50 protein-coding genes (2 of these 50 only partly in view) are annotated in these 57671 nt (G+C 52.8%); 13 read left to right on the top strand and 37 right to left on the bottom strand.

Going from position 1 to position 57671, the window contains the following annotated elements; genetic code table 11:
• The 3 genes from PBOR_RS11715 to PBOR_RS11705 form a co-directional block, all read right to left on the bottom strand.
• Positions 1 to 2061 carry the 5' portion of a choice-of-anchor I family protein gene (locus tag PBOR_RS11715; RefSeq protein ID WP_042211817.1) on the bottom strand. It extends 2049 nt beyond the left edge of the window, so only the first 2061 of its 4110 coding nucleotides appear in the window; its start codon is at positions 2059 to 2061; its stop codon lies beyond the left edge, outside the window.
• 451 nt (positions 2062 to 2512) lie between these two features.
• Positions 2513 to 3088: a GNAT family N-acetyltransferase gene (locus tag PBOR_RS11710; RefSeq protein WP_042211816.1), complete on the bottom strand. Its 576-nt coding sequence runs from the start codon at positions 3086 to 3088 to the stop codon at positions 2513 to 2515.
• A gap of 73 nt (positions 3089 to 3161) precedes the next feature.
• Positions 3162 to 3581, bottom strand: a complete 420-nt coding sequence (locus PBOR_RS11705) for a VOC family protein (protein WP_042211815.1) — start codon at positions 3579 to 3581, stop codon at positions 3162 to 3164.
• A gap of 205 nt (positions 3582 to 3786) precedes the next feature.
• Here PBOR_RS11705 and PBOR_RS11700 point away from each other — a divergent pair, with 205 nt between their 5' ends.
• Together PBOR_RS11700 and PBOR_RS11695 are read left to right on the top strand one after the other, a co-directional pair.
• Positions 3787 to 4956: a copper amine oxidase N-terminal domain-containing protein gene (locus PBOR_RS11700; RefSeq protein ID WP_245648135.1), complete on the top strand. Its 1170-nt coding sequence runs from the start codon at positions 3787 to 3789 to the stop codon at positions 4954 to 4956.
• Between the two features lie 64 nt (positions 4957 to 5020).
• Positions 5021 to 5374 carry a hypothetical protein gene (locus PBOR_RS11695; RefSeq protein WP_042211814.1) on the top strand — a complete coding sequence of 118 codons (354 nt, stop codon included), beginning with the start codon at positions 5021 to 5023 and terminating at the stop codon, positions 5372 to 5374.
• Between the two features lie 182 nt (positions 5375 to 5556).
• Here PBOR_RS11695 and PBOR_RS11690 read toward each other — a convergent pair whose 3' ends face one another.
• Positions 5557 to 7392: a UbiD family decarboxylase gene (locus tag PBOR_RS11690; RefSeq protein ID WP_042211813.1), complete on the bottom strand. Its 1836-nt coding sequence runs from the start codon at positions 7390 to 7392 to the stop codon at positions 5557 to 5559.
• A gap of 187 nt (positions 7393 to 7579) precedes the next feature.
• Here PBOR_RS11690 and PBOR_RS11685 point away from each other — a divergent pair, with 187 nt between their 5' ends.
• Positions 7580 to 8668 carry a low temperature requirement protein A gene (locus tag PBOR_RS11685; RefSeq protein ID WP_042211812.1) on the top strand — a complete coding sequence of 363 codons (1089 nt, stop codon included), beginning with the start codon at positions 7580 to 7582 and terminating at the stop codon, positions 8666 to 8668.
• Between the two features lie 113 nt (positions 8669 to 8781).
• Here the strand turns inward: PBOR_RS11685 and PBOR_RS11680 are convergent, their stop codons facing one another.
• From PBOR_RS11680 to PBOR_RS11670, 3 genes are all read right to left on the bottom strand, one after another.
• Positions 8782 to 10185 (bottom strand): FAD/NAD(P)-binding protein, encoded by a 1404-nt coding sequence (locus PBOR_RS11680; protein WP_042219277.1) that lies wholly within the window; start codon positions 10183 to 10185, stop codon positions 8782 to 8784.
• A 431-nt stretch (positions 10186 to 10616) separates the two neighbouring features.
• Positions 10617 to 11750: a Ger(x)C family spore germination protein gene (locus PBOR_RS11675; protein ID WP_042211811.1), complete on the bottom strand. Its 1134-nt coding sequence runs from the start codon at positions 11748 to 11750 to the stop codon at positions 10617 to 10619.
• Positions 11747 to 13147 carry a spore germination protein gene (locus PBOR_RS11670; protein WP_052429439.1) on the bottom strand — a complete coding sequence of 467 codons (1401 nt, stop codon included), beginning with the start codon at positions 13145 to 13147 and terminating at the stop codon, positions 11747 to 11749. The genes PBOR_RS11675 and PBOR_RS11670 overlap by 4 nt, the downstream gene beginning before the upstream one ends.
• A gap of 127 nt (positions 13148 to 13274) precedes the next feature.
• Here PBOR_RS11670 and PBOR_RS11665 point away from each other — a divergent pair, with 127 nt between their 5' ends.
• Positions 13275 to 14342: a GerAB/ArcD/ProY family transporter gene (locus PBOR_RS11665; RefSeq protein WP_042219275.1), complete on the top strand. Its 1068-nt coding sequence runs from the start codon at positions 13275 to 13277 to the stop codon at positions 14340 to 14342.
• Between the two features lie 31 nt (positions 14343 to 14373).
• On the opposite strand, the gene PBOR_RS11660 is transcribed toward PBOR_RS11665, so the two are convergent.
• Positions 14374 to 15105: an alpha/beta fold hydrolase gene (locus PBOR_RS11660; RefSeq protein ID WP_042211810.1), complete on the bottom strand. Its 732-nt coding sequence runs from the start codon at positions 15103 to 15105 to the stop codon at positions 14374 to 14376.
• A 137-nt stretch (positions 15106 to 15242) separates the two neighbouring features.
• A complete protein-coding gene (locus PBOR_RS11655) occupies positions 15243 to 15578 on the bottom strand; it encodes a hypothetical protein (RefSeq protein WP_042219274.1) in 336 nt (111 codons plus the stop codon).
• Positions 15579 to 15773: 195 nt separating this feature from the next.
• On the opposite strand from PBOR_RS11655, the gene PBOR_RS11650 reads away from it, so the two are divergent.
• On the top strand, positions 15774 to 17048 hold the full coding sequence (locus PBOR_RS11650) for a S8 family peptidase (RefSeq protein WP_042211809.1): 1275 nt from the start codon (positions 15774 to 15776) through the stop codon (positions 17046 to 17048).
• A 621-nt stretch (positions 17049 to 17669) separates the two neighbouring features.
• On the opposite strand, the gene PBOR_RS11640 is transcribed toward PBOR_RS11650, so the two are convergent.
• Positions 17670 to 18131 (bottom strand): GNAT family N-acetyltransferase, encoded by a 462-nt coding sequence (locus tag PBOR_RS11640; protein ID WP_042211808.1) that lies wholly within the window; start codon positions 18129 to 18131, stop codon positions 17670 to 17672.
• A 107-nt stretch (positions 18132 to 18238) separates the two neighbouring features.
• Between PBOR_RS11640 and PBOR_RS35410 the strand changes: the two genes are divergently transcribed.
• Together PBOR_RS35410 and PBOR_RS35405 are read left to right on the top strand one after the other, a co-directional pair.
• A complete protein-coding gene (locus tag PBOR_RS35410; RefSeq protein WP_052429435.1) occupies positions 18239 to 18430 on the top strand; it encodes a hypothetical protein in 192 nt (63 codons plus the stop codon).
• Positions 18431 to 18442: 12 nt separating this feature from the next.
• A complete protein-coding gene (locus PBOR_RS35405) occupies positions 18443 to 19171 on the top strand; it encodes a GNAT family N-acetyltransferase (RefSeq protein WP_342671125.1) in 729 nt (242 codons plus the stop codon).
• Between the two features lie 36 nt (positions 19172 to 19207).
• Here PBOR_RS35405 and PBOR_RS11630 read toward each other — a convergent pair whose 3' ends face one another.
• The 4 genes from PBOR_RS11630 to PBOR_RS11615 form a co-directional block, all read right to left on the bottom strand.
• Positions 19208 to 20527: an amidase gene (locus PBOR_RS11630; protein ID WP_052429433.1), complete on the bottom strand. Its 1320-nt coding sequence runs from the start codon at positions 20525 to 20527 to the stop codon at positions 19208 to 19210.
• 185 nt (positions 20528 to 20712) lie between these two features.
• The gene (locus PBOR_RS11625) at positions 20713 to 21153 is read right to left on the bottom strand and encodes a hypothetical protein (RefSeq protein ID WP_042211807.1); all 441 of its coding nucleotides are present in this window, start codon (positions 21151 to 21153) and stop codon (positions 20713 to 20715) included.
• Positions 21154 to 21328: 175 nt separating this feature from the next.
• The gene (locus PBOR_RS11620; protein ID WP_042211806.1) at positions 21329 to 21766 is read right to left on the bottom strand and encodes a LytTR family DNA-binding domain-containing protein; all 438 of its coding nucleotides are present in this window, start codon (positions 21764 to 21766) and stop codon (positions 21329 to 21331) included.
• A gap of 229 nt (positions 21767 to 21995) precedes the next feature.
• Entirely contained in the window at positions 21996 to 23057 is a 1062-nt protein-coding gene (locus PBOR_RS11615; RefSeq protein WP_042211805.1) for an alpha/beta fold hydrolase, read from the bottom strand.
• Between the two features lie 301 nt (positions 23058 to 23358).
• On the opposite strand from PBOR_RS11615, the gene PBOR_RS11610 reads away from it, so the two are divergent.
• Positions 23359 to 24006: a hypothetical protein gene (locus PBOR_RS11610; RefSeq protein WP_042211804.1), complete on the top strand. Its 648-nt coding sequence runs from the start codon at positions 23359 to 23361 to the stop codon at positions 24004 to 24006.
• A 780-nt stretch (positions 24007 to 24786) separates the two neighbouring features.
• On the opposite strand, the gene uvrA is transcribed toward PBOR_RS11610, so the two are convergent.
• Positions 24787 to 27684, bottom strand: a complete 2898-nt coding sequence (gene uvrA / locus PBOR_RS11605; protein ID WP_042211803.1) for an excinuclease ABC subunit UvrA — start codon at positions 27682 to 27684, stop codon at positions 24787 to 24789.
• A gap of 30 nt (positions 27685 to 27714) precedes the next feature.
• On the bottom strand, positions 27715 to 28635 hold the full coding sequence (locus tag PBOR_RS11600; RefSeq protein ID WP_245648134.1) for a nucleotidyltransferase domain-containing protein: 921 nt from the start codon (positions 28633 to 28635) through the stop codon (positions 27715 to 27717).
• Positions 28636 to 28755: 120 nt separating this feature from the next.
• Here PBOR_RS11600 and PBOR_RS11595 point away from each other — a divergent pair, with 120 nt between their 5' ends.
• On the top strand, positions 28756 to 29646 hold the full coding sequence (locus tag PBOR_RS11595) for an AraC family transcriptional regulator (protein WP_042211802.1): 891 nt from the start codon (positions 28756 to 28758) through the stop codon (positions 29644 to 29646).
• Positions 29647 to 29732: 86 nt separating this feature from the next.
• Here PBOR_RS11595 and PBOR_RS11590 read toward each other — a convergent pair whose 3' ends face one another.
• Both PBOR_RS11590 and tnpB read right to left on the bottom strand, forming a co-directional pair.
• Positions 29733 to 30482: a MerR family transcriptional regulator gene (locus tag PBOR_RS11590; protein ID WP_042211801.1), complete on the bottom strand. Its 750-nt coding sequence runs from the start codon at positions 30480 to 30482 to the stop codon at positions 29733 to 29735.
• Between the two features lie 358 nt (positions 30483 to 30840).
• Complete coding sequence (tnpB, locus tag PBOR_RS11585) at positions 30841 to 31914, bottom strand: IS200/IS605 family element RNA-guided endonuclease TnpB (RefSeq protein ID WP_042219271.1); 1074 nt, start codon at positions 31912 to 31914, stop codon at positions 30841 to 30843.
• 305 nt (positions 31915 to 32219) lie between these two features.
• Between tnpB and PBOR_RS11580 the strand changes: the two genes are divergently transcribed.
• A complete protein-coding gene (locus tag PBOR_RS11580) occupies positions 32220 to 33911 on the top strand; it encodes a M3 family oligoendopeptidase (protein ID WP_042211800.1) in 1692 nt (563 codons plus the stop codon).
• A 196-nt stretch (positions 33912 to 34107) separates the two neighbouring features.
• The gene (locus tag PBOR_RS11575; RefSeq protein ID WP_042211799.1) at positions 34108 to 35991 is read left to right on the top strand and encodes an AraC family transcriptional regulator; all 1884 of its coding nucleotides are present in this window, start codon (positions 34108 to 34110) and stop codon (positions 35989 to 35991) included.
• A 118-nt stretch (positions 35992 to 36109) separates the two neighbouring features.
• Here the strand turns inward: PBOR_RS11575 and PBOR_RS11570 are convergent, their stop codons facing one another.
• From PBOR_RS11570 to PBOR_RS11535, 8 genes are all read right to left on the bottom strand, one after another.
• On the bottom strand, positions 36110 to 36748 hold the full coding sequence (locus PBOR_RS11570; RefSeq protein WP_245648133.1) for a hypothetical protein: 639 nt from the start codon (positions 36746 to 36748) through the stop codon (positions 36110 to 36112).
• Positions 36749 to 36808: 60 nt separating this feature from the next.
• Positions 36809 to 37192, bottom strand: a complete 384-nt coding sequence (locus tag PBOR_RS11565) for an iron chaperone (RefSeq protein ID WP_042211797.1) — start codon at positions 37190 to 37192, stop codon at positions 36809 to 36811.
• Between the two features lie 29 nt (positions 37193 to 37221).
• Complete coding sequence (locus PBOR_RS11560; protein ID WP_157764013.1) at positions 37222 to 38220, bottom strand: phosphotransferase enzyme family protein; 999 nt, start codon at positions 38218 to 38220, stop codon at positions 37222 to 37224.
• 23 nt (positions 38221 to 38243) lie between these two features.
• Positions 38244 to 39218, bottom strand: a complete 975-nt coding sequence (locus tag PBOR_RS11555) for an alpha/beta hydrolase (protein WP_052429432.1) — start codon at positions 39216 to 39218, stop codon at positions 38244 to 38246.
• 146 nt (positions 39219 to 39364) lie between these two features.
• Positions 39365 to 39622 (bottom strand): hypothetical protein, encoded by a 258-nt coding sequence (locus PBOR_RS11550; protein WP_052429431.1) that lies wholly within the window; start codon positions 39620 to 39622, stop codon positions 39365 to 39367.
• A 60-nt stretch (positions 39623 to 39682) separates the two neighbouring features.
• On the bottom strand, positions 39683 to 40927 hold the full coding sequence (locus PBOR_RS11545; protein WP_425415522.1) for an RICIN domain-containing protein: 1245 nt from the start codon (positions 40925 to 40927) through the stop codon (positions 39683 to 39685).
• A gap of 296 nt (positions 40928 to 41223) precedes the next feature.
• Positions 41224 to 41859: a hypothetical protein gene (locus tag PBOR_RS11540; RefSeq protein WP_052429430.1), complete on the bottom strand. Its 636-nt coding sequence runs from the start codon at positions 41857 to 41859 to the stop codon at positions 41224 to 41226.
• Between the two features lie 67 nt (positions 41860 to 41926).
• Entirely contained in the window at positions 41927 to 42829 is a 903-nt protein-coding gene (locus PBOR_RS11535) for a PhzF family isomerase (RefSeq protein WP_042211793.1), read from the bottom strand.
• Between the two features lie 200 nt (positions 42830 to 43029).
• Between PBOR_RS11535 and PBOR_RS11530 the strand changes: the two genes are divergently transcribed.
• Positions 43030 to 43917 carry a fructose bisphosphate aldolase gene (locus PBOR_RS11530; RefSeq protein WP_042211792.1) on the top strand — a complete coding sequence of 296 codons (888 nt, stop codon included), beginning with the start codon at positions 43030 to 43032 and terminating at the stop codon, positions 43915 to 43917.
• A 191-nt stretch (positions 43918 to 44108) separates the two neighbouring features.
• Positions 44109 to 44267, top strand: coding sequence for a hypothetical protein (locus tag PBOR_RS36940; protein WP_157764012.1), 159 nt, complete (start codon positions 44109 to 44111; stop codon positions 44265 to 44267).
• A 1-nt stretch (position 44268) separates the two neighbouring features.
• Here the strand turns inward: PBOR_RS36940 and PBOR_RS11525 are convergent, their stop codons facing one another.
• From PBOR_RS11525 to PBOR_RS11475, 11 genes are all read right to left on the bottom strand, one after another.
• Positions 44269 to 45318, bottom strand: coding sequence for an Atu2307/SP_0267 family LLM class monooxygenase (locus PBOR_RS11525; RefSeq protein WP_042211791.1), 1050 nt, complete (start codon positions 45316 to 45318; stop codon positions 44269 to 44271).
• A gap of 309 nt (positions 45319 to 45627) precedes the next feature.
• Entirely contained in the window at positions 45628 to 48558 is a 2931-nt protein-coding gene (locus PBOR_RS11520) for an insulinase family protein (protein WP_042211790.1), read from the bottom strand.
• Between the two features lie 93 nt (positions 48559 to 48651).
• Complete coding sequence (locus PBOR_RS11515) at positions 48652 to 49722, bottom strand: dihydrodipicolinate synthase family protein (protein ID WP_042211789.1); 1071 nt, start codon at positions 49720 to 49722, stop codon at positions 48652 to 48654.
• Positions 49722 to 50762: an NAD-dependent epimerase/dehydratase family protein gene (locus PBOR_RS11510; protein WP_425415521.1), complete on the bottom strand. Its 1041-nt coding sequence runs from the start codon at positions 50760 to 50762 to the stop codon at positions 49722 to 49724. Before PBOR_RS11510 ends, PBOR_RS11515 begins: the two co-directional genes overlap by 1 nt.
• A 33-nt stretch (positions 50763 to 50795) precedes the next feature.
• Positions 50796 to 52568 carry an IlvD/Edd family dehydratase gene (locus tag PBOR_RS11505; RefSeq protein ID WP_081972003.1) on the bottom strand — a complete coding sequence of 591 codons (1773 nt, stop codon included), beginning with the start codon at positions 52566 to 52568 and terminating at the stop codon, positions 50796 to 50798.
• Between the two features lie 39 nt (positions 52569 to 52607).
• Positions 52608 to 53447 carry an amidohydrolase family protein gene (locus PBOR_RS34960; RefSeq protein ID WP_047171597.1) on the bottom strand — a complete coding sequence of 280 codons (840 nt, stop codon included), beginning with the start codon at positions 53445 to 53447 and terminating at the stop codon, positions 52608 to 52610.
• Positions 53448 to 53465: 18 nt separating this feature from the next.
• Positions 53466 to 54227, bottom strand: coding sequence for an SDR family NAD(P)-dependent oxidoreductase (locus tag PBOR_RS11495; protein ID WP_042211788.1), 762 nt, complete (start codon positions 54225 to 54227; stop codon positions 53466 to 53468).
• Between the two features lie 25 nt (positions 54228 to 54252).
• Complete coding sequence (locus PBOR_RS11490; protein WP_042211787.1) at positions 54253 to 54909, bottom strand: RraA family protein; 657 nt, start codon at positions 54907 to 54909, stop codon at positions 54253 to 54255.
• A 116-nt stretch (positions 54910 to 55025) separates the two neighbouring features.
• A complete protein-coding gene (locus PBOR_RS11485) occupies positions 55026 to 56030 on the bottom strand; it encodes a Gfo/Idh/MocA family protein (RefSeq protein WP_042211786.1) in 1005 nt (334 codons plus the stop codon).
• The gene (locus tag PBOR_RS11480) at positions 56027 to 57028 is read right to left on the bottom strand and encodes a Gfo/Idh/MocA family protein (RefSeq protein ID WP_052429429.1); all 1002 of its coding nucleotides are present in this window, start codon (positions 57026 to 57028) and stop codon (positions 56027 to 56029) included. The genes PBOR_RS11485 and PBOR_RS11480 overlap by 4 nt, the downstream gene beginning before the upstream one ends.
• Positions 57029 to 57107: 79 nt before the next feature.
• Positions 57108 to 57671, bottom strand: the 3' portion of a protein-coding gene (locus tag PBOR_RS11475; protein WP_245648132.1) for a Gfo/Idh/MocA family protein. It continues 342 nt past the right edge of the window; only the last 564 of its 906 coding nucleotides appear in the window; its start codon lies beyond the right edge, outside the window; its stop codon occupies positions 57108 to 57110.

The following is a 57671-nucleotide window of genomic DNA, read 5'->3' as shown; positions in this document are numbered from 1 at the left end:
GGTGCCGTTCAGGAACTTCGCCGCAGCAGAATCCGGGTTAAGCAGACCTTTCACTTTGCTGATCTTGGTCACATTTTCCTTGCTGTCCCATTCCGTGGCATCCCCTTCGTTGGCTGTGAACAAATAGGTTTTGCCGTTTACGGTGTATTGGCTGATTCCATCCGGCATGTAAACCCCTTTAAACGGCACATTCTCCAGATGGATCGTGCTGTCATTTAACAAATCAAGCTTATTCTCCGGCTTGCTTAAATCCTTGAATCCAAGGCCCTTGACCCATAACAGCTTCCCGGAAACAACATCAACCGCAGCAATCGCGTTATTCTCCTGAAGCGAGACATACGCCGTTGTCTGATCCTCGGACAGCTCGATGAACTCCGGCTCCAGATCGCGTACGGCATCCTCCTTGCTTCCTTTCCCGGTAATTAGCCTGGTCTTAGGATCAACTGCACCACGGATGTGTACAAGGTCATCAATTACGGCTGGATTATCGAATTTCAACAGGTTCACTGCTTTGGAAGCCGTATTGATGATCGTTACACTGCCTTCGGGATCACCCGCAAGTGTGCGGGGTTCAGCCTCGTCTGCCGTAAGAATATAACGGCCGTCTTCCGTATATTTGAGCATATCCGGCTGGACGCCGGTTTCATATTCTTCAATCAGCTTGCCGTCATAATCCAACACGAGCACTTTACCGTTCTTCAGCGCATCTTCTTCCTGCACGGCAACAGCAATCCGCTTGGTCGCCGTGTTGATGTCGACACTCGTCAAGTCACCGTAGCTGAAGCCCCCGGTTTCCGACAGCTGCTCCACATTGATGCTTGTTTCCTTCTCCGGATGGATACCATCCTTCAGATTCACGATGTCCACCGATGCCGGATGTGTCGAGCCGTTGACAAGGTAGAACTTCCCGTTATCCCGGTTGTACTTGATGATCTCGGCAACACCGCCGTCCTCGCTGGTCGTACCGACCGCATACCCGCCAATTTTGGTGATGCTGATTACATCCTCAGTGAGCGGAGCAGCCTCCGGTTTGACTGTCAGCGGGAGAATGGCTTCAGCTTTGATGGAAGGAGAAGTGCTGTCGTACACTGAGAAACTGGCCGTCGTTGTTCCGGCTTTCAGCGGAATGCCGCTGACTGTACCGGATACCGAGTCTATGCTCAGCCCGTCAGGCAGCCCCGCTGCCGTGTAGGAATACGGCTGTGTTCCGCCATATACCGAGAGCGATACGGAATAGGGCGCCCCTGCAGTCGCCTGAGGCAATGAAGCGGTCGCTATGCCCAGGGCGGGAACCGTTATCCCCCACGCGCCATCGGAACTGTTATGCGGCTTCATCCGGTTCATTGCCGCCCCATCAAGATCAGCGAAGGAAATTTGGGCAAGATCTGCTTTATTGTTGTCGGTATCCGCATAATCCGTGCGGCGCACTGACTTTTGCTTGGAGGTGCCGCCGGTTTTGCCGGTCGGATAATCCGTCTCATAGCCATCGATCGTAGAACCGTTGTCATTGCCTGCTGTACCGATCATATCTACGTAAGCCGGTGACTTGTCCAGGAACGGATTTGTGTTCTCCAGCAGGGCGGAACTGCTGAGAAGGACCACCTTCATGCCTTTATTATTAAAAAGAAGTTCATCCCAGCTCTGATCGCCCTTGCCGCTGAGATCACTTTGATAGACGGGATTCACTTTACCATCCGTAATAAGGTAGGAAGAATGTGCTTTAATGATACCGGTCAGTGCAAGCCTGCTCCAGGCACCGTTCATGCCGGGATCAGAATACTGCACCGACCAGCCGCTCAGATCCACATCCGTATCTGTAGGATTATATAGCTCAATGAAGCCTTTGGAGAAGTAGCCCTCTGTAGTTTCGGCATCACCGCCGCCGTAAATCTGGTTGACGACAATGTGCGGAACGGCTACATCATAGCTGCCGGCAGCGTTATACGGAGTGCCTGGCTGTATCGAAGGGACGGCGGCTACCGGGCCTGCGCCCCATGCGGATCCGGCCGCAAGCTCTGCGGCGAGGAGAAGAGAAAGGATGGCTTTACTGGTTGAATTCAAGTGAATGTCACTCCTGTACTCTATAGTTTAATTTTTAACTACTTTTTTAACTACTATAGGAGACGAGTATTTGCTCACTTGAAGATTTACATAAACTGAATGTAAAGCCGCTGCCGATTACGCAAAATAGCCCCACACAGTGGGGCTATAGAGAGCTATAGAGCTTTAGAGTTAGCTTCGATGATTTTATATAATCCTGCACATAATACAACATTCACCTCACTATACCAGTCCAAAAACCGATATTGTTGCAGAAAATGCAGCATTTCGCCTCAGTTTAGCGGATAACCGGGAGGATTGTTGTATTTCCTACAACAATCCTCCCGAACACCCAGATATTCAGGGATCAAAGCTGTACAACGTACAACATTCATGCTAATAGTGTTTACTCAATAGTCTACATTCTGCCGGAAACGAATCTAGTATAGGGAATGAACGTATTCCGCTAGCCTCACAGCGATCTACTGTTAACATCATCCCTGGTGTTCATACTCATCCACTCGCTCCCAAGCACACCATAGGCATAAGTATCATGCCATCCCGGGTTGCCTTGTTCATCATGCTTGAAATAACCTGTCTGCAGCAAATGCCCCTCCCGGCGCAGCTTCAGCCGCTCCAGCAGCCGCCATGACGGATGATTATCCGGATCACAATGCGCGGTCACGCGTCTGATTCCAAGCGTGCCGAAGCCGTACGCCAGCAGCTCACGGCAAGCCTCTGCCGCATAGCCTTTTCCTTGATAGTTACTGTTGAACACATAGCCCAGCTCCCAGGTCTGAAACTGCGGCGGGTTCTGTTGCTGGAAATACAAGTTCCCGATCAGTCTGCCGCTGTCCTTCAGACATACGGCCCAGAAGGCGTGATCGGTTGCCCGCCGCTCAGCCTCAGCCTTACTTGCAGCCTGGTCATATACGCCGTAAGGCTCGAATCTTACAACCTCCTCCTGCGAGAGATAGGCATGCAGATCATCCCCGTCTTCTGCTCTGAAGCTCCGTAAGATTAACCGCTGTGTTTCTAGGCTTTCCATCTTTCTTTCCCCCGGTATTCAGTATATGCATACACATTATTACATTGGTAAGATCGTTTCATTTCCAAAAAGCTCAGCGGGTGGGCATCTGATCCATATCCATATACAGTACATTCCAGCGGTGTCCGTCGGGATCAGCGAAGCCTGCGCCGTACATCCAGCCTGCGCCCGCTGGCTTCGGCCTGCCAAAAACATGTCCGCCCGCCTCCTCCGCTTTCCGGACAAGTTCATCAACTTCCTCCCGGCTAGCTGCATTGATAGAGAAGAGAACTTCTGTCCCTTGCGAAGTGTCAGCGATCTCCTGCCCGGTGTATCCGCGGAACGTTGCTTCCGGAACCAGCATCACCAGTACTTTCTGATCCCCGATGACCAGACCGGCCATCTGATCACTGCCTTCATGCCGCGGATGAAACGTAAATCCCAGCTTACTGAAGAATTCCCGTGACCGGGTCAGATCCTTTACAGGCAGATTAAGCCAAAGCTCTTTGGTCATATGATTCGCTCCTTTTCGGGTGAAAACGCTATTCTACCGCTCTAAACAACATAGTAGCATATCCAAAGGGGAATGGGCGTACCCGCCATCCATTGTCCATATTTTTACAAATCACCGAAACCTTCCATGCTTATATTCGTCTATATGGAACAGAAGGATAATGCCAGAGCATGGCAATCACGTCTATATTGAAAGGATGGGAAAGATGAAGATTAACCGGAAAATATTAATCCTCCCCGTACTTGCGCTGGCAATGGCAACGGGCGCAGCAGCTGTCCCGGCTTCCGCCAAGTCTGCTTCTGAAGTACAGATCTACTTTACCTATAGCAATGAGAGCGGTCTATCGGGGAGTTCAGCGGGAAAAGCACAGATCAAGAATGGAGTTTCCTATATGCCCGCCAATCTAGTGAAAGCTACCGGAATTGAGATCCTGTGGAGCAATACAGCTAAAACTGCGACATTCAGCGGCTGGAATAAAAGCTTCAGTGTGCAGCTCGGCAGCTCTACCGGTGTGCTCGACGGGCAGAAGGTACCACTAGGCGGCACTCCTTATATGTCAAACAAAGAGCTGTATGTGCCCGTTAAATTTATTGCAGCGGCACTTGAAGGGGGGCCTGTCCGGTGGGACCCTGCAAAGAAGACACTGCTGATCAATCATCTGCATATGTACCGCAGCTATTCAGAAACCTTCGAGGGCGGAGTATACTCCTTATCCCTTGACAGCGGTGAGTTGTACCTCACCACGAAGCAGAACACGAAGCACCAGCTTGCTACACTGGGCAGGGGTCTGGATGTGACCGACTTCACCTTCGAGCGTACACCTGCCGGCCTGACTTTACTGCGGGTAAGCAATGTTTACGGCGAACCGCATGTTCATGCCGAGTATTACACCTATCTTTTGAAGAATGGCAGTGTCATCCGCCAGGGACATACAGATACCTACACCACTTTCGGCGCAGCCGCCGAGTGGTCTGAGGGGAAGCTGGTATTGAATGACGGGCAGACCTTGCGGCTGATTGAGGATGGAACGGGAGCGGTCAGTGAAACGATTGATTTACCGCAGCTGATGGGTGCGAGCGTTACGAAGGATGTCTACTATAATGTCGAAGCTGTCTACAAGGATGTCCTGCTGGTCCGCCCTCTGGACACAGCCATCCTGACAATCGTCAACCGGACTACCGGAGAGCAAATCCTGCTGTACAAAGAGCTGCTCAGTGCTGAACGCCAGCTTGAGGTGGAGCAGATCGATTATATGTTCCCCGAGGACCATATTAAGTTCACCGGACGTGAGGGCAATGTGTTCACCTTCACCGTTAACTATCTGGACGGCAGCAAAGGCACTGTGCATACCTATACACTGCCTGACAGGGAATGAACTATTCTGTATAATGATAGGGACTACATCACCCACTTTCCGCAACATTAGGAGTGAATATCAGATGACCTTATCGGACTTTTTTGCCGGAATTGACCTGCATGATAGTATGATTGAACAGGTAATCTATAAGAAATCGGCGGAAGAATTATTGATGATTATTGATTTGCTTAACTGGAGGCAATCAGCCTATAAGGAAGAACAGGAAGCTGAGAACCTCATCAGAACTTTGCGTTTCACAGGAGTAACCTCCTACAAGACTGATCCAAACATCTTCGTAATTGATAGTAATGATATTATTGAGACGAGAATAGAACGGTCTGCCGGCGGCGGAAGGGTAACATTCATTCTAAGCGCAGGATTTGGTTCGGGAGTAATCGAGCTGAATATTGAAGCGGAGCACGCCGAATGGCAGTAAGGGTTTCAGGACCCCTATTCCGGTCCAGGTCAAGCATTATCTTCCTCTCCGCCGGCTCTTCTGCCGGGCAGGAAATGCAAACCCCGCAGCCGGGTCCCTCTAGTCAACACATAGAGATCCGCACTGCGGGGTTCTTGGCCTTCCCTTGAGACAAATGGAATGACCGGATCTATCAAATTATTCTATCTCCGCATACCGCCCAGGCTGGCTCCGGGGGCAAATACCCGCTGTATATTCTTCTGCACCTCAGGGTCCGGGATTAACGGCGGCGCCTGATGCGGCTTCACCCGGGCATCAATAATGACATTATCGCAGGCCCAGTGCTTATGCTCCACGCTGCTGTTCACCCCATGGATATCATGGGAAGGATTGCTCCGTGTAAAGGTCGCCCACAGGAAATTGTTCAGATGCTCCGACATGAACCTGCTGTCGTCGCACAGAATGATCATCGGGCAGGAATCAAGCGGGCCCTGCTCCGCAACGGCGGCACACAGGCCGGCGATTTCCTGCGCAGCTGACTGATAATCCGCGAACGGCTTGCCCTGCAGCGCCACAATGCCCGGCATAATCATGGCAGCCGGCCCCCAGCTCTGCTGCGCCTGCAGAATCTCCGGCACCTCCGTACACAAGCTCCGCTTCTGCTCGCCTACCGCAGCGAAGACTACTTTACTCCCGCTGTTGATTCCTGTGCCTGAGTAATCCAGCGTATCTATTGTTGTATTCGTCTGGAAGTGAATATCGCGGTGCAGATTAATCCGCTCCAGGATATACGTCAGGAACCCTTCAATATCATGCGTGCTGACCGCCCGGTCCTCTTCTGCCGTGATGAACAGATATTTCGCCAGACTAAGCTGTCCGGTTCCGAGAATCCGGTTGGCAATGGTAAGAAGCTCCGCCGGCTGCTTAAGCTGCTGATACGGCGTATACCGTTCACTGCCGATCGCGAACAGCAGCGGATGCACACCGGAAGCATCTACGGCATGAACTTCCTTAACGCCGGGAACCTCAGACTGAATCGCCCCGCCCGTCAGCTCATGAATCAATTCTCCGAAGGCGGTGTCTTCCTGCGGCGGACGGCCGACGACCGTGAACGGGAAGATGGCCCCTCGCTTGGCATAGACCTTATGCACTCTCATCACCGGAAACGGGTGAGTCAGGCTGTAGTAGCCCAGATGATCCCCGAACGGTCCCTCCGGCTTCGTCTCACCGGGATGAATCTCTCCGGTAATCACGAAGTCGGCATCACTGCTGATGCAGAATCCGTCCACATAGGTGTAGCGGAAATGGCGTCCGGCCAGCAGCCCGGCAAAGGTCATCTCGCTTAAGCCCTCCGGCAGCGGCATCACCGCCGAGAGCGTATGCGCAGGAGGCCCGCCGATGAAGCAGCTCACTTTCAGCGGCTCGCCGCGTTTATTGGCTTGAGACTGATGAATGCCGATGCCGCGGTGAATCTGGTAATGCACGCCAACCTCTTTGTTCATCTCATACTCATTGCCGCTAAGCTGAATCCGGTACATCCCGAGATTGGAGTTCATGATGCCCGGCTTGTCCGGATCCTCAGAATATACCTGCGGCAGCGTGACGAACGCCCCGCCGTCTCCCTGCCAGTGCTTGATCTGCGGAAGATCGGAGATCTGGATCTCCTCGAAGCCGGCAGGAACGCTGCCGCTTTTCTTGAGCGGCAATGCTTTTCTGGCTGCAAGGGCGGTTCCGATGTATTTGAAAGGCTGCTTGAGCGCCTTCATGGGATTGCTGCGCAAAGCGATAACATCCTGGGAGGATTGCCAGGTATCCCGGAAGATGAATTTGCTGCGCTCGATCGTTCCGAACAGATTCGATACCGCACGGTACTTCGAGCCTCTGACGTTCTCGAACAGCAATGCAGGGCCGCCCGCTTCATAGACCTTCATATGGATCGCCGCCATCTCCAGATGCGGGTCAACTTCCTCATGTATGCGAATTAAATGTCCGTGCTTCTCCAAGTCAATAATACATTCTTCCATATTACGATATGACATGCTTCTACCCCGATCCTGTAAAGAATATGAACCTCTATATTATCCGTGAGAGCGCAGCCCAGGTCAATTGCCGCCGGAATTAACCTCATCAAATTCACCGGCTGTCTTGCCTTCTTCTATCCAGAGCCTTTATTATACTTGTTAACCGGACTGCTCCGGTAAACAAACGGCAAAGGAGACTTGCAGATTGATTATCAAAAAAGTAACCTGGCTGGAGCTCTTCTATGATTTGCTGTTTGTTGCTGCGGTCTCCAAGGCCAGCCATGTGCTGCTGCATGTGGAAGACGAAACCCTCTCTCTTGAGACACTGGGCAAGTTCGTACTGATCTTCATCCCGATATGGTGGGCCTGGGTAGGCCAGACGCTTTTCGTCAACCGCTATGGACAGGATACGGTGCCGCAGCGGATTTTTCTGATCATTCAATTGTTCTTCGTGCTGATTATGACAGCCAGCCTGTCTGTGGATTTCGACGCCAACTATCTGCCGTTTCTGATTGGCTACCTCGGACTCCGGCTCATGACCGCCGTCCAGTATCACTACGCCCATTCCAGAGAAAGCGGCCATCTGCGGAACACTGCACGTTATCTGGGAACACGCTTCTGGATCGGACTGGTCATCTCGGCCTGCTCCCTGTTCTTAGATTCATGGCTGCGGTATGCGGTGCTGTACGCCGGGATTGCGCTGGACATTATTCTCCCGCTGACCGGCCGGCGGATTCTCGTGAAGACTCCTGCCAATACCCATCATCTGCTGGAGCGTTTCTCCCTGTTCGCCTTAATCCTGCTAGGTGAATCTGTAGTCAGCATTCTCGCTGTACTGCAGTCCAGTACCTGGACCGGTCAATCAGTCGGCTTCGCCGCCCTCACCTTCGTGCTGATTATCGCAATGTGGTGGCAGTATTATGACAACCTGGAGAAGAAGGTTGACATGCATATTCAAACGGCCGGACAGACCATCATCTACGGACATCTGTTTATCTACTTGTCGCTATGTATGCTTGCCGCATCGATCCAGCTGCTCTTTCTGAATAAGCTTCATTATGACCTGATGCTGAACCTGCTCTTCGGCTCAGTCCTGCTCTACTTCGCTTCAACCACACTGGTCTTCCATGTCTACAGACATAAGCAGCACCGGCTTGGGGTTAAGCATCTGGCGCTGCTCACCGCCCTCTTGGTCTGCTTCTACGTACTGGATATCATCATCCAGGTTCCGAATGTGCTGATTATGGGCGAGCTGGCGCTGTTCTTCGCGGTCTACGCCAGGATCACAACCTAGACCCGGCTGCCAGACAGCATTCATCAGACTCCCATTCAATCTTCTGAACCCGCACCACGCAAGAGGCTGTGCCGGAGGTCGTTTCTGACCTTTCAGCACAGCCTCTTCATGATTTAACTGCCGGTAAATTCAACCTCATCGTAATCATAATAAGCTTGCAGGATCTGCTCCCGGTCATCCATGAACAGCTGATCCGCCACACCGCAGACAAGCTTCGGTATCGCGTTCTTGAGACCGGATATGGCCGATGCCGACAACCCGCAGCTGGCCAGTGCAGAGTAGTTGAAGACGAATAATCCATGCAGCAGCTTGCGGCCTGCCTCATCCCGGCTCTGAAGGGCGAACCCCGGACTGAGATACGGATGCGCATCCAGCAGCGGATTCGCTGCTCCGGCTGGCGCCGTGTAGCGGTCACTCCAGCGGGCAATATGGGCTTCAACCTGCTGCAGCTCCGGCCGCAGGGCGGGATCACTGAGCAGCCCGGTGCTGACAATCAGGAAGTCGAAGCTGAACTCACCCTTAGGGGTAGTCACCAGAGCTCCTTCTCCTGATTCCGCTACACTCAGCCAAGGGGAGCCGAGATGCAGCCGGAAGCCGGGCCAGGCCGCCGCGCGTGCGAAGGTATCATTGGTCGGCGGCTGATTGTAATGGAAGAAATGCGAGATCACAGCATATTTGTCTTCATCCGCGAGGGCATGAAACCGTTCAATCATGCCCGAACCCTCCATCTGGCGGATCGGATTGACGCCCGGCAGCTGTTCGCGGCGGACAAACACATGCGCTTCGGCCACCCCCTCGGTAAGGATGAAGTTGGCATTATCGAAGGCCGATGCCCCGCCGCCCAGAATCGCTACCCGCTTGCCGCGCAGGGCGGCAATATCGATCGTCTGCGAGGTATGTGCATACAGATGTCCGGGCAGATGATCAGCAATCATCGGCGGGACATGCCACTCTCCACCGCCCTGAATCCCTGTGGCCAGCACCACCTTGCGGGCGAGCAGCAGTCTTGATGGAGCCCCGGCTCCGGTAATCTGCAGACGGTATATACCATCTTCGCCAGGTTCAATCAGCTTAAGCAGCACCTCATTGATCACCGGCAGTTTCAGAATCTTCCGGTACCAGCGCAGATAATTCATCCAGTCGCCCCGCGGAATTTTGCCTACCTCATCCCAGGCTGCGGCTCCCTTCTGCGCTTCCCACCAGGACCGGAACGTAAGAGAGGGTATTCCCAAATCGATCGACGTCAAATGCTTCGGTGTGCGCAGAGTCACCATCCGGGCGTAGGTTTCCCAAGGACCCTCCAGTCCGTCACTGTTCTCATCAATAATCAGAATGTTGGAGATCCGTTCGCGCAGCAGGCCAAAAGCCGCTCCTAGTCCGCTTTGCCCCCCGCCCACAATGACTACATCATAGACATGGCCTTCGGAATGCTCCAGGGGGCGTACCCAATCCGCGCCGCCATAAGCAAGGTAGGAAAGATCGGTCTTCACACGTTCATTCAAGGCTTCCAGGCTCATCATTCCTCAGACCTTTCGCTGGCATCTTTAGGCTGCATCACACACTCTGTTCCACAGTCCATCACCTACATCTATGGCCATATTATATCTGGTCTGCTCCGGCTTTTAAATGTGGATGGCAGGTTTATTGTCATTATAGCTAAAATAAGCAGATTGGATTGTACATTCAGCCAACATTTCATCTTAATCCAGCCCTGACACTTGACAAATGAAGCATTGTCCAGTTTGAACAGCTCAGTTACGGCATGAAATCTGTCATCACAAAAAAGAAGCTGCTATCGCAGCCCCTCATGTCTGCAATAACAGCTCCTCCGCTTCCGTTACAGAATTAACGCTGCACTCACTGAAACCGCTCGAAGCAATCATAATTCCGCTGGCGGCAGATCAGATTGTCTTTTCGCAGTCCGCCTCACTCTACCGTCAGCCTCCTGTTACTCTGCATCCCTAAGCGTAGTTGTCCCGTTAATATCTACCAGCACCTTCACGTCAAGCTCAGTATTCTCAATGATATTCCTTCCGGCCAGCTTGGGATATTTACGTTCGAACTTCTCCTGGATGTCAAAAATATCGGTCCCTTTGTCCTTCCACTCCTGAAACAGCGCCAGACAATCCGCTCTGATTTTCGCTGACATGGACTGTTCCAGCTTTGCGATATTCTCTTCATTCAGTTGAAGTTTCCCCTGGATCACTGATACATCGGTGCTCAGCTTGAGTAGAATGTTCATCCTTAGGATGCCGTCTTTATAGTCGAGCCTGGAATGATAACGGTTGTTCTGCAGCAGAAGACTCACTGTCTTCGTCCGGTCTTCGGGATTCTGTGTGTTGATATTGCCCGATACCTCGTTGTCCAGCAGAAAGTTGAAGTAGATTGACTTTTCACTGCCCACTCTGCCTACCATTTTATAGTCCTTAATCAGCGCCAGGCCATCCAGATAATATTGCCCCTCCGTATCCTTATCCTTGGACACATTCATCACCGACATCGAATTCACATGATCGCCGATCAGCTTCTGATTCATGAATTCCCTAATGTTAAGCTTGACGCCATATGAAGTCACGGACGCTTTACTGCCCAGCATGTCATAGAGATACAGGCCGGTCATAGCCTCTTCTTCGTGGTTAGGCCTGACAAAGGTATCCGTACTCCCTGTGTAAACCCCAAGAAGTGTTCGCGCGCTGGATTCCTGCCACCGGTCAAACAGCTCGAAGGCCTGGTCAAGCCCGCTGGCCGCGAACCTTTCCGTGAACAGGATCACTTTATTGTGGGCCAGAGTAACCGGGGCACTGGTGTGGGTCTCCAGCCGGTTCAGCGCATCACCCGGATTCTGGGTCGCTATCTTGTATACAATCCGTTCCTCCTGGTTGGCTTCCTTGGAAGAGTTGCGGATTGAGTTAAGCGTCTCAAAATAGATAATAATGTTCTTCTCCTCATCCTGATCGATCAGAATCGAGGTCACAAACACGATATGGTCGAGATCCCTATATCCCAGACATGAGGACAACAGCAGGCATTGCACCGCCAGCACCAGAATAACAAGCATTTGTCTGCTGAGCGCCTTCATCATTTCCTGCCTCTGTACAGAAACGGACCTGATACTTTGCTCAGCGGACCCCGGACGAGAACATCCAGATTGGCGGCCTTGAATGATTTCTCGGTACCCAGAGGGAACAGATAAGGATAATCACAGGAACGCAGCGAAGCCAGATGGGCGATGAGAAGAATGAAACCCAGATAAAACCCGTGCAGGCCGAAGCAAGCGGACATTATAATGGAGAACACTGCCCATACCGATACCGCCGAGGTCAGCCGGGGATTAATGAATGACGTGATGGCGTAGATCCCGGTCACTACAACCGTCGCCTGGGAAGCAAGTCCTGCACCTACAGCGGCATCCCCCAGAATCAAAGCGCCTACAATACTGAGTGCCTGTCCAATCTGATGCGGCAGCCGCCTCCCCGCTTCACGCGAGAGCTCGAAGAACAGGAACATCAGAATAACCTCCACCACTGTCGGAAAAGGAACTCCCGAACGGGAGACAGCGAGCTTGAATACAAACGCCGATGGAATCAGCGAGAAATGGTGGGTGGTCAAAGCAACATAGAACCCCGGAAGCAGCAGCGAGATCAACACCGAACCGAACCGCACCAGCCGCAGCAGGGTTACAAACAGCCTGTTGGTGGCATAATCATCGGGAGACTGCAGGTTCTCAAAGAAGAAGCAGGGCGCAGTCAGTGCAAACGGCGTCCCGTTCACGATTACCGATATTCTCCCTTCAAACAGCTTGGCGACAATAGCATCCGGTTTCTCTGAATAGCCTATGGTGTCAAACAATGTTTTCCCCGGACTTAAAGCTTCCGCAATGTATTGTGCACCCAGCACGAACTCATTCTCCATGGCCTCCATTTTCTGGCGGACGGTTGCCACAAGATCCTCAGGAGCCGTGCCTTCTATATAGAGCAGGACCACCTGCGTCTTCGACTGCTTGCCCAGCGAATGGCTCTCGATCTTCAGCGTTTCCGTGGTCATCCGCTTGCGGATTAAGCTGACGTTGTTGACCAGCAGCTCATTGAAGCTTTCGTTCGAGCCTACAAGGGAGGCTTCATATTGCGACTTCTCGATCGCACGTGATTCAATTTTGCGTGCGTCAAAATAAATGGCGTACCCCATCTGCTCAAAGATCAGCACCGGATCTCCGGACAGAAGATGCTCCAGTGCCACTGTAAGATCACTGACTTCTCCGAATTTGGAGGCATAGATTGCCCGGCTAACCGCTTCTTTACTAGTGATATCCCCTTCCGCTTGTGACAGCGGCTCGATAATATATTGACTGATATAACTGGAATCACAGATCGTCTCTATGTAAAAAAGAGTAATCACCGTATGGTTCATTACGATGTCCCGCTTGATGAAATCAAAGCAGCCGCTTAGTTTAGCGGCCAATTCACCCGCCTGTACGGTCATAATCTTCCCCCGCCCTTCTTAAGTGGTAAGGGTAGTATGCCAATATCCCGGAATAACATTCCAGATTCATGCTAATACTAGAGATGAAGTCTAGATTTCTCCGAGAGAAGGCGTGCGTGTGGGAAGTATGAATTCCAAACATCTTTTTTTCATCATCTGCAGTCTGGCTATTGTAACCTTGAAGACCTTCCCTTCGTCGTTCATTAAGCTTGGCGGAAGAGACACGTGGATTGCGATGATTATCGCTTCGGTGTGTATTCTGGTGTATCTGTGGCTGATTCTGACGATTAACAAGCGAACGAAGAATTATAATCTGCTCGATATTTATGCGAAGTCACTCGGCAAGTGGGGCGGAGGTTTTTTCTCATGTCTATTTCTGCTTACGATCCTATTAACTATATTTGAAAGCGCGGGGGCCGAGGCCAGTGTCATCCATAGCGGCTTTCAATTGTTCACTCCGGTATGGGTGTTCATCATGGTTACTGCGTTCGCTACAGTCTATGTGGTCAAAAAAGGGATTGCTTCCGTGACCATTACAACGATTGTGGTGATCTTCTTCATCAGCCTGTCCGGCATGCTGCTTGCCTTTCTGACGCACAAATACAAGGATATGAAGTATATCTATCCGATTATGGAGCATGGGGTAACCCCGGATTTCCTGCTCGCGACTCTGAAGATTCTCGGGGCGCTAAGCTGCATCACCATCATGATCCCTTACCTCGATAGTGTACGGGACAAATCGAAGCTGATCCGGCATTCAACTATTGCGCTGCTGTTCATTATCCAGATGCAAATCTTCTCGATCATAAGTGTGATCACGACCTTCGGGCCGGACCGGGCGGTCAATCTGCTGTTCCCCAAGCTGACCCAGACCCAGATTATCAGTGCCTTCGGCTTCCTGGAAGCGGGTGAGCTGTTTGTCATGCTCCAGGTGGTGGCCGGCTGGTTCATCCGCTATATCGTCTGCTTCTTTGCACTTATGGAGCTGATCCGGCTGTCAGGCCTGAAGATCCGGTTCAAGGAGCATTATGTCTGCGTGCTGACCATCATATTCTCGTATCTGTTCTCCAGGGATTTGTTCGATATGTTCAAGCTGTTAGACTATCTGCTCTATATCCAGCTGGCCAATTTCCTGGTCATTCCGCTGGTTCTCTATAGTATCTATTATTTCAAAAAGACTCCAGTTCAAGGTTGACATCTCCAGCATGCTGCCAATCGTATCTGTATCAGCGGATTGTCTCAGCTATACATCGCTCAACCTCAGTTACATACTTCTGCTGCTCTTCATCCGGAATCATGTGCCCGGATTGTGTGAATTCGACTACAGTGCAGCAGGGCAGCAATGCGCGGTACTTCTCCATTACTTCATCTGATATATCCGAGGGGATCATAGATTCCGGATTCCTGCCCGCAAACAGCGTGACGGGAATGATAAGCTGCGGCAGCTGTGCCGAGAAGTCCACTTCCCGCGCTTCATGTCCCATTCCCTGCAGAGCTTCCCGGCGGATATAGTTCAGAAGCGGTACCTGTTGATAGACAAGGCTGCTCCAGAACTCCACAGTGTCAGCTGACATCCCACGGTGTATCGGCGGCTGATCGACCAGAATAAGACCCTTCATCTGTTCCTGATGACGCAGACTCCAGCCCAGTGAATAGGCGGCACCGCGTGAGAAGCCGAGAACCATATAATTTGTGAGCCCGCAATGATTCACTACAGCCTCAATATCGGACATATGATCTTCCAGATCATACCCTGAAGCCGGTGTCGAGCTTAAGCCGCGGCCGCGAAAGCTGAAGGCCACGACATGCCCGGGTAAATAGCTCAGCAGAGGAATCGCCCGCTCCGCCGGCTCCCATAATCCTCCGACGACTAACAGCGACGGCAGTCCTGTGCTTCGCTCCCCGCTCTCCAGCACATGCAGCGCTAATGAGCCATTGGGAATATAATAACTTCTCATTTGTGATTTCCTCCTGCTATGTATGATTACTTCAATATTGCTAAATTTCACATTCCATTCCATGGTATAAGAAAGCTTGTGCTTATGGCTATAAGAAAAACAGCACGCCCCGGAGTAACCGGGACGCGGCTGGTCTGTTAGAAACGGGCTACGAAGAATTCACGGTTCGAAGGGACGAATTTCTGCGTGCGCTGCACATTATCTGCATCGATAACTCTAAGCGTATAGCTCACAGTAGTCAGAGTGCTGATGGTGCTGAATTGGGCAACGCCGAATTCATCAAACTGTGCGGTGATAACCGTGCCTGAGCTTCTGGTCAATGTAGCCGTCCAGCCCTGTGTTTCATAAGGCACGTTATTATTATTCACAGCGAGCACTATGAAATTCGGTAAGACTTGTTTGATCCGCCGTCTCTTAGGTCTTACTGCCGCCGATGCTTTTGCTTTTTTGGCCATAAGGAGACGTTTTGCCATTAATGCTTTCTTCTCCGATTCTTTCAATTGCTTCACCACTTTCTGTTGGAATACAGTAGTAAATGCAATTCAGAAGCAGACCGAAACGCGTTATTGCCTACTAATCATAGAATTGTAGTAGTGTCCTATATTTATAGATTCGTACCCACCGGTCACCCGGCCGCATATTATGCTTCCATAGAGGTGATCACATTAATGACTGATAAGTTATGGGTCCAGCATCATGCCGCCAAGCTTAATCGTCCGCTGAAGCACAAGATCCGCAAGTCCTATACATCCACGGTGAAACCGGCTGCTATCCCGGTCATTATACAGTTCAAGCATCCGCTGACTCCGGCGGGAATCCGGGCTCTGCAGAAGCATCTGGGGACACATGCTTTTCCAATTAAACATCAATTGCCCCTGCATCGCGCAGTTGCCTCACGGGTTACACTCAAGTGTCTGAAGCAGGTATGCTGCTGGAGCGGGGTTCACAAGGTCTATCTCGATGGCATCAAAAAAACTACATTAAATATCGCCACACCGTCCATTGGCGCCACGGCCGTAGAGCGTTCAAGAGGACTTACCGGCAAAGGAATAAATATCGCCGTGCTCGATACCGGTGTGTATCCGCATCCCGATCTGACCCGGCCCGTGAACCGGATCCTTGCCTTCAAGGATTACATTAATCACCGGAAATGTCCGTATGATGATAATGGACATGGCACCCATATTACCGGCGATGCCGCAGGGAACGGCTGGTCCAGCAAAGGTAAATACAAGGGCCCGGCACCGGAGGCCGGGATTGTAGGAATCAAGGTGCTGGACAAAAACGGCGATGGTTACGACTCCACCATCATTAAAGCCATCGAATGGTGCATTGCCCGGCGCAAAAAGCTGAAGCTGCGCATCCTGTCCATGTCCTTCGGCGGACCGGTCAGCCCGTCAGCCAAGGACGACATTCTCGTCCAGGCCGTCGAGAAAGCCGTCAAAGCCGGACTCACTGTAGTCATCGCAGCCGGCAACAGCGGCCCCGGACGCCGGACAGTGGAGTCGCCCGGAATCAGTCCCTCCGCCATCACTGTCGGAGCCGTGAATGACCGCCGGACGGTGACGCAAAAGGATGACCGCATCGCTGTCTACTCCAGCCGCGGACCGGCTCCCGGCGGTAAGGTGAAGCCTGATCTTGTTGCTCCCGGCGATTCTGTGATCTCCCTGCGCGCTCCCGGCTCCCAGCTGGTCCGTGAACTGCCGGGAAACAAGGTTGGCAAGAAGTATTTCAAGCTGTCCGGCACCAGCATCTCCACCCCGATCGTGTCAGGTGCGGCCGCACAGCTGTTGCAGCTGCGCCCGTGCCTGACCCCCTGCCAGGTGAAGGCATTGCTGAAGCGGAATGCTTTTCCCCTTGGCCTTAAGCCAAACACTGCCGGCAGCGGGGAGATCGACGTGCGATTCCTGAAGCGCCGCGCCTCTAAGCCTGCCGGTAAGTAGAAGCAGCCCTTAAGCGAAACGGAAGCAGTCCTTAAGCGTAGGAAGCAGCCCTTAAGCGAAAGGGAAGCAGCCTGCTTCTTTCGCTTAAGGGCATTTTTAACCTCAAAGCAATGGTCCTTTGCCCGTAGTCAAACGGGAGGTTGCTAAATGTTGTACGGATTACAACTCGAATGCAGAGTTAACTGTGAGTTTAGGAGAATTGTTGTACGAAATACAAGAATTGCCCCGTTAATCTGCTGGACGGATGGGAAATGCTGTATTTTATACAACAATTTGGGATTCGGGTCGATATTGTAGAGGAAATGTTGTATTTCGTGCAGGATTATAACTTATAACACAATTATGTCTTATCTCAAATCCTTCTCGTAACAGATGCATTCATGGACTCTCTTATATTTACCTTTGACTGCTTCGTGATCGTGACCGACATAGTGGGCAAACGTCTGAACAGGGTATAAGTCCGGCAGCTCCGGGGTGAGTCCTCCTCGGAACTCTTCGCACCCTCCAGATAAACATGCAGGTATGAATCAACCTTGGCGACCCGGTTCTTTTCATACCATTTCCGCACCCACAGGTCATCTCGGGTCCAAACCTCCTTTCTCCTTTTCCCGCAGGACATTATCATAATAAGCCACGTATTTTCAGCACCATTTCTTTCTCCAAATGCTTGAACCCTAATTTCTCGTACAGCATTCTCCCGTCTGCGGTGTAATCAAGGAATATTTCAGCTATACCGAGGCGTTCAGCCTCTTCAATTATTGTATGGAGTACGCGGGTGGACAAGCCTTGTCTCCTGTAGGCTGCAGCAGTATGCACATTATAGAGATATCCTTTTTTACCGGAGGGGTTGCCGACTGTGGGCAGAACTTCATAGGTGCTCATGACTGCTATGGAGATAATGCTGTCCTGCTCAATAGCGATACAACAGACCAATCTGCCATTAGCGAGACTCTCCTGAATATAAGCATAAGTCTCTTCCTTGAAATTTGCCGGCAGTACAGCATGCGTAACCTCCTCAATAAAAGCAAGCCTATTCTCCAAAATGACCGCCGCGTCAGCTACAACAGCTTTTCTTATTTCCATAGGTCCCTCCCGGGTATGTATTTAGCATCCGCAATTTCTGTCCTGTATTCCACTGCAGGTTAAGTTATGATTACAGATAATTCTATTATCCGACTGGAGTGAACGCTATGATTATTCGCAGAGCTGTGCCGGAAGATGCCGCTAAGCTGGCCGCTGTTATGACTACAGCCTTTGACCGGGAAGTGCAGCGCTGGCTGCCGGGGGGAGACACGCAGGACAACAATCTCCGCCCGCCGGGTTATGATTCGATTGAGCAACACAGGTATGCTATAAGAGAAACTGATTATTATGTAATCTAAGACGGCCCGCAGATCATTGGTGGTGCAAACGTACATATTGTAGGCAGACATGCCCGGGTAGACAAAATTTACATCGATCCGTCCTATCAAGGCCGGGGTTATGGTTCGAAGATTCTCTCCTTCCTTGAAGGGGAGTATCCTGCAATGCGTTCTTGGAAGCTGGAAACCTCCAGCAGACAGCTGAGCAACCACCATTTCTATGAAAAAGCCGGGTATACGCGTATCTATGAATCTCCTGGAGAGTTCGGATATGAAAAAATCACCGGGTCCCTGCCGGCAGCAAAGGAACAAGGAACCCGGTTTGAAGATCAGCGGCTCTCTGGAGCGGAGTTTGAGAACTGTGCAATGGAAGGCGCGGATTTCTACAACATGAATTTCGAAAAGAGCAGCTACAACAACAGTAATCTGCACGGCAGCCTGTTTACGGACTGCAACCTGAGCGAGACCCGGTTCACCAACCTTAATCTGACCGGCACGCTGATTGCCGACTCCAGATTAAGCGGCAGCGAAATCGTGCTGGTTGCGCTGGATGGTGTGCATTTCCATGATACAAGTCTGGGTGCTTCCGGTAAGCCCGCCCGGTTCGAGCGCTGTGATCTGGCAGGAAGTCAGTTCAGCGGCTGCGATCTGTCCGGCGTGAACATCTCGCAATGTGAAATATCCGGCTTGCGGATTAATGATATCCCTGTGGAGAAATTGCTGGAAGCTTATGCTGAAGTGGAGAAATTGAATCCAAGCTAGTCAGCTTGAACCCGGAATTCTCCACTTTGGGGGGAACTAAGCTTCTGCACTATTGTAGGCTATGTGCGGCCAGAGCTCCCGCGCCCATGCCAGCAGCGCCTCGTCCTCTCCATGGGTGCCGATGCACTGGAAGCCGAGCGGCATATTCCCGATCGTTGCAGCAGGCAGACTGATTGACGGCGATCCGGCGAATCCCCAGATTGCCGCCAACCCTGCCCAGCCGGTATTATTCTCCTCAACCTTGGGCGCCGTCCCTCCTTGGGCCGGTGAGACCCACAGGTCAATCCCCTCTTGAACCATAAGTTCCTTCAGATCACGCCGCAGAATCATCTGCTGTCCCCGGTACTGCTCCAGCTCCTCATCCGGAATCTGCTTGCCCCTAAGGATAGCTTCCTGAACCGGAAGCCCGTATTCCTCCCTGTGATCCGCGAACCAACGCTCATGCTCCCGCGCCAGCTCTCCCTGGACAAACCGTATCATAGCATCCCCGTAGATGAATTCATCCTTCCAGGGCATATCCACGTGACGGATTCGGTAACCAAGCTGTTCGAGCACTGTTATCTGAGTGGTGAAGGCTGCTTTCACTTCAGGGCTCATTAACTCCATGTACACCCCTCTGGGGATTCCAAGAACCGGCTTGCGGCTCATTACAGCAGGAGGCGCCTGCCAGCCCGGAACAAGCAGTGCTGCAGCGGCTTCCATCCCGGGCAAATCTTGCGTAAAGAATCCTATCGTATCAAAAGAAGGCGAGAACAGAAGTACTCCATCCAGCGGAACCCGGCCATAGCTTGGCTTGAATCCGACTACACCACAGAAGGAGGCAGGGGCGATCACCGAGCGCAGCGTCTGTGTACCCACCGCCAGAGGACATATCCCCGCAGCAACCGCAGCCGCTGAACCTGCGCTTGACCCGCCGGGAGTATGCCCGGTATTATGCGGATTCCGTGTAGCTATCGGTCCGTTATAAGCAAATTCCTCAGTAACCGTCTTCCCGGCAATCACCGCCCCCAAGGCGCGGAGCTTAGTAACCAGAGATCCCTCTGCACCGGTTAACAGTTCAGCGGATAACTGCGATCCCGCCCGCGTAGGCAGGCCATCCACATGCAGCAGATCCTTGATAGCAACAGGAATGCCAAATAAAGCCGGTTTGGCTTCGGCTCCGCTGTATGTACGCAGCAGCAGATCCTTTTCCCGCCGGAGACGTTGTTCAACATCCGCTTCAGGAACAAAAGCGCGGATATGCGGCTCAAGCTGTCCGAACCGCTCCATAAGCAGGTCAAGGGAATGCCCAAGCGATGTCTCTAGTTCATCCGTACCTGTCATCATCTCTGTCAGTGATGAGTTGTTAAGCAGCATAATATCAGCTCCATGGTAGAATATGTATAACACTGTCCTATTTACGGTTAACTGCTAATCAAGGTAACAGGTTTTGGTATTTTCTAATAATGTATACCACAAATAAAAAGCCTCCCTGGCAGATGCGGCACCAAGGCGGCTTTCCAATTTTCGCTTATAATCCGGCACTTTCTAATGCCGAATGCTTATTTATCTCCGCCCTTATGATACTCATCCAGCTTCTGATTCAGCTGCTTGGCTTCCCTTTTACCGTCAATGTGCATCATTGTGTACACCATGGTTTTGACCACAAGAATCACGATGACAAACGGCACCAGCACGCCTTTATCCATCAGCGGACCGTCAGCGAACAGCCACAGCCAGAGGATCACAAAAACATCAGCGAGAATGAAGAATATATAGAAGCTGATCGTTTGCACCCTTTTTTCCACCTCATGCGTATTCACCAGGGCATACCGGAAACAGGTAAAAGCCGAAGCCCCCAGGAACAGCTGCACAAACAGCGAGCCATGAACCGTCTCCGTAGAATTCAGAGCCAGCACAATGGCCGCCAGCACCGTCAGAAATCCGCAAGCGACTAACAGATCCTTCACGAAAAAAGACAGATATTTACCGGTTTTAATCATGATCCTACCTCCTAAAAGTATAATCCTGCACTAAATACAACATTCCTCCGATTATTTCGTACAACAATCCTAACCATTACCCCGATATCTGGGCTTAAGAGTTGCAATACGTACAACATTAATCCTAATGTGTTGTGAACTTAAGCATCTCAGTTCTGCCGGCACGCATCCTCTGCTATAACCCTAATTTTTGTTTAAGCACAGGGACATACTGTCTGGAGATATAGACCTTTTCACCGTTTTGCAGCAGCGCTTCGTATCTTCCGTAGAGTACCGGACTCAGTGATTTGATTTTGGCAATATTCAGGATGGTCGATTTGGAGGCTCTGAAAAAGTCACCGTGCTCGTAATCCATCTCCAGCTCATAGAGCTTCAGCCTGGACTCATACACCTTCTCATGGCAATAAATGAACACTTTATGATCCACCGCCTCGAAGTAATACACATCCCGCGGATTAATAATATGCAGCTGCAAATCGGTCATGCCGATCAGCTTTCTGGAGCTGGAGTTCACCGAGTAGATTAACCTGAGCAAGGATTCATCCGGGTCGTTGCACCTTAGGATAATTTCAGGCTCTGCTCCCTCCGGAACGTTCTCAATTGTGATCTTCATCGCCCATCGCCTCCTGCGTTTCTCCTTACAGTTACAGTATATTTTTGTCAAAAGACTTATACAATGGCCTTAACGCAAGCTGCACAACAGCGGCCGCAAGCTGCAATTTCAGCAGGACAGGATACTGTATACAAAAAAGAAACGGCATCACCGCCCCTCCACCGGGACAGTCTACCGTTTCCTTCTCATCATCCGCCGCAGTAGCTAGTGCCCCCCCTGAGAACGTTCGCTATTGCTGTAATTTAGCCCAAGTTTCGTTCAGCCACTGCGCGAACTTCTCTTTCTCCTCGAATTGCGGGTAATGGGCCGACTGGCCGAATACGACGAACTCCTTCAGCGGCGCCTTTAGCTCATCCAGATATTTACGCGCTTCATTCACCGAGGTCATCAGATCGTATTGCCCCATCACGAAATAAACGGGGATATCAAGCTGATCCACCAGCTCCGTGATATCATGCTCTGTTAACTCTGCCTGCAGGTTAAGCTCCGACATCGAATTCCCCTTGAAGAATCGAACGGCATCAAGCAAATTATACTCCGTACCGAACAGCAAGCCTTTGAAGATATCCGCATTATCGTTGATCAGCCTTGCTGCGCCGCCGTATTCGCGGATTTTATCTCGGGGTGTAATCGCATCTCCTGTAGTAATCGGCTCCCTTAGCAGCTCCAGTTCTTCCGCCTCAGCGTCATTGCCGGCAAGCCTCGCCTGGCCGATCATGAATTGCAGACTCTCCAGCTCACTGTTCACCCAATTAGCCGTCTGGCCGATTCCGATATAGGCACTGAACTTGTCCGGCGCCTTGCTTGCCGCCTGTGTGGCTATGTATGTACCATAGGAGTGGCCGATCAGCAGCACTTTCTCCTGGTTGAACTCCTGCTCAAGATAATCCGTCAGGGCTAATAAATCATCTACCAGCATTTCTGACGACAGATTCGAATAGTCTTCTGAGAAATGATAGGACTTCCCGCTGCCGCGCTCATCGTACTGAACAACGGTGAAGTTTTGCTCCAGCAGATCCTGATATTTCCGCACATACGGAGTCTCTGGCACCCCCGGCCCGCCATGCACAAAAATCACCAGCGGATTGCTCCGGTCCGTCCCCCGGATCATCACTTCCTGCTTGGTGCCGTTAATGGTTATCTGCTTGAGGAGGCTTACGCTGTTGCTGCCTTTGATGCCTGGAGTCCATGTCGGGAAGACGAATCCGCCTCCTATGAGCAGGACGATTAGCAGCAGGCCAATCCCTAATATCCGTAAAGCTATTCTTCGCTTCCTTCTCTGTTTCTTCAATCCGCAATCCTCCTTGTTACTTAACAGAAGCTCGATTACCACCCTATCACAGCAATGGTAAATCGAGCATGACCTGCGTCACTCCCTTGGCCTTGGCCTGAATATGGGGGCTCACCGTGAAAAAAGACGCGGAAGATAAACTGAAATACGTTATAATAACGGGTATAGGTCGTGAAGAACACGCCGCCGCAATAGAACGTTTGTCTGGAGCCTACCCCCGGATACGTTGTATTGAGGCGGCTTTTCTTGTATCCAAATAAGATTACATCAAGGGTCAAACTATTCGTAGGAGGAAGCGCAAATGTCGAGATTTGAGCAGTACTATGATGAATGGCTGCAGGAACAGATTACTATGGAGACCAGCCCAATAAGACTGGCGTTGCTTCAAAAAGGGCTGGGGCATGGTACCAGAGAATTTCTGCGTGCAGTCTGGTTTCCCGCTATCGGTAATTTCAATCATCTCTTTCCGGAATGGGAGGTGCGTGACTTTAACAACGGCTACCGCTATTTGGATCTGGCCTATATGCCCGGCGGAGCCAAAGGCGGAATTGAAATCCAAGGCTTCGGCCCCCACGCCAGAGATCTGGATGTCAGAAGATTCAAAGACCTGTGCAGACGGCATTGTCTGCTGGCACTGGATGGCTGGACCTTTCTGCCCATCGCATACCCGTCCATCACCGAAGAACCGCAGCTATGCCAGCAGTTAGTGCTCGCTTTTATTGGCAGATTCATAGCCACGGACGTATCCGCATCGTTATCCTGGCTGGAAGCAGAGACCGTCCGCCTGGCCCGGCGCATGCTGCGGCCGCTGACTCCGCTGGAGCTTGCCCGGCACCTCCGGGTATGTGACCGTCAAGCCAGACGCATCCTGCATGATCTCGTAGAGCTGCAGATCCTTGATGTCGCGAGTGGTTCACATCGGGTGCGGACTTTCCAGCTCCACCGGTAATGGCGGAAATCCCCTGCAGGCGCAGGGGGGCACAGACCCGCAATGGATACGACTAAGCAATGGATACGACCAGGAGTAACCAGTAACGGGGTACAACCAGGAGTACCAGCAATGGGGTAACCAGCCAGCAATTAGCATAAACGAGTAACATAAGCGGATAACAAACGAGTACTATGTACAATGACTGCTGGTGAGTACCAATGAGTGCCAATGAGTACCTGTGAGTCCAATGAGTACCTGTGAGTCCAATGAGTGCCCATGAGTGTAACAATGAGTACTAGTAATCACCTGTGAGTACCTGCTGTGAAATCATCGGCACTTCTGCTTGGCCCGTCACCTGATGCGGACTGAGATGCGCTTATTTGCAGAAATAGCGGCTTTTTCACTCGCTCGCGGACTGAGACTCCCTTATTTGCTTCTGAACAGCCCCAAAACACCCATTTGAGCAGCAATAGCGGATTCTCAGTCCGTGAACAGCCTCAAATCTGTCCTTAATTCCAAAATAACGGAATCTCAGTCCGCACCGTTATTTCATTATGCACTTATTCACTATTACGCTCTCTATGTATGCTTCCTAGTCGGCTTTCACTATGCACAGATTCGCCACTGCGCTCACTCTATGTATACATTTTTGCCGGCTTTCATCCGCTGACCACTGACTTCTGAACTCTCCCCTACACGCAGCACTCCATCGCATCCGTTCTATGCGCCCTCATCACACATAGTCACCTGCTGAATTCAGTAGAATCCAGCAGGTGTCTGCCGCAGTTAACTTGCCCTTTACCGGCGGGCAGCTGCTCCAAGCACACTGCGGAGGTACCGTCCGGTGTGGGATGCCTCTACCTCCGCGACCTGCTCCGGCGTTCCTTCCGCGACCACATACCCGCCCTGGTCCCCGCCTTCCGGGCCCATATCAATGATATAATCCGCGGACTTGATTACATCCAGATGATGCTCAATGACAAGCACGGAATGGCCGCTGTCTACCAGCTTGTTCAGCGCCACCAGCAGCTTCTTGATATCTTCCAGATGCAGACCCGTTGTCGGCTCGTCCAGGATATACAGGTTATGGGCGCCCTTCTTGATCTTCGCCAGCTCATAGGCCAGCTTCACCCGCTGCGCCTCACCGCCTGACAGGGTGGTTGAGCTTTGGCCGAGGGTCAGATATCCGAGACCAAGTTCATTCATAATGGCGAGCTTGTGCTTAAGATACTTATGCTCCCCGAAGAAATCGGCGGCTTCTTCGACCGTCATCTCCAGTACACCGGCAATGCTTTTGCCCCGGATTGTGATCTCAAGGCCCTCTTCTGAGAAGCGGCTGCCTTTGCAGACCGGGCACAGCGTCTCTATATCTGCCATGAACTGCAGATTCGTAACCAGAATTCCGTCTCCTGCACAGTGCTCACAACGCGTGCCGTTTGCGTGAGTCAGGCTGAAGTCGATGGGCTGATACCCCCTGGCTGCCGCTTCGGGCTGCATGGCATACAGGTCGCGGATTTTATCATAGATGCCGATATACGTAGCCGGATTGGATTTGCTGTTCCGGCCGATCGCTGTCTGGTCAATATTGATCACATGATTCAGCTGATCCGCTCCGAACAGGAAGTCATGCTCCCCGGCGACAATCCGTGCAGAGGTTTTGTCTATCCGCAGCTGCTTCGAGAGAATCCCGTTGATCATCGAGCTTTTGCCTGAACCAGAGACTCCGGTTACACAGATCAGCACACCAAGCGGGATATCCAAATCTACATTCTTCAGATTGTTCTCGCGCGCTCCCTGGATCGACAGAAAGGCATCGCCCAGTCTGCGCCGCGCTTCAGGAACAGGAATGAACGCCTTGCCCGATAAGTACTGCCCGGTGACTGACTCCGGCTGGTCCATGATACTGTCCACACTTCCGCAGGCAACCACATTTCCGCCATGGATGCCGGGACCCGGACCGATCTCGATGATATGGTCCGCACTGCTGATCGTATCCATATCATGCTCAACTACAATGATCGTATTGCCGAGATCACGCAGCTTCATCATCGTATCGATGACCCGGTGGGAATCCCGCGGATGCAGGCCGATGCTTGGCTCATCCATGATATACAGCATCCCCATCAGCTCACTGCTGATCTGGGTGGACATTTTGATCCGCTGCATCTCACCGCCCGAAATGCTGTCGCTTCTCCGGCCCAGGCTGATGTAATGAAGCCCGATTTCAATCAGCAGCGAGATCCGCGTCTGCAGCTCACGGACGATCGTGTCCGCGATCTCACGGATGGCCGGCTCGAAGCTTAAGGTATTCAGAAACCCAAGCAGCTCATGAAGCTGCATCCGGCTGAGCTGGTCAATATTCTTATTCCCCACCGTAATCTGCAGCCGCTGCCGCTTGAGTCTCACGCCGCTGCATTCCGGGCAGACCTTCTCGATCATGCAGTCTTTGATGAACGCCGGCTCGAAGGCCTCCGAGGTTGAGGACTTGCGGATGTAGTGCTTATACCAGCTCTCCATTTCCTGGACGAAGCCGCCAAACGGCCGGTCCCGGCCGGTCATCCAGTTCTTCTTGGCGGAATTCGGCGGTTGAAGCATAGGAACAAGCTCGCCCTTGGTACCGTAGAATAGCAGATCATGAACAGAGGCCGGCAGCTCATGAAACGGGACATCCAGACTGAAGCCATATTTCTCCGATAAGCTGTACATCAGCACTGTACGGTAACTGTCCTTGCCGGCGGTATTGAACACAGTGTTCTTCAGCGCGCCTTTATTAATGCTTTTCTCAGGGGCCACCACCAGAAAACGGGGTTCTACCGCATACGACATCCCTACCCCAAGACAGGTATGACAGGCGCTCGCTGGCGTATTGAAGGAGAAATGAAAAGGCTGCATATCACAGAGGAAGTAATGATGCTCCGGGCAGCCGAAGTGCTCGTAGAAGCCCTTAGCCTCTCCTTCACCAGTCCCTCCAATGATCTCTACTTTAATCATAATATCCTCATCCAGCGCCAGCATCGCCGACTCTATGGATTTGGTCAGCTGAATATATGTTTCATCCTTCAGGGTGAACCGGTCAATAATCATCTCGATCCGGTAGAAAAGGCTCTCGTCCAGTCCGGACTCATCAGCCAGTGAGAAAGGCATATCGTCGACAAGCAGATGCTTGAAGCCCTGTTCCCGCAGCTTCTGGAAGGTATAGCTGTACTCCTCGCCATAAATCTTGTAGACCGGCGCCCGCAGTTCTATGACGGTTCCCTCCGGCAGCGAGGATATATGCTCGGCAATCTGGGCAGCGGATAATTGCCTGAGCGGCTGGCTGCAATCTGGACAATGCCCGGTACCTGCAGTGGCGAACAGCAGCCGCAGATAATCATTGGTATCCGTTACCGTACCGACCGTGGAGCGGGGGTTATGGTTGCCCTTTTTCTGCTCAATCGCGATTACCGGGGATAAGCCCCTTACTGAATCCACCTTCGCCTTCTTCAGCTGGCTGATGCGCCCCTTGGCGAAGTTCGATATCGAGTCCAGGAATCTCCGCTGCCCTTCTCCAAAGATGACATCAAAGGCGAGCGAGGATTTGCCCGAGCCGGACACTCCTGTAATGACAGTCAACTGGTCACGCGGGATCTCCACGGATATGTTCTTGAGATTATTCTGCCGCGCTCCCGAAATTTCAATCGATGTGCGGATAGACACTGGCTGCTTCCTCCTCTTATTCTCCATCCTTTAGGGGATGTACATATAACCGATTTCTTCAACAGACGGCCTGCTCTTCGGGGTGATGCGGATGGTCTGCGACACCTTCCCGATGATCCCCTTATCCGCCAGATACTCCAGAATGTCCACCAGATAATGGCTGTCCATACTAAAATGCTTAGCAAACAAGGTCACGGTTCTGATCTCACCGTCTGCCAGGAAATCCAGTACAGGTCTCTGCAGGATGCTTAGCTTCCCGTCGATAAACCGTCCCATCTCTTCAATAGCACTCCCTATTTCAGCCTCATTCATAAAGCGGGACATCGCATCCGTATAAAAGGGGGCCAGCTGTTCAGGTTTTCTAGCCAGAATCTTCAGAATGGATTCCCGTATCGGAGGTTCGCCCTGCGAGCAGACTTCCATCTTGGCGATCAAATCCGCGGCCTTCAGCAGATAAAATTGGGCATACAATAGATCCCCGCGCACGGTGAGCCATTTCCGGCTTTTATGAAACAGAGAGATCAGTTCACCAGCGTCCCTTAATAAAGATAAGGCAATATCGTTGCTCCCCAGCTTCTTGAATTCCTCGAAATACCCGTACAGGCTGTCATCCGCCGAATAAACGATCTGTCCCATGGCGAAATAAGCCTGCGGGATGGAAGCGCCGATCATTTTCTCAAATCCTCTTTTAAACATACTCCGGGTATGCAGATGAACATTAATCGTAATCCCGTCCTCAATGAGGCAATAGGAGTTCTGCTGGAGCGGCTGATCCCGTACAATGATAGCCATATCGATATCGCTTTTCTCCCATACCTGATCGTAAGCGAGGCTTCCGCACAGTATCACTGCAATGACGTTCAGGTCACTCTTCACCCGGTCCACAAAGCTGTCCACTGCACCTTTATAACGGTTCTGCAGTTCTGCTTGCCCACTTATACTCCTGTTCACTGACCTCCACCTTTCTATTTCCGAGTAAAGATGATTATGCCTATCCTGGTCCCTGTGGTAAAATTATACTGTGTGCTTCCTGGTAAAACAGGACAAAAATTGCTGTGATAGGAACCTGCGATGGATCATTATTTGCTGGAAACACTGAATACAACAACTGCTTATATGGAAGAACATCTGCTGGAGCCGCTGTGCTTGGATGATATCGCGGCCAGGGTGAATATCTCCAAATTCCACCTGCTGCGCATCTGGAAGGGAGCCACGAATACCGGGCTCATGGAGTATGTCCGCAGAAGACGGATTGCGCTCTCCCTTGGCGACCTGCTTCACCACCAGAACAGCATTGATTTCATCTCTGCGAAATACTCCTTCGGCTCTGAACGGGCCTATAACCGGGTCTTCAAGGATGAATACCAGACCACACCAGCCAAGTGGCGCAGAAATCCCGTTCCGCTGAATATTATGGACCGCTTCAACACGGGCTTACTCGGCCGTGCAGCGGAAGGACTGGTATACTTCCGCTCCATGAGCGTCCTGCCGGCCTTCTCCATTGCCGGACATCAAATGAGAATTAACGACAGGGAGAATGCCAGCTCTCTGGAAGCTACAGAGCGGGCTGTGCATTTCTTTTACCATGACCGCCTGAGAATTGAGAATCCGGTTCACAAGGATGTCTATATCGGCTTCACCTCAGTTCCGGAGCCGTATGAAGGTTCAACCTTATACCAGCCCTCCCTGCAAATCAGCACCAGCAGCATTATCCCTCCGGATATGCAGGTCCGGCATGTCCAGGCACATAAATACGGTGTATTCACCTATATCGGCCTTCATCGTCCTGAGGAGCTCTCGGCGTTGACTCTGCAGGAGGTCTGGAAATATATCTTCGGGACCTGGATGCCCGCAGCCCAGATTGACCTCCCTGAACACTTCAGCTTTGAATGGGTTAATTATGCCAAGTGCAGCAAGCAGTACTGTGAATGTGATTTGTATTTTCCGGTTTCGGTGTTATGACTTACCAAAAAAACCGCCGGACACGAGCTGTCCAGCGGTCTTTTTACAATTATGCATTTCTTTGCTTATCAGGTGTGATCCTACGTTTAAGCCCGGGCTGCAAAAGCGTCCGCAGACGCAGACAAATAATAAGCCAGTCCGGTCTGCTGCCCTTCCAGCATGCGGAGATGGAAATCATCACTCAGGAAAAAACGGTTCTGCGCTGCAAAATCCTCAGCCGATATCAGGTGCCCATGCTCCTTCAGGAACTCCAGATGTTTCCCTATCAGCTCCGCAATCGCCTCATCATTATGCTTCCGGCCAGCCCGCAGGGCATCTGCCATGGCTGTCATAAATGCGGCGGCCTCAATGGCCAGCTCATTCATGCGCTGCGGCTGGACAGGAGCAGCATCCAGCAGATCATAATCATAAGTCTCCTTCAGATACTCATGCTGCTCCTGCAAGGCTTCCCTCCACTCCTCTTCACGCTCAAAACCTGTAAATAACTCCTTATCCTCCATCTGCTCTCCTCTTTCCCTGCTATTTTGGGTCTTGCGCAGCGTTTCGATAATCCGCTCCAGCCGCTCCTTCCGCTGGTGAAGCAGCTCTTCCTGCTCTGCCAGAATGGACGAGCGGTCCGGATGGTCCTGAAGCAGCTGTTTTATCTGCTCCAGCGTGAAATCCAGTTCCCTGTACAGCAGAATTTGCTGCAGGCGTTCGAGTTCACCGGTTCCGTACAGACGATAGCCGGCACTGCTGATTTCAGACGGCATAAGCAGACCGATGCTGTGGTAGTGATGCAGCAGCTTGACGGTCACCTTGGACATCGCCGCTACTTCCTTGACGGTGTATAGCACCCTCCTCACGCTCCTTTCCGAATTCAGTCTAAAGCCTCCCCCAAGGGGAGAGTCAACACTATAATCTATAATGTAAACAACCCGCAGATCAGCTCTGCGGGTTCTTGGAATATACAATTTTACGGATGCTGTCTATGGATAATCCATATTGCTCACACAACTGGGGATATACAAGGCTTCTCCGTGAATATATTGCTGAATCTCCTTCAGCAGGTGGTCTGGCAATAACGCTGCTGCATTTACACATTTCATCTCTGGCCCGCTCCGTGAACTACACACCACCTATGAGGTGGGTGCTTCTTGGTCAATAGAGCTAACGCTCCAAGTTTACTGGCTCGTTCCTAGCCCATTGTGCCATTTACATGGCTAGTTTCAGAAGATTGGCAGCCGCATTCCGATCTCGATCGTGCTCCGTATGGCACTCTGGACAAGACCATTCCCGTACAGCCAGATTCTTGACTTCTGCGTTTTTGTAGCCACAATAGGAACAGAGTTGACTGCTTGCATAGTTTGGAGGGGCAATGATCAACTGCCGATCATACCATTTCGCTTTGTAGGTCAGCAGTTCTCGGAATAATCTCCAGGAGACTTCGGATATGGCCTTCGCTAACTTATGATTCTGCAGCATGTTCTTTACACGCAAGTCCTCCATCACGATCACTTGGTTTTCGTGGATCATTCGGGTGGACGTTTTGTGCAAGAAGTCTTTCCGCTGGTTTGCTATTTTTTCATGCAGCTTCGCCATTCGGAGTTTGGCCTTGGTTCGGTTGTGGCTTCCTTTTTTCTTTCGGGATACGCTTTTTTGCAGCATTATTAATCGTTGTTCCGATTTCCGCAGATGTTTCGGATTCGCAATCACTTCACCCTCTGAGGTCACCGCAAAGCTTTTCAGTCCTAAATCGACGCCAATTTTCTGGGCTGCTATAGGCAATGGCGTGCTTTCTGTTTCAACTCGGATGGACGCAAAGTATTTGCCGGATGGTGTTTTAGAGATAGTACAGGATTTGACCCGTCCTGAGAAAGGGCGGTGCATCCGGATTCGGATTCTGCTCTTTAGCTTTGGGATTTTAAGCATACCGCCTTCAATTCCAATCGTTCCTTTTTGATTGTTTGTTGTAAAGCGGTCTGTATGTGTTTTCTTGCTTTTGAATCGGGGGAAGCCCATAGTCTTCTTCTGAAAAAATTGTTTGTACGCTTGGTCCAGATGGAGCTGGACATTGGCCAGGGCGAGGCTGTCGATTTCTCGGAGCCACGGGAATTCTTTCTTGTAACCCGCAGGTGTTGTATGGGGCATCGTCGCTGTGATGTGGTAATGTTTGATCTTATCCGATAACATTTTATTGTAGATAAAACGGACGGCCCCGAATACGTTAGCCAAATAGTGTTGCTGCTCACGGTTAGGATAGATACGGTATGTATACGCTCTATAGATAAGCAAACGATGCACCCCATTTCCAAACATTCACAAAACAATTATAGCACATACGTTCTTATGATAGGCAACTTTTTTCCATATACAAAGAAAGACCGTAGTCATTCGTCCCGCCATTTTAGAAGTCAGGTAATTCTGCTACCTAAAATGTTAGAATAATACTATCCGCAACAATGTGGAAAATCCGCCGCCCTTTCTCCTTGAATATTAAATATAATTAAACTTTACTGTCCAAAGATTGGTTTTTTGCCAGAGCCGAATATATAATGGGGTTTATATGGTAAAGAAAGGGTGCTGATAATCCAATGAAATTTTCGGAGTACCGTTATGAACGTCCGGATGTCGAGCAATTTAAGGTAGACTTCACAAATTTACTGAAAGGCCTGGAGACCGGCAATCTGGAGGAGCAGAAGGCTGCAGTGGCAGCGATGAATGAGCTCCGCAGCAACTTTGGAACGATGGAGACAATTGTCAGCGTCCGCCATTCAATTAATACTGAGGATGAGTTCTACAAGGCTGAACAGGACTTCATGGATGAGACCGGTCCGGTAGTCCAGGAGTACATAACGGATTATTACAGAGCCCTTGTGAATTCCAGGTACAGAGCCGAATTTGAGCAGGAATGGGGAACACAGCTGCTAAGCTTGGCCGAAATTTCACTGCGCACCTTCAGCCCTGAAGTGATTGGAGACCTGCAGCTTGAGAACAAGCTATCCTCTGAATACGCCCAGCTGATCGCCTCTGCCAAAATTAAGTTCGACGGCGAAGAGCGTACCCTGGCCCAGCTGATCCCTTATGATTCATCGACGGACCGTAATGTGCGTAAGGGAGCTTTTGAAGCCAGATATGCCTTCATGTCAGAGCATGAACCGGAGCTTGACCGGATTTATGATGAGCTCGTTAAGGTCCGGGCCAATATAGCTGCCAAGCTTGGATACAGCTGCTTCGTGGAGCTGGGGTATGACCGGATGATGCGTACCGATTACAATGCCGGAATGGTCGCTAATTTCCGCAAGCAGGTGCTGGAGAATATCGTCCCTGTTGCGACGAAGCTGAAGCAGCGCCAGAAGGAGCGTCTTGGTCTGGATGAATTGAAATTTTATGATGAGGGCATTAGCTTCAATTCCGGGAATGCTGCTCCCAAGGGTGATCCTGACTGGATCGTGGCTAACGGGGCGAAGATGTACAAGGAGCTGTCACCGGAAACCGACGAGTTCTTCAGCTTCATGCTGAACAACGGGCTGATGGATCTGGTCAGCAAGAAGGGCAAGCAATTCGGCGGATACTGCACCTACTTCAGTGACTATCAGGCACCGTTTATTTTCTCCAACTTCAACGGAACCTCAGCGGATATTGATGTGCTGACCCATGAAGTCGGACACGCCTTCCAGGTGTATTCCAGCCGTAACTCCGGTGTTCCGGAATATGCTTTCCCGACCTTTGAAGCCGCCGAAATCCATTCAATGAGCATGGAATTCTTCGCCTGGCCGTGGATGGACCAGTTCTTCGAGCAGGATGCGGACAAATACCGCTTCAATCACCTGGCAGACAGCCTGCTGTTTATTCCTTATGGAGTGTCGGTCGATGAGTTCCAGCATTTTGTCTATGAACACCCGGAGGCAACTCCGGCTGAACGTAAACAGGCCTGGCGGGAAATTGAGCAGAAATATCTGCCCCACCGCGATTATGACGGCAACGTCTATCTGGAGCAGGGCGGCTTCTGGCAGAAGCAGGCGCATATCTACCGTTCTCCGTTCTACTATATTGACTATACACTGGCCCAGCTCTGCGCCTTCCAGTTCTGGAAACGCTCGAACGAGGATTTCAAATCCGCATGGTCGGATTATCTGCGCCTCTGCCAGGCTGGAGGAAGCCAGTCCTTCACCAAGCTTGTAGAGCTTGCCGGATTGATCTCACCATTCGAGGACGGCTGCGTCAGCTCCGTAATCGGCGACATCGAGGGCTGGCTGAACAGCATTGACGATAAGGCGCTGTAAGCAGCAAACCGCCTGCGGGATCGATTCCACCGGATCATTCAATTAAATAAGAAACGTCAGATAAACGGGCCTCTGGAATCAATTCCAAGGCTCGTTTGGCGTTGCGGGAATCATATTTCTCCCCTGGGACCTCTCTGAAGATGTTATGCTTACTCTCAAAAGCCCTTAAGGGCAAGGGGGAAGCCGAAGCTACGGTATGGACATCAATGATCTGATTACTCTATGGAATCAAGCGAGCTGCAAAATAATAGATATTCGCCGCGTTACGGCCAAACCCGGTGAATCCCTTCTCTCCTATAAGGCACCTTCCAGCCTGTTTCTCATGTCGGTCCGCGGCAATGCGACAGCAGAAGTGGACCAGCAAATTCATCGCGTGCAGCGTTTTACAGTGATTCATGCCGGCAAAGGCACTGTGCTGAGCATTGCTGCGGGCAGCGAAGGCTTGGATTACTATAGCGTTTATTATAAAACGGACCGTAATTCTCCGTTACCCTCCGGGCTTGCCGGGCGATCCGGGCAGGCTAACCCCGTGGATCATACGTACAGTATTACGCCGGAGCATCCGGTAGCACTGCATCAGATCATTAGCGAGATGTACAAGGAATGGCGGAGACAGAAGCCGCTTGTACATCTGCGCGTCCGCACTTTACTATATCAATTCGTATATGAACTGCTTCATCAATTGCAGGCGCATGCCGCAAGTCCGGCTAGGCGGGACCTGGCTGCCCAGGTTGCCGCCATCATTCAGGAGCATTACGCACAGGCTATTACCCTGGAATCACTGGCGGAGAACGTGAACTACAGCATCCCCCACTTATCTTCCTATTTCAAGACCCGGACCGGACTAAGTCCCATTGATTATTTAATCAAGGTACGCATCGATAAGGTTGCGGTACTGCTGCTTGAAACGGATGCTACACTGAAGGAAATTGCTGCTGGCGTCGGCTATCAGGATCCGAGCTATTTGGGCCGGCTGTTCAAAAGATACAAAGACGTTTCCCCGATACGCTATAGAGAATTGCATGCCGGGAAGAAGAAACCAGAAGATTGTCCTGTCATAACCATGGAATCCTCCATTGTCCCCCCTGAATCATTTAACTATACTAATATAATTGATAACGATTATCAGTTAGATCGTATAGACGAGGGGGATCTATTCATGTTCAAACATTTAAGGCCTACGCTGGCATCGGTATTGCTGCTAAGCTTCATTCTGTTGCTGAGCGCCTGCGGCACAAACGGTGCGAAGGAGCAGCCGCAGACCAAAAGCGTTACTACCGTTAATGGAGAGGTGGAGGTACCCCTTCATCCGCAGCGGATTGTTGCCGGCGAGTATCTGGGCAGTCTGATTGCGGTGGGCATTACGCCGATCGGAACATCTGATCACCATATTAAGAATCCTTATTTCCAGGAATATCTGAAAGATGTTGAGAACATAGGGGAAGGCAACGGCAACGTAGAGAAAATTCTGGCGCTTGAACCGGACCTGATTATAATGGACGACATGTACCCCGAGCTGAATGAGCAGATGTCGAAAATAGCGCCTACTGTCGTTATACCGTACGCTTCCTTGAAGACTGTACATGAGGAGGTCTCTTATTTCGGTGATCTGCTTGGCCGGGACAAGGAGGCCAAGTCCTGGCTCGACGACTATGACACCCGTATCGCAAGTGCCAAAGACAAAGTGCTGCAAGTAATACCTGCAGACAGCACCTTCTCCGTTATTGAATCGAGCGACAATAGCCTGATGGCTGTCGGAACCTCATTCGGCAAGGGCGGCCAGCCTATATACAACGGATTCGGCTTCAAGCCTCCTGCGGAGATCGCTGCTGAAATGGCCGATCCCGGCTGGGCTTCATTCTCTGCGGAAGTATTGCCCAAGTATGCAGGAGATTATATTATTCTGACCTCCGATTCGGAGACGCTGAATGGACTCCGGGCGGACCCGATCTGGGGAGCACTTCCGGCAGTCAAGAATAACCATGTGTTCCTATGGACAAGCGACCGTTCCGGTTATTGGGACCCGATAGCTATTCTTAGCCAGACCGAAGAATTGGCCGCATGGCTGACAAGCTTATAAATTATTCGGGAATAGATCCCTGGGCTCTATCCCAAACCCAAAAAGCACTTCCTGCCAGTACAGTGGCGGAGTGCTTTTTGCGATGTAATCTATGTAGAACAAATCTGGGGCCTGTGTTCTATTCCAGCGGCGGCTCCTGCAGGGCAAATAAGGTCTCCACCGGCTTGAAATAGAGATGTCCGTCCGGCCATGGCTGGAAATGCAGATCCATCCGCGAGTCCGTCCACATCTCCGGAGTGCCCGATGTAGCCAGCTTCTTCGGCAGCACGGGCACTTCCACCACTGCCGGGAACTCCTGATAGCCGAACAGCAGGTTCTCATGAATTCCGATCACTTCATACTTCGGCCCGTGGAACGCATGCTCTTCCTGCAGCTGGTAGTGATAATAGACATAACTGGCCACCATCTCCGGCTTCAGATGCGCCACTCTTCCGACCATCTGCTCAGGTTTGGTCTTGCGCCGCCAGTGCCCGGCATCCGCCGGTGCATTGAAATGAAACACATCCATCAGCGGAATCCATTGGCGGGGCTGATCTTGTCCCGGCCAATCCGCAAGGTGCTGCGCAGCCTGCGGGAACAGTTCTTCCGGAAGGACTGCTTCCTCTATACATTCGTAGTAGAGGAACACGTTTTGATTCCAGCTAAATCCCGCAGCCGTCATCAAGTGGCCTTCCTGAATCAGCTTTGCCGCTTCCCCGCCGGTCCGCAAATAATTGCTGCCCGCTTCGCCTGAACCCTTCAGGCAAGCTCTGGCCATTACCCTGATCATCGTCTTGTCCAGCTCCCATTCCGCCTGTCTGCCTGTCAGCAGCAGGCTTTATTTCTTCTTCTTAACTGCTGCCTGCTGCTGATTCTCTTCCACTCTGAATTTAACGATCCTCGTGATTAGTTCATAGGGAAGCGGCTCGTTGATTGGAAATTGCACCGAGCCTTTTGCCCCTTTATATTGCGCGAGTTCCTCTTTGAAAGCTTCAATTCCCCGCGGGGCGGGATAGAATCCAATATGATTCTTGAATGCGGCGAAGTGCACCAGATTCTTGTGCAGGAACAAGGTCGGCATCTGGTAGCTGATCTTCTCCTCTGCCTCTGGCGCTGCCTCCCGGATCACCTTCCGCAGGGTCTGCAGGATCTCCTGAACCTCCGGTGCAAATGCAGCAATATATTGATCGACCGATTCATAGGTGACTTTATTTTCTTCCACCGGGCCTTCATCTCCTTATAGTTTATTGTTCATTCCGCGAGCCATTGCAGAGCAAACGGAATGAAACCGGCATAATCATGCAGGGCCGTCAGCGTAGGAAGCACCTGGCATGTTCCAAGCTCCCGCTCGGCTTCATCGGGGCCTTCCAGCCCCAGCGACCGCCGGATGCTGTAATCCAGCCAGCCCATTTTCCCGTGGAAACCGCTGCTTAGCACATCCGGCCAAGGATCACGGGTCTCTCCCCCATGATTACGGTAAGCCTGAATCAGCGCACAGAACGCATCCTTGTGGATATGACCACTCTCAAAGTCTGACCAATAGAGCGCCACTTCAACCAGCTCCTGCGCCGGATTGATCCAGCCTGCAGCCTCCCAGTCGATAATGACAGGCCGTCCGTCATCATCCCACAGCACATTCTTCGGGTCCAGATCACGGTGGCTGATGATCCTGTTGCCATTAAGGACCGGCATAGCATTATTCACCAGCTCTTCATAGTGATAGAGCTTGTCCAAATCCGCCGTAAGGGGACCGGACCAGGGAAGCCCCGTTGCCTGGCCTTGCAGGGCATACCCTTTCCAATCTGTCCGCAATTGTTCCGCTGTGCTATCCCTATGGAGCTGATTATGGAGCGGAGAGAAGTCCGTGGTATGTATAGCTGCGAGAGCTTCCCCCATAGTGCTGCAGTGCTCCAGCCCCGCATTGCCTGCAGATATAGAGCGGCCTTGAACCCAAGGAAACAGCAGATAATACTGCCCGTCCACTTCATGGATACAGCTTCCCTCGTGCAGCAGAGCCGGGAGAGCGTTTATTCCATTCCCGCGCGCCAGCTCCGCGACCTTCTCGGCAGCAATAATGTTGCTCATCACGGCTTCCCGCAGCATAATCTGCGGATTCAGCACTTTCACTGCGTACTCTGCCTGACCGGTGGTCATCCGGTACATCCGGTGCAGGAACCCGCCGAAGATTTGCTCCGGCTCAGCGCTCAGCGACCCCAGCTTATATGTAGCACACAGCTTTTCAAAATTCAATTTATAATTCCCAAGCGTCATCGTCAGTTAGTCCTTCCGGCATAAAAAATTAAGTATTCATCCAAGTGGCTTCTCCAGTACTCCCCATCATGTTTCCCTGCTCTTACGTGATATTCAGTCTGCACGCCTTTGTCCTTAAGCAATGTATTTAATTGCTCTGCACCTTCATAGAACCGGTAGCTGTCCTCTTGGCCGCAATCCAGATACACTGCCAAATCACTCAGATCCATATCCTTGGCAAAAATAAGCGGGTCCCGCTCCTGCCGCTGCGCTTCTGTCGGGTACAGGAACCTGATCAGTCCATTTTCTCCCCCGACCGCAGACCAGTCATCCAGAAACAGTGCCGGACTATGCCCGCCTACCCGGCTGTAGACATCGGTGTGCAGCAGCGCTGTATGCAGGCTGACAAAGCCGCCCATTGAAATGCCGCCAATATACCGTTTGTCCCGCTCAGCCAGTGTGCTGAAATGCGAATCCACATAACCCACAACATCCTTGACCAGGTAATCTTCATACATTCCGTTATAGGTTGTCAGGGGATCACCAGGATCATTCACAGCATACACGGGGGAAGAATTTAGTCCATAGCTGTTATCCATCTGCGGGGATACGATAATGAGCGGGTCGATCTGCCCGGCTTGGGTCAGCCTTTCCGCATTCAGATGAATCCCCAGACCCTCGATCATATCCGTTTCTTTACCGCCGTAGCCATGAACGAGATAGAGGACCGGATAATGCTGCTCCGTGCTGTACCCCTTGGGCAGATAGATACTAAGACGCATATCCTGATCCAGCGCCTTACTGTGGAATGTCACATTTTGAATCCCCGGACTCTGAAGTGGTGCCGCTTCGGCTGCTTCTGTTCCCGCTGCACTTGCAGCTTCAGCGGACGGCGAAGTCTGAACCTCAGCAGAGTCTTTATCCGGTGAACAGCCTGCAAGAGACATGCACAATATAATCATCATGAAGACTGATTTGACATTTCCGCGGCTCTTCATAAATCACCTCCGAATTGCATTGTATATTAGCGCTTACATTAAACATTATCACAACAATGGATATTTATGGTATGACTATTCTTATTGGTCCCGCTCGCTAAGCAGCACTGAAAGACCGCAGCAGCTGCGGTCTTTCGTCCCCTCTGTCAGGGCTGCATTGCCCGGTCTGCTATAGGCCGGTAATGATCCGTCACTGCAACGGGCTGGCTGCCCTTCAAATAGAAGCCGTCATTCACCTTCCAGGTATGGCTGCCTTTATTTTTCCTGCGCATGTAGACATAGTTGTAGGGCGATGTTGCGTAGACTGTATACCCTTTTGCCCTGCATGCTCTGAGAAAAGCTACATCCTCACCAAGCGAACGGTCGGGAAAACAAACTTCACGGGCAACCCCCCTGGTGAACAATAGGGTTCCTCCCTGCACGAAATGAACGCTTTTACTGGTTTCTTTGGGTGACCGGCTTCCCTAGTTAATCTTAGTTAACAGCCACTTCTGCGCATCTGTTCCGTTGTCCGTCCATTGCTGCACTACCGCGCCATCAGCTGTAGAGGAACCGGAGACATCCATGGCCAGGCCGCTCGCTTTGGAGATCAGCTTGTAATACCCGCCGCCCACATCGATGATGCTCCACCGCTGGGCGTTGCTGCCATTGTCATTGGCCTGCTGCAGCTGGACACCGCTTGCTGTGGAGGCATTCGGAACATCGAGCAATTTGCCGCTATGCATCGCTGTAAGCTTGTAGAAGCCGTCCCCAGTGCTTTCCACTCTGAATTGCTGGTTGCTGGCGGTGTAGTTAGTCCATTGATGCATTTTGGCCCCGTCTGCAGTTGAGACATCCTTCACATCCAGCACCTTGCCGCTCACCTTGGACGTCAAAGTATATACTCCTCCGCTGACAATCGCACTAGATGGAGCACCTGCCTGGTATACCCGCACATAATCGACGAGCATTTGTGCCGGGAAGCTGGTCGCACTGTTCGGAGCGCCCGGCCAATTGCCGCCCACCGCAAGATTCAGCAGCAGGAAGAACGGTTTCTGGAATTCCTCCGTATTGCCTGTTCCGTTCTCAATATAGAATTGATTGAACTGGGTGCCGTCAACGAACCACTTGATATATTTTGAATCCCACTCCACGCTGTACACATGATACTGGGAGAAGTCCAGACTGCCGGATACCTGCCCGTATTCGGCATGCCCTCCTGCATCCCAGTGCACGGTTCCGTTAACGAAGGCGTTATTATTCACGCGCTCCATAATATCCGTTTCGCCGCAGCCCGGCCAGCCGGCCGTGGTAATATTCGAGCCGAGCATCCAGAATGCAGGCCATAAACCCTGTCCGGAAGGCAGCTTGATTCTCGCTTCTATCTTACCGTAGGTGAAATTCTTCAGCCCCTGCGTCTTAATCCGCGCCGAGGTATAATTCATGCCGCCATAGGATTCCTTCTGTGCTGTGATTACAAGATTGCCGCCGGTAACCTGCAGATTCTGTGTCCGGTTCGTATAGTATTGCAATTCATTGTTTCCCCAGCCCCCGCTGCCTGTGCCGGTCTCAGCAGTCCAGTTGGCGGTGTTCAGGGAAGAGCCGTCAAACTCATCGCTCCAGGCCAGATTCCAGGTTGAAGCTGCGCTGGAATTCCCCGTAGGCACCAGTGCGATCAATAGTGTGAACAGCAGGAACAAACTTAGAACTTTTCCTCTTCTCAACATCATTGTCCTCCTCTTTGCAAATCAAAGTTGCCCATCCTATTTCAATGCACGCCGTACGTTCGTGCAGTTGAAACCTTACCCAACCGGTTTCGGAAATGCCCCTTGATAACGCCTTCATCCGCTACACCCCATATATATCGTTTTTGCCCGCTGTAAGAACTGTAATTTTGACAATTCAGCGAACAAGTAGAAATATCAGGAGAAGTTATCGGGAGGAACATAGAGATTCTTAAATTTGCAGCAAAAGACCGCTTCCATTAGGAAGCGGCCTGATCTTGCCTTATACTTCTACTAGACTTCTACTCTAATCCATGCTCTTCACGGATTTTGTACAAACCCTGCAGCAGCAGCTCCGAAGGGTCACGGTTCAGCTGCAAGTGTGTCAATAACAGATGAAGCGGGATCGCGCATACGTTGTTCCCGTCAGTGATTGCCGGGAAGCCTGCTTCAAAGACCGGGCCGTGCTCCGGGTTAAAGGCAAGGCCTGCATGGACCTGCTCAGGTGCGAACTCTTCACGAACAGCGGTGATACAGAGCGGAACCAGTACATTGTCGACCACTGCCTTGGCTTCCTCTTCATTCGGGAGAGGCTTAGGCAAGGAGTTGCCTCCCTTGGTCTTCATCAATTCATGGAAGAAGGAGGCCATCCAGATCTCCGGACTGCTGCCGGACTGGAATCTCCCGGCCAGCTCGCGAAGGAAGAACCCGCAGTAATAATCATCATTAGCACTGTCCTTAACACGATACACAAATACCGGGCCGTAAGTATCCAAATTCAGAACCTGGCCTTCCACTTCACTGAAACTCATTTTTAGAGCTACGATGCCGTTATGAAAAACAGCCTTCAGCAGCTCGTTCCATTTCTCTTCGGTCATGACCTTCTCAGCAGCTTCTGCCTCTTCGTTCGTTGTTTCATTAGTTGTTTCGTTTGTCATAATTAATTTCACCCCACTTCCTATCATACCATCCTATTGAACAAGGTAACATACCATATCTCTCAACTCAAATGGAAAGCTCTGCCTTAAAAGCGATTACAGCCCGTCCGCCGATCTTAACTTCTACAGGCTCCCCGCCGGCAATTTCCACAGTAACCCGAACCATTCCGCTTCGTCCTATCGCCGTGCCTTGTTCAGCCTGGAAGGTGAACGAGCCGCCTGTCTGCCCGGCCAAACCATGCCGTACCAGGTAGGCTCCAAGCGGGCCGTTGGCATTCCCGGTTACCGGGTCTTCTTCAATCCCGATCGCCGGAGCGAACATTCTCCCGTGGCTGAAGATCTCGTCAGACTCTGAATCAAGTGTAAATACAAAGTACCCGTTGCAGCCAATCTCCTTGCTTAATTGAGCCAGCGCACGGCTGTCCGGCTGCAGGTGATCCAGTATACTTCTGCTCCGGATTCCTATCATGACTTTGGAATGTCCCGTTGAAACAATCTGCACAGGGCACCGCGGGTCCAGCTCTTCCGGCTTAAGGCTCAGAGAAGCAATGATCCGTTCCTGTATGTCTCCTGAGAATGGTTCAGAGAATTCAATGCTGCCCTGTGTCATAACGATAGAATAGTCATTATCCTCTTTCTTAATATCGACAGGCAGAATCCCCAGGGAAATCTTATGTAATACCGTGCCTTCCGCCAGCTGATGTATGGCTGCCCGGACATAATGCGCAGCTATGGTAGCATGCCCGCATACCGGAACTTCTATGGTTGGTGTGAAATACCGGATTCGCAGCTCGTGATCCGGCCCGTCCGGTGAAAGTACAAAAGCCGTTTCCGAATTGTTCAGTTCACGTGCAATGCTGAGCATCTCCTGTTCCGTAAGCCCGTCTGCATTCAGGACAACCCCTGCCGGGTTACCTTTGAATTTCTCTGTGGTGAATGCATCCACCTGATAGATCTGCAGAACCCTCATTTTGGCCCCTCCCTTTCTGATCAAGTACTGATTGCTAGATAGATTCGCCTTATCCATTCGTATTTCCTACTCCTTGCCGGGGAATAGTGCCGGAAGTTTCAGACCACAGCTGTGCCTCAAATGTATGTCTATATGCAAAAGTGCTATACTAAACAGATGGAGTCACCATTTCATTTCGTAGAAGGGAAGGACAATTATCCATGAATACGAAACAATTGGACAGAATTCACACAGGCAAGGGATTCATTGCTGCACTGGATCAGAGCGGAGGCAGTACACCTAAAGCGCTGCTGCAATACGGCATTAAGGAAGACCGCTACAAGGGTGACGAAGAGATGTACGCGATGGTCCACGGGATGAGAACACGCATTATTCAGAGTCCCGCTTTTAATTCGGAGCATATTCTCGGCGCCATTCTGTTTGAGAACACGATGGACCGTTTCATAGACGGGCAATTAACCGCCGATTATTTATGGGAACAGAAAGGCATCGTGCCTTTTTTGAAAATTGACCAGGGACTGGCCGCGCAGAAGGATGGCGTTCAGCTTATGAAGCCCATTCCCGGTCTCGATGACCTGCTCAAACGGGCGGTCCAGAGGAATATCTTCGGCACCAAGATGCGCTCAGTGATCCATGAGGCTAACCCGGAGGGTATCCGGCAAGTTGTAGAGCAGCAGTTCGCCGTTGCCAGGCAAATCGCCGGTTACGGGCTAGTGCCGATTATTGAACCGGAAGTAGACATTCTCAGCCCGGATAAGGCAGAGTCCGAACAGCTGCTGAAGCGCGAATTAGCCGCCCATTTATCTGCTCTGGAGGATGGCGTCAAGGTCATGCTGAAGCTGTCTCTTCCGACTGAAGATAATTTGTACAGCGAACTCGCCGCAGATCCGCATGTAGTCCGCATCGTGGCATTATCCGGTGGTTATACCCAGGCAGAAGCGAATGAGAAGCTGGCCCGCCAGCACGGACTCATCGCCAGCTTCTCGCGCGCCTTGTCCCAGGGTCTCAGCGATCAGCAGAGTGACGAAGAATTTAACAGCACACTCGCTGCTTCCACCCTTGCAATATATGAGGCTTCCATTACTTGAATCCTCCACCGCTCAGACGAAGACCCCGGGCCTAGTGTCCGGGGTCTCTTTGTTAGATATAAGCCGAACTATAACTGCCTGTCAAGCAAGTCACCGGTTAATCGCTGCAGGTTAAACGAGACTGATTCAAAAATGTTGTAAGGATTGCAACTTTAACCCTGCGATACCTGGGGCTGCGGGAGAATTGTTGTATGAAATACAGGAATTCTCCCGCTAAACCGCCTGGAGAAGGAGGAATGCTGCATTTTATACAACATTTTCCGATTAAGGCCGGGTTTGTGAAGAAAATGTTGTATTTTGTGCAGGATTTTTCCATCAACGAGAAATCTCTTGCGGCAAAAAGCAGCTAGTCTATACCCTCTTCAAACGGGCGGTTTCCGCCCGTACTATAGGCGCTACTTCAGTTCCGAAGAGGCGGATCGCCTCCATTACCTCGGCATGGGGCATTGAGCCGTGCGGCACATGCAGCAGGAACCGCGTAATCCCCACATGCTGGTGCAGGTGGATGATTTTGCGGGCAACCGTCTCCGGATCGCCTACATATAAAGCTCCGTCAAAGCTGCTCGCCGCATCATAATCCGCACGCCCGTACGAAGGCAGTCCTTTCTCCACCGCCCGGAAATTTGTCCGCGCGTGAGTGGACGGGAAGAACTTCTCCATGGCCAGCTCAGTGCTCTTCGCGATGAAGCCATGGGAGTGGGAGGCAATCGGCAGCTGCGACACATCATGACCGGCCTTGGCCGCTGCCTCCTTGTACAGCCGTACATGCGTAGCATAATCCGAAGGATTCACATTGCCGATAATCGCCAGAGCAAACGGCAAGCCCAGTGTGCCGGCACGGACCGCAGACTCCGGACTTCCGGCACTCGCAATCCATACAGGCAGCGGATTCTGCTCCGGACGCGGATAAATCCCCAAATTCGATATCGCCGGACGGTGCTTCCCGCTCCAGGTCACCTTGTCCGATTCGCGGAGCTTCAGCAATAAATCGAGCTTCTCGTCAAACAGTGCTTCATAATCCTTCAGATCATAACCGAATAACGGGAAAGACTCGACGAAGGAGCCACGGCCCACCATAATCTCGGCACGTCCGCCCGAAATCCCGTCCAGTGTGGCGAAATCCTGAAATACACGCACCGGATCGGCTGACGAGAGAATCATAACTGCACTGGTCAGGCGGATTCTGGTCGTCAGTGGTGCAGCTGCCGCCATTAGAACCGCAGGCGATGAAGCTGCAAAATCAGGCCGGTGATGCTCACCTACGCCGTATACATCCAGTCCCACCTGATCAGCGAGCACAATTTCCTCCACCACTTCACGCAGCCGCTGCGCGTGGCTCAGAGTCTCACCGGTATTCACATCAGGCGTTGTCTCGACAAAGGTGCTTATTCCAAGTTCCACTTGTTGTTCCTCCTAAAAGTTATGTTAGCATCTGCTCCATGGGAGTCCCCTTCGCAAAACTTGCTTCGAAAGCATACGCTTAGTCAGTAATCCTTATATTTTAAATCCAAATAGTTAAATATTCAAAATATAAATTTCTGCGCGGCAAAAAACCGGAATCCCCGCCGCCTTGGGACCTTGCTGATTAACCTAGGGCGAGTTCGGCATAACCGGCGGTCTGTAATAGCCTTCTGGAGATAAACCACCGCTACCCTATAACCTGAAAACAGTCCCGGTTATGTTAACCGGGACTGCAGAAGAATACGCCAATTACTTCACAAGTTCCTCCAGGCTGCCGAATAGGGCCCGGGCCGATTTCAGCTTGGACTCATTGCCGACCACACTGAAGTAGTTCTGCTCCGCCACAGCCTGAAGCAGACCGGCATATTGCCTGATATCCCCGGAGGTTGCTGCCAGGATTTCATTCCGTTCCTGCTGCAGGTCTTCACCGGAGATCTGTTCAAAATAATGCCGGTCCGCCTGCCGGCCTTGTGCGCCGGGACTCAGCGGCTGGTCAACCATGGCCAGCGTGCCGATGATCGCCTTCGTCATCTCCTCATCATCTGCGGCAAATTCTCCGGCAAACAGATACGCCCGGTCGTAAATCTCCAGCGTCTCCTGCAAATTCGGATCACGGTAAGAAGTAAACAGGAGCACACCGTCTCTGCGCAGAACCAGATTTCCGCCATAAGCCCCGCCCTTGACCCGGACTGCATTCCACAGGTAGGTCAGGCTGAGGATTCTTTTGAGCACCTGCAGCTTGCCGGAATATGCAAACCCAAGCTTCGTGAAATCATATCCTTTGACCACATACTGCACCTGGCTGGCGGACATGAAGCCTTCGTTAACCGCCTGGTCCTCTACAGTCAAGAGAGGCATGAACTTAACCTGCCGGTTCCGCAGGTCCAGCTGCGACAAGTGTGCGGTGAACTCCGTGTAACTATCCAGGGTTCCGGTAACTGACACGGTTAAATTCTGCGTATTGAACAGAGCCCCGCAGATTCCCTTCAGGGTATCAGCCAGCTGATCAGCCTGCTGGTCAATCTGGCGGGCAAGCTCCTTAATAAAGCGGTAATAGGCCACCCCGCCAAGCTGCTCTTCATACATCCCCCTATCCGAGAAATAGGAGAGCACCCGGCTGGCTGCGATTTCATTGCCTTTCTGGTTCAGCATCGCTTCCATGCCGGAGGCTTCCCGGCGGACAATCTCCTGCAGCTTGGTTAGATTATTCAAGTTACTATTGTAGAGCAGCTCGTGCAGCAGCTTCAGGGAACCGCCAATGTTGCCCTGCATGACCTTGATGCGGGCGCTGAATTTGGGCTGGTAGCTTCCTTCGGCAGCCTTGCCGGCCCCAAATACCTCATTCTGAAACCGGATGCCGCCAGTTGTGATCCCGATTTCACTGGTCAGCTCTTCAATGCTGTAGGCCGCAGTCTCCAGTTGCCCCAGCACCCTGGCCAGCAGTTCCAGATAAGGAATCTGTTCTGCCGCAAGAACCCGGGTGTCCCAATACAGCTTGATATAGGCGATGGTACCCGCAGCCGCTTCATGATGCAGCACCCTGATTCCATCCAGCATATACTCCCGGGTGGGCACTCCAGGCGGAGCGCTGCGGTCAATATCCTGAAGAGACAGCTTCGGAAGCTTCTGCAGATCCGCGGCTGCATCCGGATGGTTCTGCCGCGCCAGCAGCTTCTGTGTATTTAACACCAGCTGATCGAGCTGTTCCGGAATCAGAGAGGCCTTATATTCAGCCAGCCCGCTGCGGGTCGCCGCTTCCTTGTCTGCCGCAAGGGTCTGGGAAGGCTTCAGGACAACGACACTGCAGTGGTCGCTATTCAGCAGGTAGGTCTCGATCAGCCGCTCGAAATACCGGTTTGCACTTTGTTCGCGGATAGACGCAAGGGCTGCTTCATACTCCAGATAGGTGGACGGCAAGCCATCATACAGCCAGGCCTTCATTACTTCCATATTATAGGTCAAACCCTTCGGATACTGGGTGAAGTCCGCTTCCCGCAGTTCAAATTCCTTGCTGTTCACTGCAGCCAGCACCAGCTTCTCATCCAGGCCGTCTGCTGCAAGGCGGCTTAACGTCGTTCTGACCAGATTCACGAAAGTATCCTTGGCGGAGGGATTAGAATGCGTCAAGGCAATGCCCAGCATAGGCTGGACCATACTGTCCGAATAGAAAGAGACCACATCCTTGCCGAGTCCGCTCTCCAGCAAAGCCTGTTTCAGCGGAGCGGCGTTGCTGTCCATCAGCATGCTTTTCAGAATGGCAAAGGCCAGATTCAGCTCCCGGTCCAGGGAGGTTCCGATTACATAATTCAAACTCACGTAAGTCTTGTCAGCAGCGGATTCGGTCTCCAGAATGGGATACTCCGCCGTAAGCTCAGTGATTCCGGTCGGCTGCTGCAGGGCAATCCCTGTATCGATATCCTTGCGGGTGTAGCGGCTGAGATATTCCTCATGGATCAATTGCAGCCGCGCTTCGATATTCAAGTCTCCATAGAGATAGAAATAACTGTTGGACGGGTGGTAATAACGGCTGTGCGCCTCCAGGAACTGCTCATAGGTCAGCGCAGGGATAGCTTCCGGATCTCCGCCGGAGGAATGACGGTATACCGTATCCGGGTAGAGCGACTTTTTGATCCGGTCGATCAACACCGTGACGGGTGAGGAATAAGAGCCTTTCATCTCGTTGTAGACAACACCCTTATAGATCAGCTCATCCCCGGAATGCGGCAGCTCGTAATGCCAGCCCTCCTGCTCAAAAATCTCCCGCTGGCTGTAGATATTCGGCTGGAACACACTGTCCAGATATACCTCCATTAAGTTGGCAAAATCCTGTTCATTCCGGCTGGCCACCGGATACATCGTCTTGTCGCCAAAGGTAAAAGCGTTCAGAAATGTTTTCATTGAGCCCTTCAGCAGCTCTACAAACGGCTCCTTTACAGGATATTTGTCCGAGCCGCACAGGACCGAATGCTCCAGAATATGAAATACTCCCGTGCTGTCCTCAGGCGGAGTCCGAAAGGTGACACTAAACACCTTGTTATCATCCTGATTCTGTACATATAACAGCCGTGCACCGCTCTGCTGATGCTCCATTGTATATACGGAGGAATCGATTTCCCGGATATACTCCTGATTCATGACTTGAAACCCGGAATAGACTTGGCCTGTGATTAAGCTGCTCATAGATTTCCCTCCTTGGTTCAGGGCTGGCCTGATGCCATGAGCTTATCATATCCGGGCTTTCGGGTTCCACTCAGATATGAAACAGAGCCACTTTTAGCGGAGCCATTCCTCCAAATGCGCTGCCACGAATTCATCATCCGTAAGATGGGGATAATCCCTGGTGACTCTGCTGATCTCCTCCAGCTGCCCGGGCGAGAGCTGCTCCTCCGGATTCAGGCACCACAAGCCTGCAAGCAGCCCCTGGCGGCGCAGCGCCTCATGAATGCCCGGAATACAGCCGTGAAATTGATGGGCCGGATCAAACAAGGCCGCGTTGCTGTCGGTCACCTCAATGCCAAGGGTCAGCCAGCTGGCTGACAGGGCAGCATCATTACGGATTTTTCGGATCGCCTCCAGAAGCTGAACCGCCTTGCTTGTCCAGACCGCCCAGTGGCCGAGCAGCCCGCCGACAATTTTCTTCTCCATGGGTTCCCCGTTAACCTTGAAGCGGTAGGTGGTGAGCAGATCCGTGACGATATTATCGTCATTGCCGGTATAGAGAGCAATTTCGCTGCTGCGGCTGGACTCCATCACCGCCCGGACCACATCGAGGCTCTGATAACGGTTGAACGGTGCCATTTTGATCGCGATCACCCCTTCGATCTCTGCAAAGCTCCGCCAAAAGTCAACGCTTAAGATCCGGCCGCCGACGGAAGGCTGCAGATAGAAGCCGAAGACGGGAATCACATCCGCCACTCTCCTGGTGCGTTCCAGCAGCTGCTCCTCGCTCCAGTCCTGCAGTCCGCCCATGCTGAGAAGTCCCGCTTCATAACCGAGATTTGCCGCAAGCTGCGCTTCCCGGACAGCCTGCTCCATGTCTCCGCATATTCCCGCCACCTTCAGGAAAGGACGGGTAAGTCCGGCACGCTCCACTTCTTCCGCAGCCAGCCTGAGTACCGGCTCCAGCAGCCCGATCCCGGGGTCCCTGATTTCGAATTGCGTAGAGTGCACCGCCACAGCAACTCCGCCTGCCCCGGAGGCGATATAGTAACGGGTCAAGGCCCGCTGGCGGCGTTCATCCAGCTTGCGTTCTGCCGTCAGGGCCAGGGGATGTGCCGGAATCGCCAGACCTTCATGCAGCGCTTCATAGAGCTCCGGAGTTAACGGTTGTCTGCTCGCTCCCATTAATAGTTGCCCTCCCGTTCCTGAAAATGTGTCGGCTTGTTCCAGGTCTCACTGCCCGCAGCCACCCAGTCCGCCACCCAATCGATCATCTGTGCCAGCGATACCCGGGGATATCCGAAGGAAGCTGCGGCCTTCGCAGCATTGCTCAGCAGGGCTTCAGGGGCTTCTGCACCCGTGAAGACAGGCTCAGTCCCCAGCCTGCGGCCGATCTCCGCAGCCGCCCAGCGCAGCGATACCGTCTCCGGTCCGGTGATGTTCATGACATTCGGCGGCGAGCTGCAGCGGAGCAGGGCGCGCAGGGCAAGCTCGTTGGCATCCCCCTGCCAAATGACATTGGCATGCCCCATCGTCAGATCGATGGGCCGCTGCTCCTTAACAGATCTGGCAAGCTCCAGCAGAACGCCATAGCGCAAATCTATGGCATAATTGAGCCGGTAGATGAACATCGGCGTATTGTTCTTATGCGAGAAATGCTCGAAGATCCGCTCCCGTCCCAGACAGGACTGTCCATACTCGCCGTTCGCATTCGGCGGGGTGCGTTCCGTTGCTCCGCCTTGGCCCACCGGCGTGAACGGGTAGACATTGCCTGTCGAGAAGACGACAATCCGCGAATTGCGGAAGCGCTCCGCCACACGCCCCGGCAGATAGGCGTTCATCATCCAGGTGAAGTGCTCATTGCCTGTTGTGCCGAACTTATTGCCGGCCATGTACAAGATATTCTTCGTGTCAGGAAGCGCCTGCAGCGCACTGTCGTCGGACAGATCCGCCGCGATCACCTCCACTCCGGCTTCAATCAGCTCTTGCTTCAGGGCATCGTTTGAGAAGCGGGAGACGCCAATCACCTTCTTGTCCAGCCCGGCCTCCCGGATAGCATTCACGGCCAGCCTGGCCAGGCTCGGGCCCATTTTGCCGCCTACACCGAGCAGCATGATATCCCCGTCGAGCCGGGTAAGCTCCTCCAACAGGGCGGCGGACGGACTGGCCAGACGGTCTTCCAGCTCCTGAATAGACTGGATCACAGGTTGCGTTGGGATTTGCATTCGATTTCTCCTTTCGGTTGGTAAGATGTATAGTCAGCCTTCCTTGTCTCCGTCCAGCAGCTCCCGGCGAAGCTCCGCCGGCAGCAGGAAATCGAAATCACAGCCCAGATTCGCCTGCAGCACCCGCTCATGGAACAGCAGGCCGTAGCCTCTGTCATAATGAGGCTCCGGCGCCTTCCAGGCAGCCCGCCGCCGGGCCAGTTCCCCGTCCGGCACCTTCAGCACCAGCTTTCTCGCGGCAATATCCAGCTCGATTTCATCGCCGTCCTGTACCAGCGCCAGCGTTCCTCCTACAGCCGCCTCCGGCGCCGCATGCACGATCAGGGCACCGTAAGAGGTGCCGCTGATCCGTGCATCGGAGATGCGGACCATATCCCTGATGCCGCGCACCAGCAGCTTCTGCGGGATCGGGATCTGCCCGATCTCCGGCATCGCCGGCGCACCTTTGGGGCCGGCGTTCTTGAGCACCAGCACACTGTGCTCATCCACCGCAAGCTCCGGGTCGTCGATCCGCAGCTGGAGATCCGCCGGGCTCTCGAACACCACCGCGCGCCCGGTGTGCCGCTTCAGATGCGCTGATACCGCAGTCTGCTTAATCAGCGCACCATCCGGGGCCAGATTGCCGCGCAGCACGGCAATTCCGCCCTGACTATCCAGCGGCTCCGCCACGCTGCGGATCACCTCCCGGTCCAGCGTGGCCGCCTGGACCAGATTCTCCGTAACCGTCCGGCCGGTTACGGTCAGGCAGCCGCCATGCAGCAGCGGCTCCAGCTCCTTCATCAGTGCAGGCACGCCGCCTGCCTCGAAATACTCCTCCATCTGATATTTGCCCGAAGGCCGCAGATTCAGAATGAACGGCGTCCGGCGGCTGATCTCATCGAACATCTCCAGCGGCAGCTTCCGGCCCAGCCGCTGCGAAATCGCCACGAGATGGATGATGGCATTCGTGGAGCCGCCGCTGGCCATCGTGACCGTGATGGCGTTCTCCACCGCCTCTGCGGTCATAATGTCGCGCGGGCGGATATCCCGCCGCACCAGCTCCACAATCTGCTTGCCGGTCCGCTCGCAGAGATGCCTGCGGCGGCTGTCCGGCGCGGGGATCGCCGCGCAGCCCGGCAGCGCCATGCCGATGGCTTCGGCAATCGAGGCCATCGTGCTGGCCGTGCCCATCACCATGCAGTGCCCGTCGCTGCGGCAGATGGCGTCCTCCGCCACCGCCAGCTCCGCATCGGTGAGATTCCCCGCTTTATGCTCCAGCGTGAAGCCGTAGCAGTCGGTGCAGGCACCCAGGCTGCGTCCGCCCAGGCGGCCGTTTAGCATCGGCCCGCCCGTAACCACAATGGACGGAATGTTCACACTGGCTGCGGCCATCAGCTGGGCAGGCACTGTTTTGTCACAGCCGCCGAGCAGCACCACCCCGTCAATGGGATGGCCCTTCATCATTTCCTCCGTGTCCATCGCCATCAGGTTCCGCAGCAGCATCGTCGTCGGCTTGACATAAGGCTCGCCGATCGAAATCGTCGGGAATTCCATCGGCACCCCGCCGGCCTGCCAGACCCCGCGCTTCACATAATCCACCAGCTCATTAAAGTGCGAATGGCACTTGTTCAGCTCACTGAAGGTATTGCAGATACCGATTACCGGCTTGCGAAGATCCTCTTCTGTATAGCCCATTGACTTCGTAAACGAACGGTGAATGAAGCCCCACAGATCTTTTTCCTGGAAATAGGCTTCACTCTTCAGTCTATGTCCGGCAGCACCGCTCCCGGCACTGTCCGCCCGGCTGGTTTCCTTATGCTCCTCCATGCTTCATCTCCCTTTGGCTTCCAGCCCCTTTTGAACCCGTCAGACCAGCCCGAGGATTTCCGGTGTCGGCCGGTGGATAATTGCTTCAATGAAATCCTCCGCTACACGCGGCAGCTTTGTTCCCTCCGCAAGATCGTTGATCCGGTACAAGGCATCCAGCATCTGCTGCGTACCGAAGAACGGATAATCCGAACCGAACAGCAGCTTGTCCTGCACCCCGTATTCCGCAGCGGAGACCAGTGCATTATAGAACTGCCACGGCCTGCTGCCGAGTGCAGACACATCCATGTACAGGTTAGGATGCTTGCGCACCAGCGAGATGCATTCATCCACCCAGGGATGGCCCATATGGGCTACGATCATTTTCAGCTTCGGAAAAGACCTGGCTATTCTGTCAAGCATCGCCGGGCGGGAAGCATCGAGATATCCCTCTGGAACAAAGGAGGTTCCCTGATGCCATAGAATCGGAACCCCCAGCTGCTCCGCTTTGGCATAGAGGGCCATATGTTTCGGATCATCCGGATAGAAGTTCTGATAGATCGGCGCCAGCTTCAGTCCCTTCAGCCCCAGCTCGCGGACAGCCGTTTCAAACTTGCCTACACAGTCCAGATCATTCGGATCTACGCTGGCAAAACCAAACAGCCTTCCCGGGTCCGTACGGCAGTATTCCGCCACATATTCATTCGGCACCACCAGCCCGGTGGCAGACGCCGCCATCGCCAGCACAATAGCTCCCGAGAATCCTTCCAGGTTGCCCCGGTGCTGCTCCGGTGTTGCCTCAATATTCATATCCGGGCCCCAGGCGCGTTTGATCGCGGCATCCGTAGGTCCTGCCACCATTCCCGGTCCAAACAAATGAGTGTGTGAATCAAAAATCATCTCTGTACCTCCTTCAATCTACAATTCACTTCCGTTAGCCAGATGTCCGCCATCTACACGTACCGTTTCTCCCGTCACATACGCCGCTTCGTCTGAGGCCAGGAAGAGAAACACGTTCGCAACCTCCTCTGGAGCCGCTGCCCGTTTCATCGGAGTATGCTCCGAATGGGACGGCAGTCCGCTTTCCTCGCGCAGCCTGCGGTCCAGCGGGGTATCCACGAAGCCCGGCGCCACAGCATTGACCCGGATTCCATAAGGAGCCAGCTCTACCGCCATAGACTCCGTCAGCAGGATAACAGCTGCTTTGGAAGCATTGTAATGGGCAAGCTCTGCGCTGGCCGATATCCCGTTTTTGGAGCTCATATTGATAATCGCACCGCCGCCGCCCTGGCCGATCATCTGCCTGGCGGCCAGCTGGCCAAGCCTGTACACCGCACGGACATTGATCTCGAAGACCGCGTTCCAGTGTTCTAAGGAAATATCGAGAAAGGATTCCCTGTAGGCAATGCCCGCATTGTTCACCACGATGTCCATCCCGCCAAAGTGCGCGAAGGCCCTGGTTGCAGACGCCTCAAGCTGTGCCGGGTCGCGCAGATCGCAGACCTCCGTGGTCCAGCTTCCGCTGTAGTCTGCCAGTTCATCAGCGGCAGTAAGCAGCTCTGTTTCGCTGAGGTCCAGCAGGACCACGCGGGCCCCCTCCTCCAGGAATCGGCGGGCAATCGCCAGCCCGATGCCCCGCCCGGCACCGGTTACCAGCACTCTTTTTCCAGCCAGCCTCATGATGTAGACACCCCGCCTTCGTGGTTTAGAGTACTCCGTATTTATCATAGACCTGCCGCAGTGTGGAGCCCGCCAGCAGCTCATCGCGTGTATGATTCTCGCGTGTCGCCTTATCCGTCGCCAGTGCGAATACTTCATCAATGATCGCGCCCGGTATCACCACCACACCGTCACGGTCGCCGAAGATAATGTCGCCGGGATTCACCAGCACACCTCCGCACAGCACCGGAATATCGTATTCAATAACGATTCCGCGCCCCTGCGAATCTACCGGCTTGGTGCCGGTAGCGAAGACGGGAAAGCCCAGCTCCAGAATTTTGGCCGTATCCCGGATTAAGCCATCCACGATCGCCCCCCGCCCGCCTCGCATCTTGGAGGCCGTTGACAGCAGCTCCCCCCAGAGGCCATTCTGCCTGGATTCATTCGTGCAGCCGATCACAATCTCTCCCGGCTTGACGCTGTCTACCGCTTCAATTTCCTTGGTGTAAGGATCTTCGGGCAGATGGTGGATATCTACGGACAGAACGGTTTTGGCACGTCCGGCCACCACCCAGGAGGGATCGACCGGATTGATATTCTCCCGCATTACCTGATTGCGGTAGCCGAGCTGATCCAGCGTATCGGAGATTACCGCAGAGTAGAGCGTCTCACACATCGTATCGAACAGCTTCTGGTCATTCATTTTTCATCCCGCCTCTTCTATTAATGTTGAATCTTGGATCCTCCTATCGGGATCTGGCCGTGTCTACGTGTCTAAGTGAAGAACAGCCTGGAATTCCCGCCGTTGTGGCCTTATCGTTAACCGTGCAGCTTAACCGGCTGCCCTGCCTGCACGGACCGGTACGCATTCAGTGCCACCTCCGCCGACCGGAGACCGTCCAGTCCGCTCACCGGTACCGGTAAGCCCTCCAGCAGCGCCTGCACAAAGGCCTGCAGCATCAGTCCGTTCATATCGTCTCCCCAGAAGGACCAGCTGCCTTTGCCGGATGCTCTGCCGTATACATTGTTCTTCTGATTGAAGGCATCGATAGAGATGACTCCCTCTGTCCCGATAATCTGCAGGGTCACATCGCCCCAGGTAGGAAATCCGGGATTCCGTGACCAGCTCGGGTCCAGAACGCCAAACACGCCATTCGCAAAGGTCACATGCACCATGCCGGAATCATCAATCGTCCGCTTGTGTTCGGGATCGAATAAGGTTCCTGCATAGGCATAGACCTGCTCCACCGGTGAGCCGGTGAACCAGTTCATCAGATCCATCACGTGAACCGTATGATCCAGCACAGCGCCACCGCCCGAAAGCGAAGGCTCGGCGAACCACGCCGGACCCGGAAACGAACCTCTGTTGGTTCCTTTAAAAGCTATAATCTTTCCGATCTCCCCCCGATCGAGCGCTTCTTTGGCCCGGACCACCGGGGTCAGAAACCGGCAGGGAAAAGCAGTCATCAGCTGGACCCCCTTGGCTTTGCAGGCTGCAATCATCCGCTCCATTTCCCCGGCAGAGAGGCCCAGCGGCTTCTCGCAGAGAACATGCTTGCCTGCTTCGGCAGAGGCAAGGGTATGCTCCGCATGATGAACATTCTCCGAACATATAATCACCGCATCTATCGACGCATCGGCCAGCAGTTCACGGTAATCGGTGTAGTAAGGGATGGAATGGCGCTTAGACAGTTCCTCTGCCCGCTCCGGCACAGGATCGGCGATTCCGCCCACAGTCACCTCCGGCATCTGCTGAAGACTGGCCAGATAATCATAGGCATGGGCATGGGCGAAGCTGATCATTCCCACATTTAGACGTCTCATTGGATCACTCCTTTGGCATTAAGCTTAACGGGAAGTCCGGTTACCCCTGATCTCACGGCAGCTTCCGCCCAGCGTACAGCCTGAACGGCATCCTCTGCCGTCACCTTAGGCTCCGCACCGCTGACAAGGCACCGCAGGAAATGCTCCAGCTCTTCATAATAGGGGTCCTTCAGCAGCACGCTTGCAGGGGTTTCCACGAACCCCGGAGCAGACCCCGAGGTAACTGCCCGCCGGACATGCACGCTCTCCCCGTCCGGTGTTCCGCCCGAGATAATGACCTCCGCACCGGCATATTCAAAAGCTGTATGAAACGGACCCGGATACCCCCAGAAAGCCTCCAGTTGGGCAAGCGTTCCATTCCCGAAGCGAAAGGTCGCGGAAGCATAGTTCATCGTCTCCGTCCGATGCTCGAAGGCATATACCTCCTCCGCTTCACCAAATGTCCCGCGGATATAATCGATATCGTGAATCATCAGGTCCACAATCACGCCACCGCTCAGCGCCGGGTCGCGGAACCATTCCTGAACCTGGCCGGGATGCGAGCCTGCTCTCTTGGCATGATAGATGCCGCCCCCGCCTCCGCCATGCTGCCTGATCCCTTCCGCAAGCTGGCTGTAGGCGGGGAAGAAGCGGACCACATGTCCGACAAATAACCGGACACCCTTACCGTTACAGTATCTGACCGCCTCTTCGGCTTCTGCGGAAGTCAGCGCCAGCGGCTTTTCGCAGATCACATGCGCACCATAGTCCGCAGCCAGCCGTACCAGCGGCACATGCAGATAGGTCGGGACCGCTATACTGACCAGATCCGGTTTCTCCTGTTCGAGCATCTCCTGTGCCGACAGGTAATACTTCACACCTGCCAGCACTCCAAGCCTCTCGGCCGCTTCCCCATTGATATCGCATACCGCGACGAGCTGAGCCTCAGGCATGGACAGATACCTGTCCGCATGAATGTTCCCCATCCCGCCGCAGCCGATCACTGCTGTCTTGATCATTCCGGTTCTCCCCTTTCCGAATGTAACTCCTTATTACAAAAGAACAGCCTGTCCGTATCATCGGGTACGATTAAGCTCCTTACAGAAGCACGGTCTGCCCCGTTACTCTGCTCTCATTAGCCGCTTCAATAAAGCGGATCAGCTCCAGCGTCACCGCCGGGCTTACGGGCGGAGGCGCTCCCCCCGCCATCAACAGAAACTGCCTGAGCAGATTCTGATGGCCTGCTTCATATTGTCCGCCCAGCGCATGGACTGCCGTGCTGCCCCGTTCCCTGTGCAGCACCGCATAGAATTCAGAGCCGCCGGTCACGTTGCCGCGTATGGTTCCGATCCGTCCGTCCCTCCACTGCCCCGCTGCCCATTCCTGGGTATCATTGCTCACGGCCCTCACTGAAACGCAACCTCCGCCAAGTGCAGCATATAGCATTTCTGCGGTATGAATGCCGTACCAGAATAATCCCGGCTGGGTCGGCTGCAGCTCTAGCGGACCGCAGCAGTCTGCTCCTACAATGGAGCCTGCACTCTCATCCTTAAGCGCCGCATTCAGCGGACCGCCGAACCGGACCATCGAGCTGGAGAAAACGGGCGTCCCGCAGCTTGCTGCAAGCTCCATAATCGCCCGGGCATCCGCGCTGGTGACCGC

The organism is Paenibacillus borealis (genome assembly GCF_000758665.1).
GTDB classification, from domain to species: domain Bacteria; phylum Bacillota; class Bacilli; order Paenibacillales; family Paenibacillaceae; genus Paenibacillus_AQ; species Paenibacillus_AQ borealis.
The sequence above is the reverse complement of the archived record's forward strand: the minus strand, read 5'-3'. Positions and strand labels throughout refer to the sequence as shown.

Excerpts from the sequence above, each read along its gene's own strand:
- PBOR_RS11610 (WP_042211804.1), top strand. The coding sequence starts at position 23,359 with ATGTCGAGATTTGAGCAGTACTATGATGAATGGCTGCAGGAACAGATT.
- PBOR_RS11510 (WP_425415521.1), bottom strand. The coding sequence starts at position 50,762 with ATGCAAATCCCAACGCAACCTGTGATCCAGTCTATTCAGGAGCTGGAA.
- PBOR_RS11625 (WP_042211807.1), bottom strand. The coding sequence starts at position 21,153 with ATGATTAAAACCGGTAAATATCTGTCTTTTTTCGTGAAGGATCTGTTA.
- PBOR_RS11530 (WP_042211792.1), top strand. The coding sequence starts at position 43,030 with ATGAATACGAAACAATTGGACAGAATTCACACAGGCAAGGGATTCATT.
- PBOR_RS11580 (WP_042211800.1), top strand. The coding sequence starts at position 32,220 with ATGAAATTTTCGGAGTACCGTTATGAACGTCCGGATGTCGAGCAATTT.
- PBOR_RS11570 (WP_245648133.1), bottom strand. The coding sequence starts at position 36,748 with ATGGCCAGAGCTTGCCTGAAGGGTTCAGGCGAAGCGGGCAGCAATTAT.
- PBOR_RS11505 (WP_081972003.1), bottom strand. The coding sequence starts at position 52,568 with ATGGAGGAGCATAAGGAAACCAGCCGGGCGGACAGTGCCGGGAGCGGT.
- PBOR_RS11490 (WP_042211787.1), bottom strand. The coding sequence starts at position 54,909 with ATGAATGACCAGAAGCTGTTCGATACGATGTGTGAGACGCTCTACTCT.
- PBOR_RS11545 (WP_425415522.1), bottom strand. The coding sequence starts at position 40,927 with ATGATGTTGAGAAGAGGAAAAGTTCTAAGTTTGTTCCTGCTGTTCACA.
- PBOR_RS11680 (WP_042219277.1), bottom strand. The coding sequence starts at position 10,185 with ATGAGCCTGGAAGCCTTGAATGAACGTGTGAAGACCGATCTTTCCTAC.
- PBOR_RS11675 (WP_042211811.1), bottom strand. The coding sequence starts at position 11,750 with ATGATGAAGGCGCTCAGCAGACAAATGCTTGTTATTCTGGTGCTGGCG.
- PBOR_RS11540 (WP_052429430.1), bottom strand. The coding sequence starts at position 41,859 with ATGACAAACGAAACAACTAATGAAACAACGAACGAAGAGGCAGAAGCT.
- PBOR_RS11670 (WP_052429439.1), bottom strand. The coding sequence starts at position 13,147 with ATGACCGTACAGGCGGGTGAATTGGCCGCTAAACTAAGCGGCTGCTTT.
- PBOR_RS34960 (WP_047171597.1), bottom strand. The coding sequence starts at position 53,447 with ATGATTTTTGATTCACACACTCATTTGTTTGGACCGGGAATGGTGGCA.
- PBOR_RS11640 (WP_042211808.1), bottom strand. The coding sequence starts at position 18,131 with ATGGAAATAAGAAAAGCTGTTGTAGCTGACGCGGCGGTCATTTTGGAG.
- PBOR_RS11520 (WP_042211790.1), bottom strand. The coding sequence starts at position 48,558 with ATGAGCAGCTTAATCACAGGCCAAGTCTATTCCGGGTTTCAAGTCATG.
- PBOR_RS11690 (WP_042211813.1), bottom strand. The coding sequence starts at position 7,392 with ATGTCATATCGTAATATGGAAGAATGTATTATTGACTTGGAGAAGCAC.
- PBOR_RS11665 (WP_042219275.1), top strand. The coding sequence starts at position 13,275 with ATGAATTCCAAACATCTTTTTTTCATCATCTGCAGTCTGGCTATTGTA.
- PBOR_RS11695 (WP_042211814.1), top strand. The coding sequence starts at position 5,021 with ATGACCTTATCGGACTTTTTTGCCGGAATTGACCTGCATGATAGTATG.
- PBOR_RS11700 (WP_245648135.1), top strand. The coding sequence starts at position 3,787 with ATGAAGATTAACCGGAAAATATTAATCCTCCCCGTACTTGCGCTGGCA.
- PBOR_RS11705 (WP_042211815.1), bottom strand. The coding sequence starts at position 3,581 with ATGACCAAAGAGCTTTGGCTTAATCTGCCTGTAAAGGATCTGACCCGG.
- PBOR_RS11515 (WP_042211789.1), bottom strand. The coding sequence starts at position 49,722 with ATGGGAGCGAGCAGACAACCGTTAACTCCGGAGCTCTATGAAGCGCTG.
- PBOR_RS11650 (WP_042211809.1), top strand. The coding sequence starts at position 15,774 with ATGACTGATAAGTTATGGGTCCAGCATCATGCCGCCAAGCTTAATCGT.
- PBOR_RS35410 (WP_052429435.1), top strand. The coding sequence starts at position 18,239 with ATGATTATTCGCAGAGCTGTGCCGGAAGATGCCGCTAAGCTGGCCGCT.
- PBOR_RS11575 (WP_042211799.1), top strand. The coding sequence starts at position 34,108 with ATGGACATCAATGATCTGATTACTCTATGGAATCAAGCGAGCTGCAAA.
- PBOR_RS11655 (WP_042219274.1), bottom strand. The coding sequence starts at position 15,578 with ATGGCAAAACGTCTCCTTATGGCCAAAAAAGCAAAAGCATCGGCGGCA.
- PBOR_RS11620 (WP_042211806.1), bottom strand. The coding sequence starts at position 21,766 with ATGAAGATCACAATTGAGAACGTTCCGGAGGGAGCAGAGCCTGAAATT.
- PBOR_RS11710 (WP_042211816.1), bottom strand. The coding sequence starts at position 3,088 with ATGGAAAGCCTAGAAACACAGCGGTTAATCTTACGGAGCTTCAGAGCA.
- PBOR_RS11535 (WP_042211793.1), bottom strand. The coding sequence starts at position 42,829 with ATGAGGGTTCTGCAGATCTATCAGGTGGATGCATTCACCACAGAGAAA.
- PBOR_RS11630 (WP_052429433.1), bottom strand. The coding sequence starts at position 20,527 with ATGCTGCTTAACAACTCATCACTGACAGAGATGATGACAGGTACGGAT.
- PBOR_RS11555 (WP_052429432.1), bottom strand. The coding sequence starts at position 39,218 with ATGAAGAGCCGCGGAAATGTCAAATCAGTCTTCATGATGATTATATTG.
- PBOR_RS11480 (WP_052429429.1), bottom strand. The coding sequence starts at position 57,028 with ATGATCAAGACAGCAGTGATCGGCTGCGGCGGGATGGGGAACATTCAT.
- PBOR_RS11595 (WP_042211802.1), top strand. The coding sequence starts at position 28,756 with ATGGATCATTATTTGCTGGAAACACTGAATACAACAACTGCTTATATG.
- PBOR_RS11485 (WP_042211786.1), bottom strand. The coding sequence starts at position 56,030 with ATGAGACGTCTAAATGTGGGAATGATCAGCTTCGCCCATGCCCATGCC.
- PBOR_RS36940 (WP_157764012.1), top strand. The coding sequence starts at position 44,109 with ATGAAATACAGGAATTCTCCCGCTAAACCGCCTGGAGAAGGAGGAATG.
- PBOR_RS11660 (WP_042211810.1), bottom strand. The coding sequence starts at position 15,105 with ATGAGAAGTTATTATATTCCCAATGGCTCATTAGCGCTGCATGTGCTG.
- PBOR_RS11495 (WP_042211788.1), bottom strand. The coding sequence starts at position 54,227 with ATGAGGCTGGCTGGAAAAAGAGTGCTGGTAACCGGTGCCGGGCGGGGC.